Genomic DNA, 57,671 nt, shown 5'->3' with positions numbered 1-57,671 from the left:
TTAAAATCGGTTGATATCACAGTGGTAAGCTTATTAATCAACCCTACTTCGTCGATACCGGTTATTCTTAAGCCTGTTAAAAATGCAAGCTCCTGCTGGTTGGTCCAGCGGGCCTTCACAATCCGGTAGCCGTAGTTGGCCATTAGTTTGGCCGCATTAGGGCAGTTGGTGCGGTGTATTTTAATGCCATCGCTCACGGTAACAAAACCAAACACATCATCGCCGGGGATAGGGTTACAGCAATTGGCCAGTTTGTAGTCAATTTTCTGCATATCCTCACCAATCAGCAGCATGTCGCTGTCTTTCGATTTCAGGTTGCGAATAAGGTTTTGTACCTGCTCCTGCTCAATTTTATCCTGGGGCTTGTTCTCCACATTTTTTTCAAAAGCCTGGTATTCTTTCAGGTCCTTCATGTCTATAACACCTTTGGCAATGTTATAAAACAGGTCCTGGGTTGATTGCAGCTTGAAAAAGTAGCTCAGCTTGTGCAGGTTTTCGGAGTTGTAGGTAATTTTAAGCGATTTCATTTTTCGCTCCAGTATCTCTTTACCATCCTCGGCAACCTTGCGTTTTTCTTCTTTTAAGGCCGATTTTATTTTGGCCTTGGCCTTTGCGGTAACCACAAAGTTCAGCCAATCCTCTTTAGGCGTTTGCTTGCCCGAAGTAATGATCTCCACCTGATCGCCGTTTTGTAGTTTGTAGCTTAAGGGCACCAATTTATGGTTCACTTTGGCGCCTATACAACTGGCGCCTACGTCGGTATGTATCTCAAATGCAAAATCAAGTGCGGTGGCGTTAAGCGGCAGCTGGATAAGTGCACCCTTTGGGGTAAAAATGAAAATTTCATCGCTGAACAAATTCATCTTGAAATCGTCGATAAAATCCAGGGCATTGGTATCGGGATTTTTAAGCATATCCCTCACCTTTTGCACCCATTGGTCGAGCCCGCTATCGGTTGATGATTCTTTGTATTTCCAATGTGCGGCAAAACCCTTCTCGGCAATCTCATTCATGCGCTTGGTACGTATCTGTACTTCCACCCATTGCCCACGCGGGCCCATAACTGTGGTGTGTAATGATTCATAACCGTTTGCTTTAGGCGACGAGATCCAGTCGCGCAACCTATCGGGGTTAGGGCGGTATTGGTCGGTAACTATACTGTAGGCCTTCCAGCAATCAGCTTTTTCCTGGTCGGGGGCACTATCTAAAATTATCCGGATCGCAAAAAGATCATACACCTCCTCAAAGGGGATAGACTTTTTCTTCATCTTATTCCAGATGGAGTGGATGGATTTTGGCCGGCCAAAAACATCAGCGTGAATTTCCTGGGCCTGCAGGGCTTTATTAACCGGCTCAATAAAATCGCGGATGAAGCGTTCGCGCTCCGCTTTTTTCTCGTTCAGTTTCTTTTTGATGAACTGGTAAGTTTCGCGCTCCATGTATTTCATGGATAGGTCTTCCAGTTCAGATTTTATGGCATATAAACCCAGCCTGTGGGCCAGGGGGGCATACAGGTATACGGTTTCTGATGATAGCTTAAGCTGCTTATCGCGCGGCATAAACTCCATGGTGCGCATGTTATGCAGCCTATCTGCCAGTTTAATGAGTATTACCCGTACATCGTCGGCCAGGGTAAGCAGCATTTTACGGAAGTTTTCGGCCTGTAACGAGCTGTTGGTATCAAATACGCCCGATATTTTGGTTAAGCCGTCAATAATTTTGGCTACCTTTTTACCAAACTCCATTTCAATTTCGTCAAGCGTCATGTTGGTATCTTCAACCACATCATGCAACAGGGCGCACACTATTGATGTAGTGCCCAGGCCAATCTCTTCGGCGGCTATCTGGGCAACGGCAATAGGGTGGTATATGTAGGGTTCGCCGCTTTTACGGCGCATGTCTTTATGGCTTTCAAGGGCCATATCAAACGCCTTGCGTATCATCCGTTTATCACCCTTTTGCAGGGTAGATTTACAGGCGCGCAGCAAAGCACGATATCTTTTTAGTATCTCATTCTTCTCGGCTTCCAGATCAATCTCTATCTCTTTCATATATGATATAGGTGGTATAAATAAGATAAACTTGTAATTGAAAATTATTATTACAGATTATATTAAAATACCACAAAAATTTCCTTTAATTTTGTTTTAAGTAAAAATATGAAATTTATTGGTTTTCTGTTGATGTTTTGTTGCTTAGTGGGCCAGGTAAGGGCCCAAACAGATAAACCTGCACCTATGGTACTGGGCAAAAATGATACCATAAGGGTGGCTGTTACCGATGTTGACGGAGAACTGATACCCTGGGTAGTTTGCCCGCCAATAAGAATTGTTGATACCCGCATATTTGCCAGCGATGCCGATAGGGATAATTACCGCCGTTTACGATATAATGTGATGAAGGTGTTGCCTTACGCGCGTTTTGCAGGCCAGCGGTACGCAAAATTACAGCGCGACCTGGCCTTAACCGGTGATAAAAAGAAGCAGAAAGAATTAATAGGTAATTGCGAAACCGAAATTAAAACATTGTTCAATAAGGAAATTAAAAATCTGACAATTAGTCAGGGTGAAGTTCTGATCAAGTTGATTGACCGCGAAACCGGGCAAACAAGTTATACTATGGTTAAAGAACTTAAAGGTGGTTTTAAAGCATTTATGTTCCAGTCTGTAGCCAGTATATTTGGCCACAACCTTAAAGAAACTTACGACCCTGAAGAGCAGAGAGATATCGAGGCCATACTTACCCAGGCCGGATATAATTCCACTAACTACTGATAATGGATAACACAAGCGTCTACAGGTTTAACGTTCAAAAGTTAAACGGGGATGATATCAGCCTGTCGGCTTATAAAAATAAAGTACTCTTAATTGTTAATACCGCCTCCCAATGCGGCTTTACACCACAACTTAAAGACCTGGTCGAATTAAAAAACCAGTTTAAGGATGCTGATTTCGAGATACTCGCCTTCCCCTCAAATGATTTTGGCGGGCAGGAGCCATTGGAAGGCGCTGCTATAGCTGCCTTTTGCGAAAACGTTGGCACCAACTATCCTATATTTGATAAAATCAGGGTCCGGGGGCCTTTTGCACATCCTTTGTACCAGTTTTTTGCTGATAAGAAAGCAAATGGCAAGCTTAAGTCGGTACCAAGATGGAACTTTCATAAATTTTTGATTGACAGGGAAGGACACGTTACCGACTTTTATTTCCCCTTTACCAAGCCTACATCTTCAAAAATCAGGAAAAAAATTGAGCGCCTTTTAGCGGCGGCCCATTAACACCATACAATAATGAAATTAGATATTTTAGTTTTATCGGTACATCCCGACGATGCTGAACTTGGATGCTCGGGCACTATTTTAAAACATATTGCCCTGGGCTACAAAGTTGGCATTGTTGATCTTACCCGTGGCGAATTAGGTACCCGTGGCTCGGCCGAGATCCGCGAACAGGAAGCTGCCGCTGCCGCCGGAATATTGGGCATTGCAGTAAGGGATAACCTGGCTATTCCGGATGGCTTTTTTGAAAACACGCGCGAATATCAACTCCAAGTGATTGCGGCTATTCGTAAGTATCAACCTGAAATTGTAATAACCAATGCTTACTATGACAGGCATCCCGATCATGGCCGCGCTAATGAATTGGTAGAGGCATCGGCATTTTTATCGGGCTTACGTAAAATAGAAACTTTTGAAAATGGAGAGCCGCAACAAGAATGGCGGCCAAACATGGTATTGCACTTTATACAGGATAACTATATAAAGCCCGATATTTTAATCGACATCACCGAATACTGGGACAAAAAGGTGGAGAGTATTTATGCTTATGGTTCGCAGTTTTACAACCCCGAATGGGAAAATGAGCCCCAAACCTATATATCAACTCCTGAATTTATAAACGTAGTTGCCGCCCGTGCCAGCGAATTTGGTAAAAGTATTGGTGCTAAATATGCAGAAGGTTACACCAGCAGGAAAATTTTAGGGGTAGATAATTTATTTGCTTTAAAATAATATATTATTTAACTAAAAATAAAATAAGCCAATGTCTTTTTAAGATATTGGCTTATTTTATAATATTGGTTAAATATTTAAGCTTTGATATATTCAAAGCGATTATTTTCATTGCTTCTTTCTCGCCTCAGTTTATTTTCGTTTGCCAGTTTTAAAAGGATGCCGGATAACTCCGAAGTTTTAAAATCTGAATCAAACTGCTCTTTACAATAGTTGGCTATTGATGAGATAGAACGTTGGGTATCAAAAAAGTCGGTGCTTAATAATTGGTTTAATATTTTTGTTGCACCTGGCTTTTTACGACCCGAAATAGCAAAATTTTCATCGTCTGGGCGCATTTTACGCCCTTTTTTGCTAAAAAATTCAGATCCATCGGCATCCGCCTTTTCCGACTCAATCATTACATCCAGTAGTCTGTCGATAATTCTTACCTGCACAGCTTCCGACTGAAATGAGTTTACAACTTCTGCTACCTCAACAAGTTGTTTTTTTAATTTCTCTATATGTTTGCTCATGATGAACTAGATTTGATTCTAACAGGAATTGTCAAATCTAACGGGAATAATAATTAAAAATATAGTGTATTTTGGTAAAAAAGTTGTTTATGTTAATATTTAGCTCCTTTTTGCCATCAACAATTGGCAAAACATATATTAAATATTAAGCATTCATTGCAGGCAAAACATTCTTTAATTTATAATACCGCCTATTATAAGGTTTTGGCTATTTTTTCCAGCATTTCAAGCCCGGTATCTATATGGCTTTTTTCGATAATAAGGGCCGGCCTGAAGCGGATACTCTTATCGCCGCAGCCTAAATACATCATATTATTATCTAATCCTTTATTGATAAACGTATCGCGTTTGTTTTTATCGGGGAAGTCAAAGGCTGTAAGCAGGCCCTTACCACGCACGTTACTGATAATGGGAACCCTCGCCGAAATTTCACTGAGTTGATTTTGCAGGTAGTCGCCCATTTCGGCGGCATTTTGGCAAAGGTTATCCTCCTCAATCACTTCCATTATTTTTGATGACCTTACCATATCAACCAAACTGCCGCCCCAGGTAGAGTTAATACGCGATGAAACATGGAATACATTATTCTCAATCTCGTCAACCCGGTTGCTGCATAATATGCCGCAAACCTGCATTTTTTTTCCAAAAGCTAAAATATCCGGGCGGGCTTTTGGGCCAAAATGCTCATGGCACCAAAATTTGCCGGTAAGGCCAACGCCTGTTTGTACTTCATCATAAATCAGCATAGCCTCATATTCATCGGCAAGCTCGCGCAACTTTTCTAAAAACTCCTTACGTACGTGGTTATCCCCGCCTTCTGATTGTACCGGTTCGATAATAATAGCGCAAACATCATCCTTGTTGTCCTCAAAAGCTTTCCTGATCTGGGCCACCGATAATTGCTCGCGTTGAAGCAGGTCTTCGTGATTGGCGTCGCTGTATGGGAAATTCATATACGGTACCGATACCCTTGGCCAATCAAACTTGGCAAACCATTTGGTTTTATTGGGCAAGGTATTGGTAAGGCTCAGGGTATAGCCAGACCGACCGTGAAAAGCGTGCTCAAAATGAATTACTTTAAACCCACGTTCTTTGGTATAGCCCCGGGCAAAATTCTTTTGTACTTTCCAATCCATGGCAACTTTTAACGCGTTTTCGATGGCCAATGAACCGCCGGCTATAAAAAAAGCGTGTGGGAGATAATCGGGAATTCCAACCCTTGAAAATGTTTCTACAAACTGCGCATACTGGGTAGTATATATATCGGAGTTGGACGGGTTAGTTAAGGCCGCCAACATCAGGTTTTTTTTAAACTCTTCGTCGTTCACCATTTTGGGGTGATTGTAGCCTAATGGAACCGAAGCAAAGCAGGTAAAAAAATCAAGGAGTGTCCTGTCGTTTTTTGAATCGTAAATATATACGCCCTTACTTTTTTCCATGTCAAAAGTGAGGTCGAAGCCATCGGCAAGTACGTGCTTCTGTAATGAAGCCTGAACGTTTTGGGGTGAAACAAGTAGGTTGTACATATCAATTTTGGTTTATACAAATCTACTAAAAACCCCTCAAAAACAAAATTTAGGCGGTTTTTGAACCGATTGAATAAAAAGTATGTTTAAATTGTTTAAAGTTACTTTTTGTACCAAAGCCCAAAATAGTATAGCGGCGCAAAGTGCTTTTTTTTGATTTTAAATTGTTTAATCTAATTTTAATCTGCCTGAAATGGCGTAAGCCGATGCAATGTATTTAAGTTTTTAATTTAAGATATGATCCGCTTGAATATTTACAGCCAAAGCGTGAATAACTGATTGAACGGAGAAAATCCTGTCAATCCTGTAAAATCCTTAAATCGTGTCAAAACAAAGAAAGCCCCGGGTTATCCGGGGCTTTCGCAAATAATGTTTAATCTAAAAATTATTTTTGTTTGAACTGAACACGACGGTTTAGTACACGTCCTTCTTCTGTTGAGTTATCAGCAATCGGCATGGTTTCGCCATAGCCTTTAATTTTTACTTTCTTGGCATCAACACCAGAGTTAACCAGGTAAGTTTTTACCGAGTTAGCGCGATCTTTTGATAACGAGATGTTATGAGCGGCAGTACCTTCAGATGAAGCGAAGCCATCAACTTCTACCTTTTTACCGGTAGAACGCAGATCGGCAGATGTTGCATCTAACACAGGGTAAGATGAAGTGCGCAATACCGAACTGTCAAATTCAAACTGGATGTTTGAGTAAGGGGTGGCAGGCGCCTGAGTTGCTAATGCAGATGAATCTGGTTTAGGGAATACGATAACGCAACCAGAACCGTCAACTACGCTGCCTGCTGCAGTACCCGGGCATTTGTCAAACTGATCGGCAACACCATCGCCGTCCGAATCTTTCTTCAGGTCGGTAACCGCGGTTTCAACGTTGGTTACACGGCCTTTTAAAGCTTCAACTTCCTGGCGTAAGGCTGCATCGTACAATTCATCATACATTTGAGCAACCGGGTTAACCCAGGTTAGGTTCTGTTTTGATTTCGGACCAAAAGTATACTCTAAACCACCATAGGTATAAGAGTAATGGCTAAAGGTTGGATAAGTGCTTTTTCCGGCGAAATTGTAACCTTGTACAAAGCTAACAGTGTAGCCTAAATTAAGGGCTAATGCGTCATTAAGTTTGAATTTGACACCCAAACCTACCGGGGCATATAATTCTTTTACGGTATGGTCGCTGCCATAAGGATCGTTTACTGTCGCACCTGCATCTGTAACGTACATTTTAGGTTTGTACATATTTAAACCTAAACCTGCAGACCCATAAAAGTTAACACTGTTTTTACGGTGTAAAAAGCTAACACTTGCAATGTTGAATACACCGCTTAATGAAACCGCGTTGAAGTTGGTTTTGTACTCGGTAATACCAAACTTCGGCTTACCGGCTTCATCAATGCCATGTACCTTGCCGCCTAAATAATCCAACTGCAAGCTAAAAGTGTGTGATAGTTGCTGCCTTAGATACAATCCGTAACCCAAATCAACTTTAAACTTGTTTGTGGTGTTAATTGTAAACGGAACAAGCCCATCAGTTATACCGGCGCTTGCACCAATACTAAACGTGTTGTACTGGCCAATACCACCAAATACCTTGGCAGTAGAGGTGTCAGTCGCGGTAGCTGTTGTAGCAGTAGTTGTTGTTTTGGTGGAGTCGGTTTGGGCATTAGCCATACCTACTACCATCAAAGAAGCAAACGACAATGCGACTGATTTCTTTAATGTAGAATAGTTCATAGTTTTAATTTATTAATAAAACTCATTAAGAATTTTAATGATTAATGCTAAAAACTCAGTTTTTTGAAAAAAGTTTTCTGTATTAGAAATATTTTATCCAAAATATTAATTATTAAGGAGATATAATTTTCAGTAGAGGACTTTTAATGGCTTAATTTAAGGACGTATAGCGCTTAGTGTTATGTTATTGGCGCAATGGATTGCCTTTGGCAAAAAGTATTAAGTCAAAAAAATATTTAATTTTTTACTCAAGACCCAGCACTTAACATAGCATCGGAGCGATCGCTTGTCCGCACCTGTTTTAAAACTATTGTCTGTTAGCAAATGATAATATTTATACCTTTACTACAACGTTGAAGTAAAAATAAGCTTAGGATATCTTTTTAATTAATAGCCTGGGTTGTAGAATTGCATCGATTAACTTTAATAAATGATACCATTGAAAGTAATACAAAGTGTACATCCGGAGGATTTTAAGCGATATGATACCGCTACCATACGGTCCCGTTTTTTGATAGATAAGCAGGTACAAAAAGGTGCAATCAATTGTACTTATACCCATTATGACCGTATGATAGTTGGCTTTGCCAACCCCACAGACACCCAATTGCTGTTGCCAAATTATCCAAATCTGCGTGCGGAGTATTTTTTAGAGCGCCGTGAAATAGGAATTATCAACGTGGCCGGTGACGGCGTTGTAATTGCCGATGGCATTGCCTATGATGTAAAAAAACTTGATTGCCTGTATATAGGAAAGGGAACTAAAAGTGTGCATTTTGCCAGTAAAAATGGTGACGACCCGGCGGTTTTCTACTTGCTTTCGGCCCCGGCCCACGCAACGTACCCAACTACTTTGTTAACCCATGCTGATGCTGTAAAAGTTACCTTGGGTTCGGCATCAACAGCTAATCATCGCACTATTAATAAATACATTCACCTGGAAGGCACCCAAAGCTGCCAGTTGGTTATGGGGCTTACCATTTTGCACGATGGCAGCGTATGGAATACCATGCCATCGCATGTACATGACCGCCGGATGGAAGCCTATTTTTATTTTGATGTGCCCGAGGGCCAAAAGATATTCCATTATATGGGCGAGGGCAACGAAACCAGGCACATCACTATGGATAACTACGACGCCGTGGTGTCGCCGCCATGGAGCATTCACTCGGGTAGTGGCACAGCAAGCTATAGTTTTATATGGGGTATGGCAGGCGAAAACCTGGATTATACCGATATGGATCCCATTGCTATTACAGATCTCAGGTAATCATCATCAATAAAATAATATACATTGGAAAATAAATTCTCTTTAGCCGGCAAAGTAATTGTAGTAACCGGTGGCACCGGCATATTGGGCAACGCCTTTATTAATGGTATTGTTGAGGCAGGTGGCGCTGTAGGTATTTTAGGCCGTAATGCGCAGGTAGCCGAAGAACGTGCCAATGCCATTAATCAAAATGGCGGCAAAGCGGTGGCATTGGTTGCCGATGTTTTAAACGAAGACGAACTGCAAACCGCTAAAACCAAACTGATGGATACATTTGGCAGGTTGGATGGCCTGGTGAATGGGGCAGGGGGCAATATGCCGCAAGGCGTTTTACAGCCCGATGAGGATATTTTTAAAATGAATATAGCCGGCATGAAAACCGTAATGGATTTAAATACCTGGGGCACCATCACCCCAACACAGGTATTTGGCGAGGCTATTGCGCAAACCGGTAAGGGCAGCATTGTTAATATCTCGTCAATGAATTCAAAGCGGGCTATTACCAAGGTATTGGGTTATAACATTGGTAAGGCAGCGGTTGATTGTTACAACCAATGGTTTGCCGTTGAGTTGGCTAACCGTTATGGCGATGCCATCCGGATGAATGCCCTTGCGCCGGGATTTTTCCTGACTGAGCAAAACCGGAATCTGCTTACCAAACCCGAAGGCGGCTATACCGACCGTGGCCAACTGGTGATAAAGCAAACGCCTTTTAAACGTTTTGGCCACCCGGATGAGTTGATTGGTGCATTGGTATGGCTGTTAAGCGATGCATCTAAATTTGTAACGGGGTCCATGATCTGCGTAGATGGCGGTTTTTCCATTTTTGGCGGCGTGTAACAATTTAATCGCACTTCTTTTTACCGCGAAATTTTATCTCAATTATTTTAGGTTTGTTAACTGCAATAAATTACAATTGTAATTAAACTTGCCGTTAAAGCTAAAAAGGGATATGAATTTCGCGGTTGTTACCATAAAAGATATTGCTAAAGAGCTGGGGATTTCCACATCGGCGGTATCTAAAGCGCTTAAGGATAGTTATGAAATAAGCGAAAAAACCAAAGCACTTGTACGTGAGTGTGCAAAAAGGCTTAACTATCAGCCCAATCACATGGCCCGCAGCTTAAAAAAAGGCAGCAGTAAATCTTTGGGTATAGTTGTATCTACCATCGATAATCACTTTTTTTCGCAGGTGATCAACGGTATCGAATTTGTTGCCCATAGTAATGGCTATAATGTGTTTATTACCCAAACACATGAATCGTACGAGCTTGAAAAATTAAACGTAAGCCATTTGATGTACCGGGCAATTGATGGCTTGCTTATATCCCTATCAACAGAAACTGCTGATGTATCCCATCTTAAAGATCTGCATGAAAAAGGCCTGCCCATTGTTTTCTTTGACCGTGTAAGCGACGAAATTGATACCCACAAAGTAATTGCCGATAATTTCCAGGGCGCTTTTAAAGCAACACAATCGTTAATTGAGGCCGGGTATCGCAAAATAGCACATATAACCAGTTCGGTAAACGTATCTATCACGGCCGAGCGTTTAAAAGGGTACCAGGCTGCCCTTGCCCAAAATAACCTGGAGCAAAACGACGGGTTTATAAAATATTGCCTTCATGGCGGTAAAGACCTCATCGAGATTGAAAATGCACTTAACGAATTACTCCTTTCGCCCAACCGCCCGGATGCAATTTTTACAGCATCTGACAGGATAACTACCACAACCCTAATGTTATTGCATAAACTGGGCTTTAAAATACCTGGCGATATAGCCCTGTTGGGTTTTACCAATACCCAATTGGCCGATGTTTTAAACCCATCGCTTAGTACGGTATATCAGCCAGGGTTTGAAATAGGAAAAAAGGCTACCGAAATGCTCATCGGCCTTATTGAGAGCCGCCGACCCGTAACTGAATTTGAAACCGTTGTATTACCCACCCAGGTTTGTATCCGCGATTCATCACGGGCTGGCCGCTAACTTTTATTATTGGCTTTAAGCATTATGCATTCTGCTTTTAGCTTCGATATAACTATATCGATGTAGTAAATATTTCTTTATTGTATCGAATAAAATGGTCTATTCGGCAATACATTTGAAAACCAGTTATACTTTGTGCCTATATTGGCTTTTAAATTATACAATTATGCGTTACCGGTTATTTGCAAAAGGTTTAATAGGTGTATTAATGATTTGCCAGGGCTACAAAGCAACAGCACAGGTTGTGCGGTTAGATTACTATTTTAACCGCGAAGTGCATACCGTTGCAGGTGAGTCAAAGCGGTTCCATTATTTATGGGACGAAAAGGAAAACACCGGTTATTCTATTTGGGGCGAGGCCTTTAAAAAATGCGGGGCTACTTTAGATTCGCTCCCCGCTGCGCCTTCAGCGGATAATTTAAAAGGTACCTCCATTTATATTATTGTTGACCCTGATACAAAAAAAGAGAGCCCTAAACCCAACTACATAAACCAACAAGATGCAGGCGCCATTGCCCAATGGGTAAAGGCAGGCGGCGTATTAGTGATGCTTGCAAATGATAGCGCCAATGTTGAGCTGCCCCACTTTAACATCCTGGCCAATAAATTTGGAATGAATTTTAATAACGATTTGCAAAATCACGTAATTGACGATAACCATTTTGAGGATGGCGCTATTATGACCACCGGTAACCCTCTTTTTAAAACCGCGCAAAAAATATTTATGAAGGATGTTTGTTCCATAAGTACCAATGCCCCGGCAAAACCCGCTTTGGTAAAAAACGGAATAACCTTGATAGCCCAGGCTAAATTTGGCAAAGGAACGGTACTGGCTATAGCCGACCCATGGCTTTACAATGAGTACACCAACGGGCGCTTGCCTGCCGGATTTGAAAATGATAAGGCGGCAAATGATATATCGGCCTGGTTGTTAGCCCAGGTCAAGAAATGAAAAATAAAAATGTGTTTACCCAATTAGACAATTATGAAAATATATAACAGTATTAAAATTTTGTTTTTTTTAATGATGATAAGCACTATTAACCCACAGGCTGCAGATGCCCAACAAGACGCACGTATTAAAGACGTTGCCAAAGCAATTGAACGCTTGCGCCTTACGATGATAAGTGCCGATAGCGTATCCCTGGATAAAATTGCAGCCGACAGCCTGAGCTACGGCCACTCCAGTGGTAAACTGCAAAACAAAAGGGAGTTTATACACAGCTTTACCAGCGGCGCATCGGTTTTTACAGCTATTGATTTTACAGGTCAAACGATTACCATATTGGGCAATACAGCTATTGTAAGGCACACATTATCGGCAGCTACCAATGATGCAGGCAAAGGCCCGGGCACAGTTAAGCTGGGTGTTTTGTTGGTTTGGGTAAAAAATGGCAAAGAATGGCAGTTATTGGCCCGGCAGGCGGTTAAGGTGCTTTAAAAAAAAATGTAAAACTATGTCATTGCGAGGAACGAAGCAATCGCGAACTATGCAAATCCGCTATGCATGCGATGAGATTGCCACGCTATCGCTTATAATGACATGGTTATAAATAACTGATTGTCAAGACTGTATTTTTAATACAATCTATGTCATTGCGAGTACCCATCAGGGGTATCCCTGAAAAAAAACGTTATGACGTTTAAAAACAGCTATTGATTATCAATAACTTACATGGACGTCATTATAAGGCACGAAGCAATTCTCGACATGTTAAGTTTCACATAGTCCGGGATTGCTTCGTGCCTCGCAATGACGGGTATTTTATACTGATAGCCAATAACTTATAAATGCGTCATTATAAGGAACGAAGCAATCGCGAACTATACAGGGTGGACTTGCAGAGTTCGCGATTGCCGCGCTACGCTCGCAAACACATCACATCAGATCAACTGCACTGCATGACATGGTTGTTGTGGGGCTCTAAAGCCAACATGTAATCCCTGTTTTTTTCAGGATCATCCTGATATGTACTCGCAATGACGGTAGTTATTTTCTTAGCCATCCGCCCTTAAAACTTATCTTTCATTCCCAATAATCCCCAAATTCCGCCGCTATGGATGGCCAGTATTTTACTGCCGGGTTTAAAATGCCCTTTGCCAATAAGGTCATATAAAGCGTACATCATTTTACCTGTATATACAGGTTCAATAACAATGCCGGTGGCAGTAATAAAATGCTTTACAAAACCAATAAGTTCGTCGGTTGCTTTTCCATATCCACCAAAATGGTAGTCGGTATGCAGGTCATAACTGACCGGCGAGGTTAGAAAACGGTTAATCTCGTCCCTGATAAAACCTCCGTTTTTAAACACGGGTATAGCATTGAATTTTGTTGTAAGCCGATGGTTGGTTAAGCCGTTAATAATGCCCGCCGCAGTGGTTCCGGTGCCACAGGCGCAAAAAATATGGTCGTAGCTATCCGTTAGTTCATTTACCAGTTCGGCGCAGCCCTGGGCGCCTTCTGCGGATGAGCCGCCTTCGTCAATAAAAAAAGCCTGCTCATTATTGCCAAAATATTTTTGGAACAACGCCAGCTTATCGCGGTAGCTATCCCTATCGGTAAATAACAGTTGCATGCCATGCAGTTTGCATAAAAACAGGGTGTTATTGTCAACCTCCTCGCCGCGTACAATACCTGTAGATTTGAAACCGAATTTAGCTGCCGCCGCCGCTGTCGCCAGTAGGTGATTGGAGTATGCGCCACCAAATGTTACCAGGTGATTTTTGTGCTGGTTTTGAGCCGATTTGAGCAGGTACTTAAGCTTGCGCCATTTATTGCCCGATATCATGGGGTGAATGAGGTCGTCCCGTTTCAAAAAAACTTTAACCTCGTGTTCATCAAACAACAGATTTGTAATTTGATGTACCGGACTAAAAATTTCGAGATCAATATTCATAAAAATAACCTGCCCTTAATGCTATTGCAATATTACGCTTAACCTACCACAAAAAACGATTACTTTTGCGCCCAAATGGCATACGAACCCGAGCTGATAGAGCAGGAAGAACAGGATTTATTTGAACACTTACGCGTTGTGGTTGATAAGGGTCAGTCGCTGCTGCGCATTGACAAGTTTTTGATGCACCGGGTTGAGAATGCATCGCGTAACCGCATCCAGAATGCTATCGAACTGGGTAATGTGCTGGTAAATGATAAGCCTATAAAAAGCAGCTACCGGGTAAAGCCGCTGGATGTAATTTCGGTTGTTTTACCCCATCCGCCACGCGACACGGAGGTTTATCCGGAAAATATCCCCATTAACATTGTTTACGAGGATGATGACGTACTGGTGGTTGATAAAGCTGCCGGCATGGTGGTGCATCCCGGTTATAATAATTATACAGGTACATTGGTAAACGCGTTGGTTTACCATTTTCAGCAATTGCCAACATTGCCTGGCAATGATGGCCGGCCGGGCCTGGTTCACCGCATTGATAAAGATACCTCGGGCCTGTTGCTCATCAGCAAAAATGAGCGCTCCATGAGCTGGCTGGCCAAGCAGTTTTTTGACCACACCATTACCCGCAAATACATAGCCCTGGTTTGGGGCGATTTGGTTGAAGATGGTACCGTAACGGGCTATATTGGCCGCAGCATTGCCGATAGGCGGGTAATGTCTATTTATGACGACCCGGAGAAAGGCAAATGGTCGGTAACGCATTACAAGGTAATGGAACGTATGGGGTATGTTACCCTGATAGAATGCCAGTTGGAAACCGGCCGCACTCACCAGATTCGCGCGCATATGCGGCATATTGGCCACCCCTTGTTTAGCGATGCCACCTATGGCGGAGATAAGATTTTGAAAGGAACGGTATTCAGTAAATACAAGCAATTTGTAGAGAATTGTTTTGAACTGATGCCCCGCCAGGCCCTGCACGCCCAAACCCTGGGCTTTTTACACCCAACCCAGAAAAAGCAAATCTTGTTTGAATCGCCACTGCCACCCGATTTTGAAAGCGTGTTGCTAAAATGGCGCAGGTATACGGCGAATGTGAGTGGTGAGGAGTGAGTGGTGAGTAGGAGACCGTTAGATAGATTAATTAAACATGCATCTTAAATCAGTGTGCGATATCCCGGTTTGCCAAATTAAACGTTGATATAATGGCGATAAACTAAAACCAAAATGAAAGATACCTTTTGCGAAATAACCAGGTCTCATATCTCAAATCTCACATCTCATATCTAAAATGGTGTTAATCAATTTTAACGGACAAATACTTCCTCAAAGCAGCCTGCTGCTTAGCGTGGCAAACCGGGCTTTTAAATATGGCGACGGATTGTTTGAGAGTATGCGCCTGATGAAAGGACAGCTTAAATTTGCCGATTTGCACGCCGACCGCCTGCAACGCGGCATGAAAGCCCTTAAAATTGATGGCTATTCGCAGATGGATACCTGGTTTTTAAAGGATATTGTGGAAGAACTTGCCAGGCGTAACAAGGTTAGGCATGGCCGCCTTCGCCTAACTGTTTACCGCGACGCCGAGGGTTTGTATACCCCAACACAAAATAAAATGGGCTATTGCCTGGAGCTTACAGCATCCGACGAGCCGCGGTACTTTTTGAACGAGAAGGGGCTGATCATGGATGTATTTACCGAATTGCCCAAGCCATCCAATTACCTATCCAACATCAAAACCTGTAATTCGCTTATTTATGTAATGGCTGGCATCTATAAAACGCAAAATAAACTTGATGATGTGTTTTTGCTCAATCAAAGCGGTTTTTTATGCGAGGCCAGCAGTTCAAATATATTTATCCACTATCAAAATCACCTGTACACCCCGGCACTAAGCGAAGGCTGTGTAGAAGGTGTAATGCGCCAGGTGGTGATAAAGCTTGCCCAGGATAACAACATAGATATTACCGAAGCCCAGATAAACCCCGACATTCTTTACGAGGCCGATGAGGTGTTTTTAACCAATGCAACCCGCGGTATCCAAACCGTAATGGGCTTTGGCGTAAGGCGCTATTTTAACAGGGTAAGTAAGGTTTTGATGGACGAGCTGAATAAGTTGTAAAAAAAGTATCAAGTAGTAAGTATCAAGTATCAAGATTGATTTGCTGGTGATATTGACCCTACTACTGCATGCAGTAGTAATAATAATGAATGTCGTTATTAGTGATGATCTCACACCACTACTGCACGGCTACCGGCGCTTTAATAGCAGCTAAAATACCGTCCCAAAGTGCAATACGTGCTTGTAGCGCTTCCTGAACTGTAGTGCTTGCTTCTTCCCATTTGGAATCGTCGTCGCCGCAAAGTTCGGCGGTCATTTCGTAGGCCAGGTGGGAGTGGTGGTCGCCGTCAACTTCAATGTGGCGCTCCAGGTAGTAAAGCAAAATATCAACCTTGCCGGGCAGTTGGCGGCTGAGCTCTTTAACAATACTCACAAACATATCGGGTATTAAATCCTCTCGGCCAAAGGTAAATACCGCGGCCTGTACGTGGTTTTTGTTGGTGCCGATAACATCAAAAGTATGCAGCATAAAATTGCGCGCCGCAAGGGGGATGTCAGCAATAATTAAAGCCTCGTCAATATGTTTGCCGAAGTTTAATTCATGAAATAAATTGTTAATAGCAATAGCTTCACTGCCGGCCTGCTGCATAGCGCGCAGGTATAGTTCAAAGTGACTGGTGCGGTTGCCTTGTTCGTCAACATCGCTTTCCTCGCCGGTTACAATTTCATTAATCAGGTAGCGTGTATTGGCATTACCGGTTGGCATCCATGGTGTGGCAGTACAGGTAAGTTTTTGTTGCAATGATTTTAACAGCGACATAAAATCCCAAACGGCGAATACATGATGATCCATAAAAACGGTTAATTCATCCAACGAGTTAATGTTTTTATATAATTCGTGTTGAATTAGTTGATCGCGTAAAGGCTCTATCTGTGTTTTTAGTAGTGCTATGCGCTCGCTGTAATCTGCCATGGGGTATTCAGTATATTATGGCGGCAAAAGTAGCAATAACAGGTGTTAAAAAACGTTAAGTTGTAATTTTTGACTTTGGCTTGATTAGAATATCGTTAGCCATAATAGTAACAATACTAAATATTCCTTATCCTATTACATATAATCAATTATGAAAGCAACCGCCTTAATATCAACCCTGCTGATTCTCCTGTTTTTTTCGGCATGTAACTCTTCACCTTCAAAAGATACTTCGACATCAAAAAATGAAGTGCCGGAGGCATTGGGAGATGAAACATCTGGTTTTGGTCTGAAAAAAATGTCCAGGGGATCGTTAATGGATGATATTTATGCCGAGCTGGCAAAAAAAGACCCGGAACTTCAAAACCTGGAAGAGCAATTAATTCATTTTAATGGCGGCATAGCCGACAGTTTAAAAGCGTTTGATGATTACGATGCAAAATCAGATAGTTATTACTTTTCGGCAAACGAATCATTAACAGCCATAAAAGATACCATTTTGCGGGCACAGCTTAGCGCGCTGATTGCCGAAAGCAAATTAAAATACGTTGATAAAATAAGCAGGTTTACAAGCTTAAAAGCGCATATCGACAGCAATCAGATAAAAATTGGCGACTACCATGCTGTGCTAAAAATAGTTGCAACCCTGCCCGTTATTGAAAAGTACCAGGACAAAAACATGCCCGATATTATTAGTACAGCCAACCTGGCCAATGAAGCGCAACATTTAAGGGTTAAAACAACGCAGTTGGCAAAGAAGTATCAAAAAAAGAGTAATTAAACTCTATTTGGATGTTGCCTGGTATCATACAATCTCAGAATTATAATTTTATCGGCTTTTATTCTGTAATATATTTTCAGTCTTTTGTGCGCAACAAAAAAACGCATTGGTTTTCTTTTGTTTGAAAGCCTTCCGAGTTCGGGAAAGTTTTGAAGAACCTTAACAAAGTCTAATGTGAGGTTTTTAAACCGAATAACTGCTGCTTCCCCAAAGTCTTGAAGTATATAGGCGAGAATAGTGTCAAAATCAAATTCAGCTTCTTTAGTAAAAACTACTTCAAGGGCCATTGTTTGTATTTTGCTTCTATAACAGATAGCGGGATTAAATTATCTTCATCTTCACTTGATTCATAAGCATCCAAAAGCTCTTGTTGCTGTTTTGGAGATAATGACTGCCAGTCTGAATTATCGACATTTACGTGTTGGCTAATTATATCATAAAATTGCGATAGCAATTCCGGATCATTTATTTGATCTATTAGACTATGGAAATCTGATTTTAATTCGGCAAGTTTCATATTGATAAATTTAAAAAGAAAAAAAGACAATTACCATCACAATTTCATCCCCCTTAAAAAATCCTCAATACCCATGCGTTTTTTGCCTTCCAGCTGCACATCTTTTACACTAATAAAACCTCCTTTGGCGGCAAATTTTAAAAATGTTTTACCATCGGTAAGGAAACCGCCTGGTTGTATTGCCGGCTCATCAATCAAAAGTTCTGATGCATAGATTTTTAAAATCTTACCATTTAAATCGGTATATGCAGTAGGGATGGGGCTTAACCCACGGATTTTGTTGTATACAGCTTCGGCTGGTAGCAGCCAATCTATCTTACAATCTTCCTTAAATATTTTAGGGGAGTGTTTAAGTTCTTCGCCGGTTAATAGCTGTACTTGCGGATGTTCATGATAACGGCCGCTTTCAACCGCCTTTACTGTTTTTACCAGCAGGCCTGCGCCTTTGTTCATCAGCCGGTCATGCAAGTCGCCGGCAGTCTCGGTGCCGGTAAGTGTTATTTTTTCGGTAAAAAGTACATCACCGGTGTCAATTTCATGTTTCAGGAAAAACGTGGTTACACCGCTTTCTTTTTCGCCGTTAATCAATGTCCAGTTAATAGGTGCGGCGCCGCGGTATTGTGGTAACAACGAGGCATGCAGGTTAATGGTGCCTTTGGCAGGCATGGTCCAAACAGCTTCAGGCAGCATCCTGAAAGCAACAACTACCTGTAAATCTGCCTTAAGGGCTTTAAGTTCGGCCAAAAACTCAGGGCTTTTCAGTTTTTCGGGCTGCAGCACTTTTAGTCCATTGGCTATCGCAAACTGTTTCACTGCCGATTCGCTTAGTTTTTGCCCACGTCCTGCAGGTTTATCCGGGGCGGTAACAACGCCAACAATATCGCTGCCGGCTTTTATTAATGCATCAAGCGATGCTACTGCAAAATCGGGAGTGCCCATAAATACAATTCTCATGGTATATGCTATTTTATTGCTTGGTATATTAATTGTACAATAAGTACTTGGTACGTATTTTATTAAATTGTTTTAAGCCCGGTTCCCAGCTTGCGCGGATCTTATTTTCAGTTTTGCCATCTGCAATCTGTTTTTGCAATTCTTTGCCGCCTGCTAACTTGTTAAAGTAGGCATTAAAAAAGTGGTCTTTATCTGGAAAAGCTTTGTAAAGTTCTATAAGCCACGATAAGTTAATATGCCCTATTGCTCTTATTTGGTTTGCGGTGTAATTTTTAAGATCGATGCCGAAGCATTGTTTATCTTTTTGCGGAGGGTTTTCGCTCATGCCGGGGATACCAATAGGAGTGAAGGAATAGGTATAAATACCCTTTAACAGGGGGTGCCCTAACAGCAGGAACGGAAAGTAAGTACCCCTGCCCAGGCTAAATGTTGTGCCTTCAAACAAGCATGTGCTGGGGTAAAGTAAAATTGCCTGTTCGGTGTTTAAATTTGGCGATGGGTTTACCGGCAGCTTATAAGGCATGCTGTGGCTGTAATTGGCCACTTTTATAATTTTTAGCTTGCATTGTGCACCGTTTTTTAGCCAGTGTTCGCCGTTTATCATTTGTGCATACTCGCCAATAGTCATGCCGTGGCATATAGGGATGGGGTGCATGCCTACAAAGGAATGGTAAGCGGTATCCAATATGGGGCCATCAACCAGGTAGCCATTGGGGTTTGGCCTGTCCAATATCATCAATTCGATGTTGTTTTCGGCACAGGCCTCCATTACATAATGCAGGGTTGATATATAGGTGTAAAACCTTGCGCCAACATCCTGTATATCAAATATCATCAGGTTTATGCCTTTCAGATCTTCGGCTGTTGGTTTATAATGCTTATTCCCGTAAAGTGAGATTACAGGCAAACCGGTTTTGGTATCTATGGCATCATTTACTACCGCCCCGTTGCTGGCATTCCCGCGGAAACCGTGCTCGGGCCCAAATACCTTTTTGATGCTGATGCCACGTTTTAGTAAACTATCAACACTGGGCACAAGGGTTTTACCAATAACAGAAGTTTGATTAACAACCATCCCGATATTTTTTTCCTTAAGATAGTCAATATACAGCGGAATTTGATCGGCGCCGGTGATTATTTCTGTATTAATTTTTTTACCGTTTTTAGCTTCGTTCGGCGTAGTTCGGGTATTTGAAGACGGGTTAGCGCAGGCAGTGTTAACACTTAGGATTGCTATTAAAGCGTTTTGTAAAAAAACTGGTGTAATCTTCATAAAATATTGTTTTGAAACAATTTAAAAAGTAGCAGGTTTAATAGCAAAACCGCATATTTGCGAAGGTACTAAAAATCATCCTGCATTGAGTTTCGCCTCCTTTATATCAGCCCGTATAACATTCAAGTCAAAGCGTACATTTTCAAAGCTGATTGTACGTATTGCCATTATTGGTATTATGCTTGGTTTGGGGGTGATGATATTATCATTGGCCATTGTAAAAGGATTTAAACACGAGATACGCGAAAAAGTTCGTGGTTTTGCCGGCGATATACGCGTTATTAAGTTCGACCTGAACAGTTCATACGAGAGTTCGCCCATTATTGAAGACCCTGATTTTGTAAAGCGGCTGCTCAAGAGTCCGCTGATCACTCATGTAATGCCAACAGCAACCAAGCCCGGAATTATTAAAGCTAATAACGAGATTGAAGGCGTGGTGCTAAAGGGGGTTGACAAAACCTACGACTGGAGCTACTTTAAAAAAATGATGGTTGCCGGGGACGTGATCGACTTTAAAGATTCTGTTGAAGCGCAAAAAGAGATCATGTTATCGCAGCAAACAGCCAACAGGTTAAAATTGAAGGTAGGCGACAAACTACTGATGTTTTTTGCGCAGGATTTGCGCAAGCGCCCGTTTAAAATAAAAGGCATTTTTAATATCGGAGTAGAAGAAGTTGACAAAACATTTGTAATAGGTTCTTTATCATTAATAAACCGCCTGAACGACTGGAAATCCGGCGAAATTGGCCAGTACGAACTACGCGTGGCCGATTTTGAGCAGGTAGATTTTGCTGCGGATAAACTGGATCAGATTTTACCAGTTAGGTTAAAATCGCGAACGGTAATGGAGGATTATCCAAACATATTTGAGTGGTTGAAACTATTGGATGTAAACTCGGTAGTGATGCTGGTGCTGATGGTTATTGTGGCGGTTATCAACATGATATCGGCGCTGCTAATTATGATTTTGGAACGCACCGCTATGATAGGTATGTTTAAAGCAATGGGTGCATCAAACTGGAACATCCGGAAAATATTTTTGTATAATGCCACCTACCTGATAGGCCTCGGCCTGTTGTTGGGCAATGCGCTTGGTCTTGGCCTTGGCTTTTTTCAGCAGCAAACCCACTTTTTTAAACTCGACCAGGCGTCTTATTACATGACTTTTGTACCGGTGCAGTTTAACCCATGGGATATATTGCTGCTTAACCTGGGTACGCTACTAATTTGCCTGCTGGTACTTATTGTACCATCGATGCTCGTGAGCCGGATTTCGCCGGTGAAGGCTATCAGATTTAAGTAGGTTTTTTCCTGCTTTGTCCATGATTTAAACACCACACTTTACATATACTATTGGCATACTTTTCAACCACTCTTTATGCACTTTTCTGATACTTTTTAATACTTTTCTGATACTTTTGGTTCCTTTGTTTTTTAGTTAAATATCTTATATATAACTATTTATATCGATATTTGTATGTTTTTGCTTGTCTTTTTTAACAAGTGAGGGCGGCTATCTGTGTTTGATAGCCGCCCTGGCTGGTATATTCAAATATACAAAAAACCGAACAATATTTTCGCGGAATAATTAGCTTTCTATCGTTTTCCCGTTGCAAAATTAAACTTCAAATTTAAGCCGCCCGCGCCAAATTTTATCTGCTGCGCACCCATTCCCTGGAGCGGGTATTTCAAAAAAGGTTCAATAATCAAGCGGTTTTTACCTAAAGCTGTGCCTACACCCACTGATATATTCAGCGTTCTGGCAAAATAAAAGCCGTTGAAACTTTGGCGGTTTGTTTCTTCGGATGTTTGCTGGGTGGTGCCGCTTAACAACGAGCTATGGGGGATACCATAACTGGTAGTATAAGCCTCATTAATAAACGTGCCCGAGCTTAAACCGGCCGAGAAATAAGCATCTGTTTTTTCGGGGTTAAACTCATATTTTAAATTGATAGGTACATCAAGTCCCACCAAACTGGCATTATAATTTTTAAACACCGGGAACGACGAAGCCGGCACCAGCTTGTTATCCTGCGCCGCAAGGGCATAGGATACAGCGTTGGCGGCGCTTGCGGTTGGCGGCACGCTGGTGTTGTATTTTAGCGTGTTTTGCGCTAAGGCAACCCCTGTAGACAGTTTAAGGTTTTTGCTAAGCCTGATATCGGATGTAAAACCGGCCCCGGCATTTACCTGGTTGGCGCTCCCTTTGGCATAGTTAAAAAAGGTGGCCGCGTAGATGCCAAATTTCACCTTTTTATCATCGGCGGTTTTGTCTTTTGCCTTTGGCGTTTGCAAATTATCAGTCGCAAGCATTGTTGCCATGGCATTGGCCGATGACGGTTTGGCCTGCGCAGGCTGCTGGTTTACTGCATTGGGTTGTGCAACGCTTGTAGCAGCCTTGGTAGCTGGTGCAACAGCCGGATTTACAGCGTATTGCTGCTTGCCCGCGTCAGTAACGGTGGGTTTAACACTATCTGCCTTATTACCTGGTGCGGCAGCGACAATTGGTTGTTTACCGGCAACAGGGGGCTGTTGGGTAGCAAATTGGTTAACTGTGCTATTTACACTGTTATTTTGGTTAACCTGTGGCTGTTTAGCCGCAGGGGCATTTACAGGTATTTTGGTTGATGGCCTGAAAACTGCTATACTATTTTGGCTAACAGCAGCATTTACAGCCGGGTTGTTTATTGCCGGCTTTTTATGTGGGTTGCCCTGATTTTGGGCAATATTGTTTTGGGCTGATACTGCGGTATCAACCGAATTACTGCTGCCTGTACCTGTATTAGCAGCTACCTGGCCAACGGTATCAACCTGTGCGGCCTTTTGATGCCGGGTGTGGTGCTTTACCGGTGGTATGGCCGCGGTATTGGTGTTGGTTGTTTGTTTATTGTTCAGCGTCCAAACGCCAATAGCTAAAAATAGCAACAGGCCGGCTGCCGCGCCTGCCCACCATAACCAGATCACGGGGCGCTTTTTCTCCTCTTCAGGGAATTTTTCCCTAAGCAGCAGCCAGCCTTCATCAGCAGTGGTGTCTTCGTAATTATCAAACACCTCCCTGATGCGGTTCTTTAAGTCGTTATCCAACTGATCATCCATGGTTTTGTGCTTCTTGCCTTAATATTTTTCTTAATCGTTCTTTAGCCCGGCTCAAATAAACGCGCGACGAGCTTGCCGGGATAGCTAACATATTGCCAATTTCATCGTGATTATAACCATCTATTTCGTACATGTTAAATATGGTAAGCTGTATGGCAGGCAGCTCATTCATCATCTTTAAAATGTCCTGTGCATTTAAATTATCAACCGTGCCCATATTACTGCTTATGGGCGCGGCATTCTCCAACTCAACATTTAACTGGAATTTCAGGTCTTTGCGGCGGCGGTCTATAGCGGTGTTTACTACAATTGTACGCAGCCAGGCCTTAAAGGGTTTATCTGTATTGTAATTATGCACGGCGTTAAAAACTTTTATAAAAGCATCATTTACAGCCTCCAGCGCGTCATCGCGGTTAAGGCTGTAACGCAGGCTTATACCCATGGCGTAGCCATAAAACTGCTTATACAGCATTTCCTGGTATTTAAGGCTGCCTTTTTTGCATTGGCTGATGATCTCTTCTTCAGTAATGCGTTTGGGTGGATGCATTAAGTGTGTTTAATTCCGCTTAAATATTGTGTTGTTTTTTAATGCCTTTACGCAATAAACAACCCTATTGATACAAATAAAAAATATTTTCTATTAAGTCCATAAACCCCGACTCATAGTTCTGGCAAATTATTAGGCAGGGGTACCCGGCTTACCAAAAAAGCCGCCCCCAAAATATCGGCGACGGCGTTTCAGTTAAAAACAATAATAATTAATTTGCAGTTTTTACAAGGTCATAACGGCCTATAGTATCAGGGCTGGTAGACGAGCTTGCGCGTAACATTTTAAAGTTGGTGCCATCGTAAATATATTGGTAAACACCAACCAAATGATTTTTGGTGCGCGGTACATTTGCTTTAAAAGTACTATCGTTAAATTGGATATAGTAACCGTCAAAAGCGAAAGTGCCGTGGCTGCCGGCGTGTTTTACAGCAGTATCAGCTGTTACCGCGAAATGATAGTTACTGGTCATTTTCAACACTATCGAATCTTTTAAAGTATCATATTTACCAGTCGAGTTTTTGGTTAATAGCCTGAACTGGCCGTTAAAAGTTCCCGTGGGTGTGGATATTACACCTGATGTGTCTGAATTTTTGGCGCAGGCCGCAAGTAAGGTTAATAGCAAAGGGAGTAAGTAAAATAAATTACGCTTCATAATTTTGGGTATTTGTAGTCATTACGAATATAACTATATAAACGCTACAGCCGGTTGTTTAATTTTTAAAGTTTTTTTGCTTCGTTCCAAAAAATGTCCATTTCGGCAAGGCTCATATCCTGCAATTGTTTGCCATGTTCTTTTGCCTTTAACTCCAGGTATTGAAAACGTTTTATAAATTTCTGGTTTGTTTTTTCAAGCGCGTTCTCGGGGTTAATGTTAATAAAACGGGCATAATTAATAAGCGAGAATAACAGGTCGCCAAATTCACCTTCGGCTTTTTCATGGTCGATGGTGGTTTCGTCTTCGGCGTTAAACTCATTTTTAAATTCCTGCATTTCCTCTTCTACTTTGGCCCAAACCTGGTTTTTCTCTTCCCAATCAAAACCTACGCCACGGGCCTTTTCCTGGATACGGGAGGCTTTTACCAATGCAGGCAACGATGATGGCACACCACCCAAAACAGATTTATTACCCTCCTTTAGCTTAATTTGCTCCCAGTTACGTTTCACGTCTTCTTCGTTCTGTACTTCAACATCGCCATAAATATGCGGATGGCGGTTTATGAGTTTATCGCAAACGCCGTTTAATACATCAGTGATATCAAAATCATTGGTTTCTGATGCTATTTTTGAGTAAAAAACCAGGTGCAGCATGATATCGCCCAACTCTTTTTTAATCTCCTGCATGTCATCGCCCAAAATGGCGTCGCTTAGCTCGTAGGTTTCTTCAATGGTGAGATGCCTGAGGCTTTCAAGCGTTTGCTTTTTATCCCAGGGGCAATTGGCCCGCAGGTCGTCCATGATAATCAGCAGGCGTTGAAAGGCTATAGTTGCGGTAGGGGCAGTTTCAGGGGCTTTTAAAGGCATAGTGATGTGCGATGTTTTTTGCAAAGGTATGATAACATCTTTAATGCAAACTTATCCCGGTATTAATTTAAAGGTAATATTAATTAACTTTATTGGCCAACTCATAACTGTAAAACCATGATCAAGAAAATCTACCTGCCTTTATTTTTTTTAATGCTGATAATTGAATGTTGCCAGGCCCAGCAATTGATGCAAACCACGCCGCAAAACAGCACGCTTGAACTGCCACAGCCGTTTTTATTTACCATTAACACCTTAAACCCATCTGGGCGGAACTGGAGCGTAAATTACTCGGGTGGTTATGGCGAGCACACCGTTACCCCATTAGGTTTTGATGGTGTAGACCAAAACATATCTGCAAAGGGCTACCTGGGCTCAAAATTTACCTTTTTGGCAACCTTAGGTACTGGTTTTAGTAACAATGGCAGCGTACATACTTTGGAGCAGGCCGAATTGCTGCGCGATTTTATAGGAGGCAACCAGCCTTTGGGTTTCCGCATTGGTGCAGGCCTGGGTTTCAGGCATGAGTTTAATAATGATAATGTGGCATTTAGCAGGATAACCGCCGCTTACGATGTTATGCGATGGAAGATAGGGGCCAACGTACGGTTAGAAAAAGCTTTTGCCACTAACCGTGATGGCCTTGATATTGTTACAAGTGTTGGGGTACACCGGCATATTACCGGCCGTTTTTTTGGCGGCTTTGAGGCCGTGGGGCAGGATTTAGAAGGTTTTTGGGAAACCGAGGAGGCCGAAGGCGGTGCCAGGTTAATGGTAGGTCCATCTATAAACTATGCGCCAACAAATTCGCGTTTTGCGTTTACACTTTGCGGTGGGCCTATCCTATACGCAACAAGGAGCGCCAACACCCAGGGCCAGTTTGCTGCCTACCGCGAGTTGCCAACCAATAATGGTTTTACCTTGAAATTTAACGTGGGTTTCCGGTTTATGTAAGCTGGTAGTGTCGTGTCATCGATAAGTGGCGGATAGTCTTTAGCCCAAAGTCTTAAGTCTGAAGTCAAAAAAAATCAACTTTGGACTTACGACTTAGTACTGTTGACTTAACAGTAGTGCTTTAAAGTTTTATTGCCCGCAGCATTTCGCGCTTGCCGGCGGCGCCCGGTATTTTTTGTATGTTAAAGCCAAGCGCTTTTAGCATCCGTTTAAGGTTGCCGGTTATGGCGTAGGTAACAAATACGCCGCCAGGCTTTACAAAGCCGGCAACATGGCTAATGGCCTGTTGTTCCCACATTTCGGGTTGGCGGGAGGCAGCAAAAGCGTCAAAATAAATGATATCGTATTGCCGGCCGGATGGAAAATCCAATAGTTTGCAGAGGGCAATTTGCAGCTGGCAGTTACCGTTAATGTTTACATAACCGGCCAAAGCCTCCGGGTAATTTTTTAGGTACGACTCCCACAATTCGGCAGGGGTATAATCATCATAACCGGTCTGGCTCATCATTTGTGCTGTAAGCGGATATGCTTCAATACCTGTATAAGTAAGATTGATTTGCTTTGTGGTGCAAGCATCGGCGCTCAGCAAAAAATTGAGCCCTGTGCCAAAGCCAACTTCCAGTATGCTTACTTCCTTTGTGTCATTTTGATCCAGAAAATAATTCAACCCTGCGTTTACAAATACATGCAGGCTTTCCTGCAGCGCCCCGTTGCGCGAGTGGTAAAGTTCGCCTACTTCGGCATTGTAAATGGTTTTTGAGCCATCGGCAGTGGTGACAATTGAAAGTTGATGATTCATTCGGCCCCCTCTAAATCTCCCCCGGTAGGGGAGACTTTTCCTGCATCATCTGAAGCCCTTCCGCTTACCAGCGGAGTGGGTTGGGTGGGGCTAAACTCCGTTACAACTTCCCCAAGGTCATAAACAGGGACTTCACTTATGGCCCCGGCTACAATACTTGTTGCGGCAGCCGAGCGGTAACCCGCTGCGCAGTGCACAACAATTGGTTTATCTACAGGTATTTCATCAATACGTTCCCGCAGTTCAGGAAGCGGGATGTCGATGGCATGTTTAAATATTTTACCCTCACTTACTTCGTTGGTATTCCTGGCATCTATGATGGTGTAATTTTCGGGCCGGGCCTTAAAATCTTCAAGATCCAGGTTAGAAAGGTTTTCGCTGATATTTTGGGGCGATAGCTGTATGGCCATAATGTTGGTTTCATAACCTATTTTGGCCGCTTTTTTTACCAATAAATCGGCAGTAGCATCATCTTCTGCAACCAGGTAAAATTTTTCGTCGGGCTGCAGTATCGAGCCTAACCAGGTTTCAAACTTATCGCCATTCTGCAGGTTGATGGCCCCTTTAATGTGGCCGGCACCGAAAAGCGTTTTAGGCCTGCTGTCTATAATCGCGATTTTTTCCTGCAATTGAATGTCGGCATCGAATTTTACTATGTTATCAATACTTTGCTGAAATTTAGGAGCGCCGGCTTTGTTAAGTTCCACATCGTAGCCAAAGTATTTTGGTACAAATGGCTGGTCGGTAATAAGTGCTTTGATGAAGGTAAGCTCATCCATCAGTTGCAGCGCGTAGTTCTCCTGTAGTTCGCGGCCGATGGTGCTTTGCAGGTCGGGGCTCATGTTTTTACCACAAAGCGAGCCTGGGCCATGCGCTGGGTAAACTATTACGTTTTTGGGCAAGGTCATAAGCTTATGGCGGGTGCTCAGGTACATTTGTTTGGCCAGCTCTTCTTTTTTGGCAGTAATGTTACCTACATTCTCGCGCAGGTCGGGGCGGCCAACATCGCCTACAAAAAGGGTATCTCCGGTAAAAACGGCCGTTTCTTTGCCCTCCTCGTCCTCAAGTAAAATACAAATAGAATCGGGCGAGTGGCCGGGGGTATTGATGGCTTTCAGCTTCACATCATTCAGCTGGATAACATCGCCATCATCAAAAGTTTCATGGGGATAGGTAGCGCCGGTAAGTTTGCTGCAATAAATAACGGCATCGGTAACCTGGTGAATTTCCAGGTGCGAGCTTACAAAATCGGCATGCGGGTGGGTTTCAATAACGCCCACAATATCGGCATTGTGCTGGGCTGCAAGGGTATAATAGGGCAGCGGATCGCGCGCCGGATCAATAACGATCATTTTACCTGTACGGATAACGGCGTACGATGCATGCGCCAAACCTTTATCATAAAATTGCTGAATAATCATATCGGCCGCAAAGATAACTGTTTGGCAGAGATGTTGTAAGGCCCGAATGTTTGGAGGCTGTAAAGTTTAGTGCGTGTGCGTTGCACCGCAAACAGCTCAAAAGTCTATCAATTTGAATTTAAAATTCTCGCCTTTTGAACATTATATTCGTTTTCTGTTATTGCTCCGCTATCTAACAACTGCTTATACTTTTTCAATTCATCGGCAGGCGATTGATTGGAGAAGTTATAAAATGGCTTTTCATCTATCCTCCTGGTGCAATAAACTATAATTAGCCCTAATAAATTAAAAAACAAGCCTAATAATAACCCTCCGACCGGGCCGATCATTCTTTTTGAACCCGCACTGTATCCCAAAGCAGCGGGGACAAGAAAAAAACTAAAAGCTATAATAATTACGATGATTTCCGGTGCGCCCAGTCCCATATTATATCAGGTTTAAGGTTTTAAAAATTCAGTTATTTATGTGGGTTCAATGTATGAATTAGTTTTATTATTTATTACCCTAATCTTCTTGCACATGGCCATTACAACCGGACATGAATAAAAAAATACTATCCTCCAGGCCCTGTCTTGATACTTGATACTCAATGCTTGCTACTAACAGCTACCAAATCTCCACCCTGTCTTCCGGTTTTTTGTACATTTTATCGCCTGGCCTGATGTTAAATGCTTTATACCAGGCACTGATATTAGTTAACGTGACATTAGTGCGGTGCTGCTCAATAGGGTATGGGCTTGTCAGAATGCGCTGGGCTACAGCCTCGGGGCGTTGAGCGTTGCGCCATGCCTGGGCCCACGACAGAAAGAAGCGCTGATCGGGCGTAAAACCGTCTATCTTGTTGGCCGACCGGCTTTGCTTTGTTTTCAGGAAGGCTTCATAAGCTATGTTTAAGCCGCCTAAATCGGCAATGTTTTCGCCAAGGGTTAGCCGGCCATTTACATGCAGGCTATCCAGTACAGTGAGGCTACTATATTGCGCTACTAATTGGTTGGTACGTACGTTAAATTTGTCGGCATCGCTTTTTGTCCACCAGTCGCGCAGTATTCCATCCGCATCGTATTGGCGGCCCTTATCGTCAAAGCCGTGGGTCATATCGTGTCCTATTAAGCTGCCTATGGCGCCATAATTTATCGCATCGTCTGCATTTAAATCAAAAAAGGGAATTTGCAGTATCGCCGCCGGAAAAACGATTTCGTTGTTGGTTGTAGAGTTGTAAGCGTTCGCGGTTTGCGGCGTCATTCCCCAAAGAGTTTTATCAACCGGCTTGCCCAGACGGCTTAAGTTCATGTTGTAGCGCCATTTAGATATATCACGTACATTTTCTAAATAACGGTTACGCTTAATGATTACGCCATCGTATGTTTCCCATTTATCAGGATATCCTATTTTTACGGTAAGGGCATTAAGCTTTTTAAGTGCGTGCTTCTTTGTTTCAGGGCTCATCCAGTCCAGGCGTTTAATACGGTCGCCAAGGGCTGTTTTTAGGTTGTTTACAAGTTCGGTTACGCGCTTTTTAGCTAATGGCGTAAAATATTTCTCTACAAATAATTGCCCTAATAACTCACCCAGGGCACTATCAATCAACTTACTTATGCGCTCGCTTCGCGGCAGTTGTTCTTTTTCGCCTGTTAGCGCACTGTTATAGGTAAAAGTCGCTTTTACAAAAGGCGAACTTAAATATACCGCCGCCCCTCTGATCATATTCCACTTTAATAAAAGTTTCCAGTTTTCAACCGGTGCAGCCGCTAATAAAGAGTCGGCAACTTTAAAAAACGACGGCTGCCCTACCAGGATGCTATCCTGTTCGGGGACGTTTAACCTGGCCAACAGTTTGTTCCAGTTTAAATGCGGGGTAACTTTATTAAAGTCGGCCACCAGGAATTTATTATATATAACACGCGGGTCGCGCATGGCCACACGGCTAAGCTGCGCTTTTGCCAATATACTTTCAAGGTTATAAACTGCTGCCGCGTTACTACTTGCTTCAGCTGGGCTGCTGCCTGTCAAGATGAATAACTTCACCATCAGGGCCTTTAATGCATCCTGTAATTTTTTTGCCCGCTCGTCATTTGTTAAATAATAGTCCTTATTTGGTAAAGAAGTGCCTCCCTGGCCAAGATTCACAATATATTTTGTTGGGTTTTTATCATCGGGGTCAATCCCCAATCTGAAAAGTTGGGCGCTGCCATTAATACGTTCAAAAGCTAACTCGTTAATAAGGTCATCAAAATTTTTGATTTTGTCAATGCGCTCAAGGTCGGGTTTAATGGGCGAATAACCCAGTTTTTCGATAGTGATGCTATCCATACCACTGGCATAAAGGTCGCCAAGGCGTTGCTTTAAACTGCCGCTGGGCGCTGTTGCCGACTGCCGGCTAACCTCGTTTAATAAATCTACAAGCCTTTGAGTATTTTGCTTGCGCAACACTGCAAAGCTGCCCCAACTGTTTTCATTGGCTGGTATAGGGTTGTTTTTTATCCAGGCACCGTTAGCATATTCAAAAAAATCATCGCCGGGTTTAATGGAAGTATCCATATTAGCCGGATCAATGAACTTTTTGGGTATGATAGTTTTACGTTTGTATTTTGGATGTTTTGTTTTACTGGTTGTTTGTGCATTTACCGATGATGACAAAACACCCAGGAGTATACAAAATACCAACTTTAATTTCATAGTTTTTACATGAATCAAGAGTGCTAAATTACAACAAAAACGGGCAAACCAATAAGACGGGTTCAGGAACGACGCATTAGAAATTATGGATCGTCAATGACTTTGTAAGATGGTTATCACGATAACATGGCTTTTAATTTTTAGTGTCAAGACACGTCCCGGCCATTCGCCAGCCTCTGTCTTGAATACTTGATACTCAATACTTGCTACTAACAGCTACCAAATCTCCACCCTGTCTTCCGGCTTTTTGTACATTTTATCGCCTGGCCTGATGTTAAATGCTTTATACCAGGCACTGATATTGGTTAAGGTGACATTAGCACGGTGCCGATCAATAGGGTATGGGCTTGTCAGAATGCGCTGGGCTACAGCCTCGGGGCGTTGAGCGTTGCGCCATACCTGGGCCCATGACAGAAAGAAGCGCTGATCGGGCGTAAAACCATCTATCTTGTTGGCCGACCGGCCTTGCTTTGTTTTCAGGAAGGCTTCATAAGCTATGTTTAAGCCACCCAAATCGGCAATGTTTTCGCCAAGGGTTAGCCGGCCATTTACATGCATTGTATCCAGTACCGTGAGGCTACTATATTGCACTACTAATTGGTTGGTACGTGCTTTAAATTTGTCGGCATCACTTTTTGTCCACCAATCGCGCAGTATTCCATCCGCATCATATTGGCGTCCCTTATCGTCAAAGCCGTGGGTTATTTCGTGTCCTATTATGCTGCCAATGGCGCCATAATTTATCGCATGGTCGGCCTCTAAATCAAAAAAAGGAATTTGCAGCATCGCCGCCGGAAAAACTATTTCATTGTTGGGTGTGGAGTAGTAGGCGTTCGCGGTTTGTGGTGTTATCCCCCAACGGCTTTTATCAACAGGTTTGCCAAGGTGGCTTATCTCGAAGCTGTAACGCCATTTTGATATATTACGTACATTTTCTAAATAATGGTTACGCTTAATGATTACGCCATCGTATGTTTCCCATTTATCAGGATATCCTATTTTTACCGCAAGGGCGCTCAACTTTCTTAACGCGCGTTCTTTTGTGCCGGGGCCCATCCAATCCAGGCGTCTGATACGGTAGCCAAGGGCTGTTTTTAGGTTGTTTACAATTTCGGCTACGCGTTTTTTAGCCAATGGCGAAAAATATTTCTCTACAAATAATTGCCCTAATAACTCACCCAGGGCATTGTCAACTAACTTACTTATACGCTCGCTTCGCGGCAGTTGTTCTTTTTCGCCGGTTAAAGCGCTGTTGTAGTCAAAAATTGCTTTTACAAAAGGCGAACTTAGATATACTGCCGACCCCCTGATGGCATTCCACTTTAATAAAAGTTTCCAGTTTTCAACCGGTGCAGCCGCTAATAAAGAATCGGCAACTTTAAAAAACGACGGCTGGCCTACCAAAATACTATCTTGTTTGGGGACGTTTAACCTGGCTAACAGCTTGTTCCAGTTTAAATGCGGGGTAACTTTATTAAAGTCGGCCACCAGGAATTTATTATAAATAACATGCGGGTCGCGCATGGCCACACGGCTCAGCTGCGCTTTTGCCAATATACTTTCAAGGTTGTAAACTGCCGTCGCGTTACTACTTGCTTCAGCCGGGCTGCTACCGGTCAGGGTGAATAATTTCACCATCAGGGTTTTTAAAGCATTTTGTAATTTTTTTGCCCGCTCGTCATTTGTTAAATAATAGTCCTTATTGGGTAAGGAAGTGCCTCCCTGGCCAAGATTCACAATATATTTTGTTGGATTTTTATCATCGGGGTCAATCCCCAATCTAAAAAGTTGGGAGCTGCCATTAATACGTTCAAAAGCTAACTCGTTAATAACGTCATCAAAATTTTTGATTTTGTCAATGCGCTCAAGGTCGGGTTTAATGGGCGAATAACCCAGTTTTTCGATAGTGACACTATCCATACCACTGGCATAAAGGTCGCCAAGGCGTTGCTTTAAACTGCCGCTGGGCGCAGTTGCCGATTGCCGGCTAACCTCGTTTAATAAACCTACAAGCCTCTGAGTATTTTGCTTGCGTAGCATTGCAAAGCTGCCCCAATTGCTTTCATTGGCTGGTATAGGATTTTTTTTGATCCAGCCTCCGTTAGCATACTCAAAAAAATCATCGCCGGGTTTAATGGAAGTATCCATATTAGCCGGATCAATGAACTTTTTGGGTATGACAGTTTTACGTTTGTGTTTTGGTGGTTTTGTTTTATCGGCTACTTGTGCATTTGCCGATAACGATAAAGCGCTTATCAGCATAAACCACCAAAGTTTTAATATCATAATTTATTACTTATATAGAAGCTAAAAGCAGAATGCACAAAGCTTAAGCTAACCTATTGATTATCTATTTGATAAAAGAATACATATGAAATCAACTAATATGAAATCAATTAATATATCCTATATAAAAAATAAAGGTAATAAATTACAGCCAAAATGGGAACCCGGTTATCGCTTAAACCGGATCAAAATAAACCAGCATACTCCTCGGGCATTTTATCAATACTTTTAATCTGGATATCCATAAAATAAACTTCTGCGGCTTCACTTTGCAGCTGGAGCTTGCCTTTGGTTAGTGGTTTGCTTTCCTTACCGTCCTGGTAGCCCAAATTTGATAGGGCGTTTACCACATGGCCGTTTACAATGTAAACGCTTTTATCGCCATAACAAACCAGTTCCATGGTGTTCCACTCGCCTTTGGGGTTTTCAAAGTTTTCGCTGCGCTGGCAAAAACCCTGGTTAGGCGCGCCTACACCCATAAAAACTTTATCCGCGTTTTTATTAAATACATAATTGGGCACTCCTGCCGGTTTGCCTGCCCTCACGGTTGCATGGGCGGTGCCCACATTCCAGTAGTCGCCAATACCGCCCTCCATCACCTGGAACTCCTGTGATAACATCCAGGCATGAAAATAATCTACGCCGCACTCGCCCTGCGAATGGTATAACAATCCCGAATCCATAGGCTCGTTTAAGCGCGGCTCCCATTTTTTGGTGCCGAATTTGGTTTTTAATTTGAGGCGATAATTTTGAAATTCCTGTTTGGTATAAATACAGCCGTATATTTCGCCGGTAATATGCAGCACAGGCTCGCCGTTTTGCATCTCTACCGAAAATAAATTGCCTTCATTTTTATCATAGCCGATGGGTGGCAATGTTTTACCGTCGGCGCCTTTGGGTGCTTCGCCTTTGTACGGATAGGTTAGCCTGTAGCTTTGGTAAATGGTCCATTTGCTCATCTTTTTATCCATAAGCTTAACCCAGCCGGTATCGGGGTTAAAAGAAGTAAGGCCGGCCAAAACCAGGCAGCCAAGCGCGAGCACTAAAGTTTTTTTCATAGTGGTGAGAACTATAAGTTTAAGAAAGTCAAATCAATTCGCAATCGATTGTAATTGCATGCTAATGTATGCAATAGGCATTGCAGAAATACCGTGAATGGTAAAAAACGATCAGGAAATGTTGAAATGCTATTGGTAAAGAATGATTACGATGCGTAAATAGAGTGGCAAGAGGAGTGCATGGCGTATACCGCATGGCGGCGAAGACTCACCCTGTCGAGGCTACGCCCGACATCCCTCTCTTCTGCTACGCAGGAAAGAGGGGCCTGAATATGGTTAAGTAGTAAGCAACAAATCCCAAAAGAATAAATTTTAACTACTCACCACTCCCTACTACCCACTCCCTACTATTTCTTCACCCAATCCTTTTGCTCGTCGGCGGTAAAGTAAGTCCAGGCCATAATGCGGCTCACCTTTTGGCCTTGCGACATGTTGATGGTTTGCACCTCCTTAGCACCGGCTTTTTGCAGGGCATTATATAAAATACGCAGGTTTTCTTTTTTTGATACCAGGGTAGTAAACCAAAGGCATTGTTTGGCAACGCGCGTACTTTGGGTAGCCATTTGTTTTAAAAATGCAGCCTCGCCGCCGGGGTACCATAACTCGGTATTCTGGCCGCCAAAGTTAAGTACCGGTTCTTCCTTGCCTGTTTTAAGGCCGAGGTTATTCCATTTACGTTTTGAGCCTTCGGCTGCTTCTTTTATAGAGGCGTGGAAAGGCGGGTTACAAACGGTAAGGTCAAACAATTCGCCGGGCTTAACGGCAAATGTAAAAATATCGGCCTTGTGTTTTTGCAACCTTAGCTCGATGGAATTTTTAAGCTCATCGTTTTTGCTGATGATCTCTTCTGCCGATTTTAATGCTTCTTCATCAATATCAACCCCAACAAAACTCCAGCCGTATTCCTGGTGGCCAATGATAGGGTATACGCAATTTGCCCCTACGCCAATATCCAGCACGCGCACCTTTTTACCTTTACGGATAACACCATCGTTGGCTGTAGCCAGCAAATCGGCCACGTAATGGATGTAATCGACCCGTCCGGGGATGGGCGGGCACAAATAACTATCGGGGATATCCCAAAAGCCGATGCCGTAATGAAGCTTTAATAACGCTTTATTGAGCATCTTCACCGCATCCGGATTGGCAAAGTTGATAGTTTGGGTATCGTACTTATTTACCGTTACAAAGGGGCGCAGTTTTGGTGCGGCCTTCATCAGCGCCCTAAAATCATAACCCTCGCGGTGGCGGTTACGCGGGTGCATAAATTCTTTTACTTCGGGTTGGTTGGGGGCTGATTCGGACAAGTTATTTTATTTTAATTTATAAATTTAAAAGGCGTTGGCTTTAAGCTTTCCGCCTTCAGCTTAAAGCTTACTTACTATCCTACAATGCTGCCCAAATTGGCGGGCGAGTAGTTAATTGATTTCGATGTTTTATTATCGGCCGTACGGTAAACCAAAAACAGGCCATCAATTTCTTTATAGTGCGACTCGGTGCCGGCCGTATTGCGGTAATGCTCAATGGTTTGGTTGGCTTCTTCAATAGTTTTGCAGGCTTTGCTCATGTTTGACCGGTGCACTTCGTCAAATAGTTCCTTAAACTTCCCGCCAAGGCCAAACTCCAGAACAGCGCCCGACAGTACATATTGCAAATCGCAAAGCGCATCGGCTATTTCAATAATATTATTGTCGTTTACGGCCTCCTGCAATTCTTTCAGCTCTTCGGCCAAAAGTTCGATACGCAGCTGGCAGCGCTCCTTTGAAGGAATTTGCGGATTGGCGATGATGGGATGTTTAAAGGTGCTGTGAAATTCGGCAACCTGGTTAAGCGAGTTTAAATCTTTGATCATTTGATTGAGGAAGTATCTAAGCCTGCTAAGTTATGAATAACCTGAGCGCTTTCAAAAAAAGGAGATTTTATACGTCAAATTTTTAACTACCTGGAGATTGCAAAACCCGGCGAGATATGGCATAGTGTACTCAAAAACAAAAAAAGGTTATGATGGTTGAACAAAGCAGGCTGGCACATTAATAATATAATAAAAATAAAGCTTAGGCTTTTGAGCGATATATCTTTTAGTATTGATTAAATGTCTGCAAATCAGCTAGATATTTGGATTTTTGATTAATAATTACTTAACATTGGCAATGGTTGTTAACATAAACATAATATTAAAATAGCTTTTAGTTAACTTACCTTTGTGCCGAAATTAAAATTCTTGAGTCAACCTGAATTTTTTCCCATCCCCAACATATGAAAGACAAAAAAGTAAAATCCGTAGCAAAAGAAGCCCGCAAGGCCCTGAAAAAACAATTGAATGATAAGTTTACAACTCAATTAAAAACAATTGTGAGCGAATTTGAGCCCGATTTAAAAACCCTGACCAAGGCAATTGAAAAAGCTTCAAAAAATTTAGCCAAGTCAATTACTGCAAAAATAAGCGACAAAAAAGACGCGCCAGCCGCTCCTGCAAAAAAAATCAAAGGAATTGTTGTTGAAGTTAAAACACCCGCTTTACCAATAGTTAAGGAGGCAACAACCCAGGCACCAGTAGCTAAAGTTGCCAAAACAACTGCCAAAACAGCCGCTGCTAAGCCGGTAGCCAACAAAAAGGAAATCGAGCCTGTAAAATAGACCTGTAAATACGACGGTTATTTTTGCCGTAGCCAGGTGTCTTTTATTCATAGATGGTAAATTTATTAACTTGATTAACAAATAGTTAAATTTTATTTAACTATTGTAAGTTAAAATAAAAAATGTAAATTGTCGGTTGCGAAAACTGATAATTTACATTGATTAAACCAGACTCATTAGCATCAAAAGCGCACGGCGTTTGTGGTGCCCAATGCGGCAAAGTGCAGCATGCGGCAATTGCCAAGGTGGGGCTTTACCAACAGGTAAAGGAATTTTTTTCTGGGATATTTGACACCGGCAACTGGCCCGCCCGGTGGCACTGCGGCACATGGAGCGAATTTCATGGCTGGCTGTACATTTTTTCGGATCTGTTAATAGCGGTATCCTATTTTGCCATACCCCTGTTATTGATCATCCTGCTCACCAAACGTAAGGATGTTCCCTTCCCAAAAATACTTTGGTTATTTGTGGTATTTATTGTTTTATGTGGCATTACACATTTAATAGATGCCGGTATTTTTTGGTGGCCTGCATATCGTTTGAGTGCGCTGTTAAGGTTAATTACCGGTGTTGTATCGGTAACAACGGTATACGCGCTATACCGGGTTGTGCCTGTAGTGCTTTCACTACGCTCGGTTGACGAACTTCAAAGAGAAATAAATGACCGTAAAATTGCCGAAGAAAAGCTGGCAGCCAGCGAATTTTTGCTGCTGGAGGCTGGTCGGATGGGCAAATTTGGTGGCTGGGAAATGGATTGGGCTACCAGTAAAGTTACCTGGTCAAAAGCTATTTATGATATTCATGAACTGCCTTATGATTTTGACCCCACTTTTTATAATTTCAGTCAGTTTTACCCCGAACCGTATTTTACCATAATGACCACCGCCGTAAATGAGTGCCGGGATATGGGTAAAGTCTACGACCTGGAGGTGCAGCTGATAACAGCTAAAAATCACCAGATTTGGGTACGGGCCCGTGGCGAGCTGCTATACGACGAGCATGATAAGCCCGCCAAACTAAGGGGCGTATTTATGGATATTGATAAATACAAGCTTAATGAGCTTTCGTTGAACAAAACGGTAGAAATGGTTACTAAAAATAACCAGCAGCTCAAAAACTTCACGCACATCCTATCCCATAACATTCGTAACCATGCCAGTAATATCTCGCTGGTATCGTCATTAATTGATGAAAGCACTTTGGATGAAGAGAATGCCGAACTGTTTCAAAAAATTAAAAAGATTTCGGAAGGTCTGAATACTACCCTCGAAGACTTAGCTTATGCCATCAAAATTAAGGACGAGGTTATAGAAGCCGAGCGGATAAGCTTCAAGGAAATAACAGGCAAGATTTTGGGAGTTATCGAATCGGATATAGCTATAAACCACGCGGTGATTACACAGCAATTTGAGGTTGAAGAGGTTACTTTTCCCAAAATTTACCTCGAAAGCATCCTGATGAACCTGGTAAATAACGCAATAAAATACCGCAGGCCGGCTATCGAACCCCAGGTATTGTTAAAAACGTATAAGGACGAAAATGGCAATACCGTTTTAGAATGTACCGATAACGGCATCGGCATTGATTTGAAATTACACGAAAAAAAGATTTTTGGCCTGTACAAAACTTTTCATGACCGCAAAGACTCGCATGGGGTTGGTTTGTTTTTAACCAAAACCCAGGTTGACTCACAAGGAGGACAAATAACCGTAAAAAGCAAGCCCAACAGTGGCAGCACATTTAAAATAACTTTTAATGAAAAAAATTAATACCCTTTGTGTGATAGATGATGATGATATCTACACTTTTACCATCAAACGTATTATCGCCAAAGCAGAAGTTGCCGAAAAGACCATTTTTTTTCATAACGGCCGGGTCGCAATCGATTTCTTTCACGATGGCCTGGAAGCCATAGCCAGTTTACCCGACTTGATCCTGCTTGATTTGAACATGCCCGTGCTTGACGGCTGGCAGTTTTTGGATGAATTTATAAAACTGGTACCCCGCATTGGCAAAAAAATACTTATTTACATTGTAAGCTCATCAATTGACGAAGACGATTTTAAACGCGCCAAAAAGATGGAATTGGTGTCTGACTTTATTGTAAAGCCCCTCAATGCAATCGATCTCAGGAGTATTGTAGATCAGTGGGCCTGATAAAAAAGCTGAAAGTAAAAGGCTTAAAGCTGAAAGCATTCAAGGATGTTAAAGGACCGATATAGTAAGTACCTGGTTTTTCTTCGCACATAATCCTTAGCTTCGCTGTTGATTTGTGTTGACACCTATGGTTACTTTTAATGCCTTTTACAACGCCCTTCGGGGGCGCCTTCATTACATATATCTTTTATATGCGGTGCCGCTGGTAGTTATTATAGCCATAATGACCCCCGCTTTTCAAAGCCCCGATGAGCCGAACCATTTTGCCCGCGCCGAACAGGTTTCAAGGCTTGAGTTGATACCCACATTTGTGTATGATAAGGTTCACCACGCCGATCCCATATCCAAAGATCCAACCCTGGTTTATCCCGATAAAGGAGGCTTTACCGTTGATAAAGGCATTTACCAGCTTGATGATATTTACAAGCCACTTGCCCGCCATGATAGTATAAAAGTGGCAGCGTTAAAAACAGACAGCGCCAAAAAATTGGGGTGGCATACAGGTACCATCTATTTTAATTTTGGCAATACGGCCATTTATCCCCCGGTTGTTTATTTAATGCAGGCGCTGGGCATTTCGGCAGGTAAGCTGCTTCATTTAAGTATCCTTAATACATTATACCTTTCCAGGATATTGAATGGTTTGTCATGCGTGGCGTTATGCTTTTTTGCCTTGCTGCTGGGCAGGCAAAGTAATGTTTTACTATTCATTGTGTTACTTTTCCCAATGACGGTATCGTTATTTGCTTCGGTAAGCCAGGATGCCGTTTTAATCAGCTGCTGTTTTTTACTTGTTGGGTTTATAGATAATTTTTCTTTCGGCGATAAAAAACATCAGCCCAAATGGAGCCTGTATGCCATGGTTATCCTGGTATCCGTCATCGGCATTGCCAAACCGCCTTATATCATTTTTGTTTTTTTGTTCCTGTTTTTAAAGCTTAGTCCAAAGCAAAAGGCCATAAGTATTGTCACGCCCTTTGTGGTCCTGGCGTTTTGGCTCATTATTAATCACAGCAGCTTCATGATTAAATTTGCGCCGGCCGAAATGAGGTTCAATTCAAAATTACAGGTATTGTATATTTTGCGCCACCCCTTCAGGTTCATGGGCATGTTCTTAAACTTTGATAAACCCGCATTAAAAAATGTAGCTGATATGTTTGTAGGCGTATTGGCCTGGCTTGATCTGGTGTTGCCCAATATTTATTACCGCAATGCTTATATCTGCCTCTTTTTAGGCATTGTGATCAGCCTGGGCTTCAGGGGCAATCTCCGGCTCAGGATAGCTTTGCTGGCTTGCAGCATTATCACCATTATAGCCGTTATATCGGCCCAATATGTAACCTGGACGGCCCTTCAATCGCCAACCTTAGGCGGTATGCAGGGCAGGTACCTCATTCCCATTTTTCCATTTATCGCGCTGGCGTTAAGTGGTTATACCATAAATAACAGGTTCGCCGGTTTAAAAGCTATCCTATTACCGGTTGTTTTGTTATTCCCGGTTTATTCGGCTGTTATTATGATACAAGTTATTACGGCCAGGTATTATTAGCGGTTTATTTTTGCTTTTCGCCCAACGAAAACCAATTGCCCGAATCGTCTTTAAACAATGCCTCAAAGCCGTAAAACTCTTTGGTTGGCTCTTTTTTAAACTCAACACCTTTGGCTTTCAGTTCTTCGTACGTAGCTACCAGGTCGTTGCATTCAAATACGCCAAAACCAAAGGTGCCCTGGCTCACCAGGTTACGCATTTGTTGAGCGGCATCCTTTTTAAACATCATTCCCTCGGCAATAGCCATGAGCGAAATCTCCAGTTCCGGCTGCTCCGGCGGGCATACGGTAAGCCAACGCATCCCCGGCCCCATTGATGCATCGGTGTGTACTTTAAAGCCGAGTTTGTTAACGTAAAAATCATAAGCACTGTCCTGGTCCAGGACAAATATGCTTACATGGTTCATTTTTGTAATCATGGCGCTAATTATTTATCTGCCTCAAATATGGGTATTGCCCCCGGCCTTTACCTATCCAAAATTGCTGTTTTAAACCCAGCCATTTTCCTGTGCAAAACAATTGGGGATAAACTTTAGCGGTACTTCCAGCATCTCGGCCGCCCGTTTAAGTTCCCCCTGCCGGTATGCCGATGGAGACAAAGAAACTATCTTTTTAAACAACGCCGAAAATGAAGTAACGCTGTCAAAGCCCACAGCATAACAAGCCGCCGTTACAGGCGTGCCCCTTTGCAAAAGCAGGCGGGCCTGCTCAATCCTTACCGCTATCAGGTATTGGTGAGGGGTTTTTCCATAGGTGGTTTTAAACAAGCGGATAAAGTGAAACTTTGAGAAAAAGGCTTCATCGGCAATGTGGTCAAGGTTAATGGCCTGGCAGTAATGGTCGTCAATAAAAAGCCTGGCATGTACAATACGCCTGTACAAGTAAATCTTCGGAAAAGATGCCATGCCACTCATTGGTTTTTATTACTATGCAGGTAAATATCGGGGTATTTGCCGGAATAAGAATCGTCAGAATCAGAATTTGTCTGAACCGGAATTTTTCACATGTTGTTTATTTTTATAGGGTGCTCAAGATAGCTACGCTGTTTTCAGAATTGCCTAACTTACCAGCTATTTTCCCCATTAACCCCGACCCTCGAACCCCAACCCCCAACCCCCGACCCTCGAACCCCACCCCCCGAACCCCGAACCCCGACCCCCGATCCCCGATCCCCAATCCCGCGAACAATTTCTAAAACAATTTCAGGTTTTATATCATTTTAATATCTGCTATTCGTTTAGTAATCTTGTACGCATCTTTTCGTAGCTTAAATGGCTTTAAAACACAGTTCTGCCTTACCCCCGGAAATGTTAAGGGTTTTTGAGACCTTACCTCAACCCTATCTTATACTTTCGCCCGAACTTTATATGCTTACGGCCAGCAATGTTTATTTGCAGCTTACAAATAAAACCAGGATCGAAATTGAAGAACAGTATCTTTTTGATGTATTCCCCAAAACGCCCGGCTGGTCGTCAGAAGAGGGAGGGATTGCTTTTTCACTTAATAAAGTTTTAGGAACCCTGCAGCCGCACCAGTTGCCGGTTACGAGGTTTGATATACCCGACCGTGATAACCCGCAACAATTGGCAGAGCGCTATTGGGAAACTTCGCATACGCCCGTGTTTGATGCCGAAGGCGGGATTTGTTATATTATTCATCATACCGAAGATGTTACCAAACGCGTACTGGCCGAACGCGCTTTAAAAAACAGCCTGGATAAAGAAATCCAGGCAGCCGCTACAGCCGAAAGATTACGCAAACAAATAGAAAAACTTTTTGCCGAGATCCCCGCCCAGATAGCGATAGTAACGGGGGCCGATATGGAATATGAGTTTATTAACCCACGATATAAAAGCGACCTTTTTCCGAACCGCGAAGTTTTAGGCAAGCCTTTGCTATATGCCCTGCCCGAAGTAGCCGGTCAGCCTATATGGGATATTTTGCAGCATGTATACAAAACAGGGGACACCGTTGCCGGCAACGAGATTAATATTCCATTGGCCGATGAAGTGGGAGGCCCTGTTAAAGACCACTATTTTAGCTACGTATACCAGGCCATCCGCAATGATGATGGCAAAGTAGTATCTGTTTTAAGTTTTAAATATGATATAACCGAGCTTGTTTTGGCGAGAAAACGTTTGGAACAAAACGAGAAAGAGCTGTTGGCGTTAAATTATGATTTGGCCAGGGCCAATGCCGAAGTTCAGGCCACCAACGAGGAGATCCAATCGGCAAATGAAGAACTGCACGCCACTAACGAGCAACTTTTCAGAACACAGGAAAGCGTGCTGATGCTTAACGATGAACTGGAAGAAAGGGTTGAGCGGCGTAACATAGAACTATTTAACGCCCAGGCCGAGGCCGCACGGGAACGCGACCGGTTAAAGCGGTTTTTTATGCAGGTACCAACCGGCATTTGTGTGCTCGACGGCTCCGAAATGATATTTGAGCTGGTAAACCCGGCATATCAGCAGCTTTTTCCTGGCAGGGATTTATTAGGGAAACCTATTATGGAGGCGCTGCCCGAGTTGGACGGTACCCCTATTATTGATATATTAAAAAGGGTTTACTACACCGGCAATACCTTTGAAGGGAAAGAACTTTTAGTGCCGCTGGCGCGGCGCGCAGGCGGCACCATTGAAGACAGGTATTTTAATTTTATATACCAGGCCCGGTATGATGGCGATGGTATTGTTGACGGAATTTTGGTTTTCGCTTTTGAGCTAACCGAAACCGTACTTACCCGCCAAAAAGAGAAAGAAAACGAGCAACGTTTTCGCTTTTTGCTTAACGCCATGCCACAACAGGTTTGGACAGCCCGCCCTGATGGCTCGCTTGATTATGTGAACGAAGTGGTTTGCGACGATTTTGGCCAAAGTATGGACCAGATATTGGGCCGCAGCCTGCAGGAATTTATCCATCCTGACGACAGGCAGCTCAGTTCGCAAAAATGGAAGGCCGCCTTGCAAAACGGCAACGAATTTATGGTAGAGTTTCGCCTTAAGTTTCATGACGGGCAGTATGTTTGGCATTTGGCCCGCGCGCTTCCGCTGATCGAAAACGGGCATATCAGGCTATGGCTGGGTACAAATACCAATATTGAAATTCAAAAAAATAATGAGCAAAAGAAAGATGAATTCCTATCTATAGCCAGCCATGAGCTAAAAACACCACTTACCAGTATAAAGGCTTTTAACCAGCTGATGCAACGTACATCAGATATACAGAAGCTTAACGGCTTTATTCAAAAATCAGCATCGCATGTGTTACGATTAGAGAGGCTGATAAATGATTTGCTTGATGTAACCCGCATCAATGCCGGTAAAATGGAGTATAATATGGAGCCCTTCAGCTTCCTGGAGATGCTTAAAGATAGCATTGAAAGTGTGCAGCAGGCTACCACATCGCACCAGATCATTCTTGAAAAAGCCGACGATGTAATTTACACCGGCGACCGTTTCCGGCTGGAGCAGGTAGTAAATAATTTACTTAGCAATGCCATCAAATATTCGCCCGAAGGCAAAAAAGTATTGGTGAATTGCAGCATACATTCTGATGGCAGTATCATTGTTTCGGTTGAGGATTTTGGCATCGGTATCGAAGAAAAGAACCTGATGCGCCTGTTTGACCGCTATTATCGGGTTGATAACACCGCCATGCGTTTTGAAGGGCTTGGCCTTGGCTTGTTTATCTCGGCCGAGATATTAAAAAGGCATCATGGCAGCTTCTGGATAGAAAGCGTTCCGGATAAAGGCTCAACCTTCTTTTTCAGGCTGATACCTGGCACAACTGCCAATCCACACCCGGTTGCAGATAGTGATACCCATTACCAGGATGATACCATTGTTATTAAATATAATCCCGAACACAACCGCCTTGATGTTGATTGGATGGGTTTCCAAAACCTGGAGTCGGTACAGCGTGGTTGTTTAAAAATGCTTGACATGCTTAAGAACAATAAAGTAAGCAAAGTGCTTAACAGCAACATCCATGTTTTAGGCAATTGGTCGGAAGCCGCAGACTGGGGTAATACCGAATGGTTCCCGGCGATGGAAAAAGCAGGCTTACGTTACTTTGCCTGGATATATTCGCCAAGTATTTTCAGCCAGCTATCGGCCCGTAAAAGCGTTGATACTTTAGCCGGCCAGGTAGTGATACAGTTTTTTACAGATGTAGAACAGGCAGAGGAATGGATAGACAGTAAATAATCCTCAACACCATCAATTTTAAAATTCAACGTTAATTTCTTCCAGCTCTTCCTTCGGCCGGGGATTTAGGGTGAGGGCCATATAAGCCATCAATTCATCCTGTAATTGTTTTGCCTGGCTTAACAGCGATTTATTAATGATATATGGGGCGATATCAATATCCTGGCCTATCAGGTTCTCTTTAAACACATCCTTAAACCTGGAGTATGTCAGCGAAAAATTCCACTTGTTTTTCAGGTGCCAAAAAACGCGGGTATCTTCTTTGCTCAGCATGGCGTAATTAACTACAACAAAAGTTTCGGGGTCTAACTTTTTAATGCATGCTAAAATATCCTGGGTATAGTTAATCCAAATTTTTAAATATGCTTCGGCATTTATGCGGTAAAACGCATTTTTTCTGCGTGACTGCCTAAAAATAAGCCATACCAGCCTTGATAAATATTTACGGCCCAGATACTTTCTGTCAATAATTTTAAATTCCCGCCTTAGCAATGAACTGGTTACCGATTGGTAATCGCGCACAATAACCAGGTAACGGGCATCCGGGATTAGTTCTTTATAAACATTAAGGAACATGCAGGTGCGTGGGTCTTTCCAGCCCCATTGGTCATATAACTGCTGTTTAACCTTGATAATGCATTTGACTTTCTCTTTCTCATAAACAGAAAAAGCATCAACACGCCCGTCTGTTAAGCCGGTCCTGGGCAGGTTATGATTGGCCAGGATCTCTTCGTGCATCTTTAAAAATTCCACGTCCTCAAAATGCCCATCGGGATTTCCGGGGCCTGGTTCAACCAGCTTTTCACCCAGCTGCATACCGCACCTGGTAAGCCAATGCGTTATAAGCGAGGTGCCGGAGCGGTGCATGCCGGCTATAATAAGGGTTCGTTTTTGCATAACGTGCGGTGGCGTTAACAGCTGTTACCTACAGATTTAACTATTATGGGCTACTTTTTTTTCGGCCTTATCAAGCGGATTAAGGTTGTTCAGGATAAAATACAGCAAGGTTGAGGTGCTTTGCGCTACCGTGCTTTCACTGGTGTTTATATACAGGTCGGGAGCGTACGGAACATCAAACTGCGCGTTTATGCCTGTGAGGTTGTTCAGCTTATCCGGGTGCCCATCGGGTAAAAATGCTTTTTTGTAAAGCCCCTTGGTGTCGCGGCTGATGAGTTTTTTTACCGGGCAATCAATATGTACAATGTTTACATGCTGGTATTTTTGAGCAAGCTCATGGCGCATCTCGTTATAGGGGTTTATAGCGCTAACTATGGTAACAATTCCGTGGGCCGAAAAACGGCTGGCCACAAAACCCAGCCTTCGGATATTTTCGCAACGATCGACCTTGCTGAAGCCCAAATCGCGGCAAATTTCATTGCGATATTCATCGCCGTCAATTATTTCAGTCCTAATGCCAAGCCCGGTTAATTCATTTGCAACATTTTTAGCTAATGTTGTTTTACCAGCTCCTGATAATCCGCAGAATAGAAGTATCATATCTCAAATAATTTATGTTGTATGATGAGGCTCAAAAGCACTGCAGGTTACTTTTGACAAGGTGAACATAATAAATTAAATTACCGGTTAATTTTGTTACAATGTAAATACTTCTTTACAAACAAGCCGGCTTGGGAGGCCAACCGGGCAAAAAACGCTAAATTGCGCTGTATCAGCCGTTTTAGTATGAAAAATCAATGGTACGGATAAAGGCACCAGAATGATACATCTAACAAAAATGTTACTTTATCAAACCGGCGCAAGGCCTTGATTGGGGTAGAAGAAAGGTTAATGCAATATTTTAAACATCAGTTCTTTCATCAATTCGCCGTGGGGGGCGTTTGATTCAACACCTTTGCTTTTCAGGTCGTATTCGCGCAGAAAGCTGATGATTTGCATTGTTTTGGGATAGTTGTAGCTGCGGCCGGCCAGCTCATAATCTTTTACAAAATATGGATTTACCCCAATTTCGCGGGCAACGTTTTGGGGCGATTTATCTTTTACATAATGATAAGCCAGTACCTTGCTGAAAAAATTATTCAGGTTACCTAATACAAGCACAATAGGATTTGCCTTAGGGTTGGCTTCAAAATAATTGATAATCTGGTTAACCTTTAACACATCCTTTTTGCCAAGGGCGGTTTGCAGCTCAAATACATTATACTCTTTACTGATACCGATGTTGTCCTGCACCAGCTTCAGGGTAATCTCTTGCCCGGCAGCTATGTTTAGCATCAGTTTTTCCAGTTCGTTTGCTATTTTAGATAGGTCGTTGCCCAGGTATTCGGATAGCATGGCCGATGCCTGTTGATTTATTTTATAACCTTTATCGCTTATAAAACCCTCTATCCAGGCTGGTATTTTACTATCATATAAAGGCGCCGACTCAAAAACAAGCCCGTTTTTTTCTATTGCCTTGTATGTTTTTTTCCGCTTATCAAACTTGCCATATTTGTAACAAAACACCAGTATGGTACTTGGCAGGGGTTTTTCAAGGTAGCTCAATAAAGGGTCGATACCTTTTTTGCTGTCATCATCTTTGCCCCATTTCATATCCTGGGCTTCCTTTACCATTACTACCTGGTAATCGGCCATCATGGGGTAGCGTTTGGCCGCGTTAAGAACGGCCATCATCTCGGTATCCTTGCCATATACCACGGTTTGGTTAAAACCCTTCTCTGCCTCTGGCAGCAGGTGATGTTCAATGTAGTTGCTCACCACATCAATAAAGTAAGGCTCTTCGCCATGCAACAGGTACAGGGGCTTGTATTTACGGTTCTTTATATCCTTTATTATATCGGCAGCTCCCATAAGTCAAAAGTCAAAATTCAAAAATCAAAAGTCAAAAATGACTTTCTGGTTGAGTATTCAAAATTAAAAAAATCAAAACGGTAATGTTGCATGATGATGTAAATGTGGAAAGTAATATTTGAAAAGCGGCGGGTTTGCGATGCCGGCAGGACTTCTTTTTTAATTAAACACTAAAACAGGCTGATGTTTCGGATATTCCTTTTTAATTTTGACTTTTTAATTTTGACTTTGAATTTACCACCCCTCAATCTCCCGCCCTATCCTTTTAAAATAAGTGATGATAACGGGCTGTTGAGCTTGTTTGATGAGATTCGCAAAAAAAACATCATCCTTACGCCCGAAGAGTGGGTAAGGCAGCATTTTGTACAATACCTCATCAGGCAAAAAGGTTATCCGCGTTCGCTCATCCGGCTCGAAGGCGGGCTTAAGCTTAACGGGCTGCAAAAACGTACAGATATAGTTGTTTTTAACAGCAGCGGGCAAAGAATATTGATAGTGGAATGCAAAGCGCCATCTGTTAGTATCGACCAAAAGACTTTCGACCAGGTAGCCCGCTACAACATGGTGCACAAAGTATGCTTATTGGCAGTAAGCAACGGCCTGCAGCATTATTATTGCACTATTAATCACGAAGAGAGGAAATACCAGTTTATTGAAGATTTGCCCGTTTACTGCAAACCTGTTTAGGCAGCATGCACCAGCAGGTTCATCTTCTCCAGCAGCTCGTCGGGCTTAAATGGTTTTGAAACATAATCGTTCATGCCGGCCTCATAAATTTGTTCTTTAATATCCAGCAATGCCGAAGCCGTAAGCGCGATAATCGGAATATGCGATTTTTTAGGGTCGGCCATTTTTCTGATCTCCATGGTGGCATCAAGGCCGTTCATTACCGGCATCTGCAGGTCCATCAGTATAATATCAAAGTTGCCATATTGCATCAGTTCAACTGCGCGCAGGCCGTTTTCGGCAATAGTGGGCGTTATGTTCCATTTAGATAATAGCTTTTTCATCAGCATTACATTTACCATGTTATCTTCGGCAATAAGCACGCGGATACCCGATATTACATCGTTTTTTTCTTGCGCCTGTACCAACGGAGCTATAGCTTTTTCAATAACCATTTCGGTTGATACCGGGAACTCCATATTAAATGAAAACTCGGAGCCCGAACCTGGTTTGCTGGATATATCCATATGCAGGCCCTGCAAATCCAGCAAGCGTTTTACAATAGCCAAACCCAGGCCGGTGCCCCCGTACTGGCGGGTTGTGGTTAATGATTCCTGGGTAAAAGGCTCAAAAATGCTGGTGAGGTTATGTTCTTCGATGCCAATACCTGTATCTTTTATCGTAAATTTAACTGTAACTGTATTGTGCCTGTCTTCAAAACAGGTAACCCTAACCCATACGTTGCCTTTTGTTGTGAATTTTATGGCATTGCTTACCAGGTTATAAATAATTTGCGTAATACGGGTGGGGTCGCCAAAAATTATCTTGTTGCACAGGGAGCTATCCACATCCAGCTTAAACAATAATCCTTTTTCCTGGGCCTTAATCATTTGGGCGCCGCAAATATTGTTCATTAATTCAACAAGGTTAAACCTTATATTTTCAAAAACCACCTTGCCCGATTCAATCTTGTTAAAATCGAGCACATCGTTTACAACGGCCAAAAGGTTATTGGCCGAAAACTTCAGGATCTCCAGGTTTTCCTTCTGATCGGCCCGTGGATTGCCCATCATGAGCAGGTTGCTCATCCCAATTACCGCATTTAACGGCGTGCGCATCTCGTGCGACATGGTCGATAAAAATTCAGACTTGGCCTGGGTTGATTTTTCGGCTTTTTCAATTGCTTTTTCAAGCTGGGCGTTTAGCGCAACCTGGTCTTCGCCGCTTTCTTTCAGCTGTTTTATGTTCTTTAAAAAAGCTGTATAAAAATGGCTATGAATAAATATAAGCAGGATAAAATTGGCAAAAAGAGTAATAATTATGGTTGATTGATCTATTTTATCGGGCTTAATGCCAATAACATACCCCTTTGTAAATTCAATAATCATGAAAACCAATACGGGCACCGCATTCAATAAAGAGTAAACCAAGCCGCCCGTTTGCCCCAGCATGTAATAGCTAAATACAATAACCAATATAATTACCTGTACCGTAACTATATTTACGCTTTGCAAAGTAATATAAACTATGCTTATGTTAACTATAGTGCCTACGCTGAGCAGTAAATGGCATACTAAACGCCAGTTGGGCCGATATGTTAAAAACTTAAACAAACCCGCAATACAAACCATTAATGCGCCGGCCGTATAAGCCAGCATGGTTTGCCCCTGGAAATAAACGCTCATGAAAACGGCGCTTAAAGCGATAAAAACTAACGGAAAACCAAAATAAAGCAGGCGGATACGTGCCTGATCAATGAAAGACTGTTCCTTTGATAAAATCCTGAAAATTGAAAAATTGAAAAAGCTTATTCCTTTACTCATGATTAAAGCACATTGCCCATGCTAAAACGTATTATAACCAATCAATTGATATTGATAACCTATTTCCGTTTTGCATTCCACAGCCGCTCATTCATGCAATTAGCAAGCCAAATCAATCATGTTTTGTTCAATGATCTTTAATTTGGCTTCGGCATCGGCCTTTTTGCGCAGTTCAATCTCAATAATCTCCGGCTTGGCATTGGCCATAAAACGCTCGTTGCTCAGCTTCGCGTTAACAGCTTTAAGGAAACCCAAAAGATATTCTTTTTCTTTTACAAGCCTTGCGCACTCAACAACAGGATCAAGCTTCTGGCTTAACGGAATAAAAAACTCATCGGTTGAAGCAATAAAATTAACCGCTCCTGAAACTTTATCGGCAACAGATGCAAACTCGCATATATTACCCAGTTTGGCTATAATGGCCGCGTACTGCAGGTAATTTATGCCCGAGTTCGATTTATAAGAAAGCTCAAGCGCCTCTTTAGGCGAAATTTCATTTTTATTACGAACGTGCCTGATTTGAGTAAGAACAATTTTTACGATCTCTACTTCGCCAAGTAGTTGTGTATTTATTTCCCCAATACTTGGTAATTGGGCAACAATACAGCAGTCTTTTTCTGTGCGTTCGCCAAATATCTCGTCGTGCCACAGCTCCTCGGTAAGGAATGGCATAAAGGGGTGCAATACTTTCAATATATTTTCAAAGAATGCCACCGTAGCTTTGTACGTTGTACCATCAATAGGATCCTGGTAGGGGTCGGCGTTGGCCGGGTGGTGATAAGAAGGTTTTATCATCTCCAGGTACCATGCGCAGAAATCGTCCCAAACAAGTTTATAGGTGGCCATTAGCGCTTCAGACAAGCGGTATTGTTTAAAATTATCTTCAATTTCGCCAAGTGCCTGATTAAAACGACTCTCAAACCACTCAATGGCAATGGTATTTGGGTTTTCGCGACTGTCGTCAACTTCCCAGCCCTTGATCAGCTTAAAGGCATTCCAAATTTTATTGGCAAAATTACGGCCCTGCTCGCAATAGCTTACGTCAAACATTAAATCGTTGCCGGCAGGCGAGCAAAGCAGCATACCAACGCGTACACCATCGGCACCGTATTGTTCTATCAAATCAAGCGGATCGGGGGAGTTACCCAATGATTTGGACATTTTGCGGCCCAGTTTATCGCGTACAATCCCCGTAAGGTAAACATTTTTAAACGGCGCCTGTCCTTTAAACTCATGCCCGGCCATAATCATCCTGGCTACCCAAAAAAACAGGATCTCGGGGGCGGTCACCAGGTCGTTGGTTGGGTAATAATAATTAATATCGGCGTTGTTAGGGTTTTTAAAACCATCGAATACCGATATAGGCCACAACCACGATGAAAACCAGGTATCTACCACATCGGGGTCCTGGCGTAAGTCGTCAGTAGTGAGTTTCGGGTTTTGAGTTTTGAGTTTTGCTTCGGCTAATGCTTCGTCAATGTTTTTGGCGATAACAAATTCGCCGTTTGGAAGGTACCATGCCGGGATTTGCTGTCCCCACCATAATTGGCGGCTGATGTTCCAGTCCCTCACATTCTCCATCCAGTGGCGATAGGTGTTTACAAATTTTTCCGGAATGAGTTTTATCTCGCCATTCAATACATAATCCAACGCCGGCTTGGCCATCTCGCCCATTTTGCAAAACCACTGCATAGATAATTTTGGCTCAATAACGGCATCGGTGCGTTCGCTGAAGCCTATCTGAGATTTATAGTCTTCTACCTTATCTAACGCATGTTCAACATCAAGTAATGATGCAATCTTTTTACGGGCAATAAAGCGGTCTTCACCCACCAATATCCGGGCACTCTCGTTTAATGTACCATCGTCATTTAAAATATCAATAACCGGCAGGTTGTGCTTTTGCCCAAGCTCATAATCATTCAAATCATGGGCAGGTGTAACCTTCAAACAGCCGGTACCAAAATCCATAGTAACATACTCATCCAGTATTACCGGAATCACCCTGTTTATCAAAGGAATTATAACCTGCTTGCCATGCAAATGAAAATAACGCTCATCGTTCGGATTAACGCAGATTGCAGCATCGGCCATAATGGTTTCCGGACGTGTTGTAGCAACAGTTAAATAACCGGGAGACTGATTTTCTCCAACTATATGGTACCTGATATAGTATAATTTCTGATTTACCTCCTTACGGATAACTTCCTCATCAGATACCGCTGTTTTCCCCTGCGGGTCCCAGTTTACCATGCGCACGCCGCGGTATATCAGGCCTTTTTTGTACAGGTGGATAAAGGTATCTATTACCGCTTCAGACATTTCGGGGTCCATGGTAAATTTGGTGCGGTCCCAATCGCACGAAGCGCCTAATTTTTTAAGCTGATCGAGGATAATACCACCGTATTTTTCTTTCCACTCCCAGGCATAAGTTAAAAACTCGGGGCGGGTAAGGTCTTTTTTGCTGATGCCGCGCTCCTTAAGCATGGCCACAACTTTGGCTTCGGTAGCAATACTGGCATGATCTGTACCGGGTACCCAGCAGGCATTTTTGCCTTTCATGCGGGCGCGGCGTACCAATACATCCTGAATGGTATTGTTTAGCATATGCCCCATATGCAAAACCCCGGTAACATTTGGCGGCGGTATCACTATGGTATAAGGCTCGCGCTCATCGGGCACCGATTTAAAAAAATCGTGCTTTAACCAGTAACTGTACCATTTATCTTCGGTTTCTTTAGGCAAATATGTTTTAGCAATACTCATAACGCGCAAAAGTACGATTGTTCGTGGTTCATAGCAAATAGGTTTTGCGGTTCGGGGATCCGGTTGCGAGGGTCGGGTTGTGGGGAGCGAGGCCCGGGGTTGATGGTTTGGGGTTGCGCGGCTTGAGGGCCGGGCTAACGAAACAAGTTTTGACAAGCGATGCGTGTAACCAGGCAACAGATTAAAGCTATAGTTTATCTACATTTTTACCGGCCACAGGCAACCCGAACCATGCAACAGATTAAAGCTATAATTTGCCCATATTTTAACCGGCAAAAGGCAACTCGAACCCGGCAACAGAAATGCTCCACAATATTTTTACAATTAAAAAGTTATAGTACTACCCTAACACGAATACACTAATAGTCATGAAAACAATGCATATACACCGTTTTTGGCTCGATGTTTTAAAAAGATCAAGGCTGGGTTTTGTAATAAACTGGTTCAACCGTTAGGTGGTTCGCCTTTATCTGTTTACATACTTTTACTGTAATTTATTATCTTTAATTTTCGGGTAATAAATTATGAAATTAAAGTTTTGGTATTTTATGCTGATGAGCGCCTTATCGTTACGGGCAAACGCGCAGGCAACCCGCAAAATACAACCACCAAAACATAAACGCAAAACAACAATCCCCATCAAATTTATCGATCAGGCCAATATGGATACCTCCATTAAGCCCGGCGACGACTTTTTTGAGTACGCCAATGGAAACTGGATAAAAAAAAACACGATACCTGCCAAGGAAAACCGTTGGGGGAGCATTACTATGGTGCGCCAGGAAAATGCCAAAAAACTTATAGAATTATTGGAAGAAGTAAGCAGGAAATCGGTAACTGCACCTAAAGGCAGCCTTATACAGCGCGTTGGCGACCTTTACGCCAGCAGCATGGATACCGTCGCGATTGAAAAGTTGGGCTATTCGCCTATTAAGCCCGACCTGGAACGCATTGACAAAGTCAACAACTTTGACGACCTTATCAATGAGCTTGCTTTTGAACGTGTTAACGGCATATTCGCTCAACTGTTCGGGTTGGAGGTTAATCAAGACGATAAAAATGCATCAAAGTATATTGTTCGTCTTGGCCAGGGAGGTACTGCATTACCCGACAGGGATTATTATTTAAAAAACGATCAGCGATCAAAGGATGTCCGGGATGCTTTAAAAACTTTTGCGATAACTGTGTTTACGTTAAGCGGCTGTGATGCCGGTGAAGCCGTTAAAAATGCGACAATAGTTTATAACCTGGAAGCGGCTTTGGCAAAAGCGCAGCTTAGCCGTGTGGCTATGCGCGACCCGCATGTTATTTACAATAAATTCCTGGTTGCAGATTTTAATAAAGTTACCCCGCATTTAAACTGGACCAAATTATTGCCAATGCTTAATGCATCTGGCCAGGATAGCATCCTGGTTAGCCAGCCTACATTTTTCAAAGCGGCCGACTCACTATTAGCGGCTACCCCAGTTGAAAATTGGAAAATATTTTTTAAATGGAATATTTTAAGAGGGGCTTCATTAAGCTTAAGCCCGCCTTTTGTACGGGCATACTTTGCTTATAACAGTGTGTTAACCGGCGAAAAAAGACATGTGCCGCGGAACGAGCAATCGAGCCGCACAGTTGACGGCACGCTTGGCGAATTGTTAGGACAACTGTATGTAGAGAAATATTTTACGCCATTAGCTAAAAAGCGCGTAACCGAACTTGTAAACAACCTAAAAACAGCCCTTGGCGACCGTATTAAACGCCTGGACTGGATGAGCCCTGAAACAAAGAAGCACGCGCTTAAAAAATTGAATGCATTTACCGTAAAAATAGGGTACCCTGATAAATGGGAAACTTATGCCGGTGTAGTAATAAACCGTAATGACTACTTGGGCAGTATGCGGAGCATATCCAAATGGCGGTACAATTTTATGGTCAACCACTTGGGTAAACCCGTTGATAAAACGCGTTGGGGATTAACGCCATCGGCCGTGAACGCTTACTATACCGAGACCAATAACGAAATTGTTTTTCCGGCAGGGATCCTGCAATTCCCCTTTTTTGATTTAAAGGCCGACGATGCTGTAAACTATGGTGGCATAGGCGGCATAATAGGCCACGAAATGATTCATGGCTTTGACGACAAGGGCCGCCAATATGACGCCGATGGCAACCTGCGCGATTGGTGGACAAAAACCGATGCCGACAAATTTAAAGTACGTGCCAACCGGCTGGTAATGCAATACAACAGCCTTACCGTATTGGATAGCCTGCATGTAAACGGCAAGCTAACCCTTGGCGAAAATATTGCCGATTTGGGAGGCTTAAGCATTGCCTACGAGGCTTTTCTGAAAACAAAACAAGGCCGGTCGGCTAACAAGATAGGTGGCTTTACGCCCAACCAGCGCTTTTTCCTGTCATGGGCGCAGGTATGGCGCGGTTCGCAACGCCCGGAGGTGGCGGCCCAGCGTGTCCTTACAGATCCGCACTCGCCCGAGCAGCACCGCGTTAATGCTACCTTAACCAACATTGATGCATGGTACAAAGCATTTAACGTTAAGCCGGGCGATAAAATGTATAAAAAACCGGAAGACAGGACCGAGATATGGTAATTATTTTAGTAACGAGTATTTAGTATCAAGTATCAAGAGAAGGCAAACAGGCCTGGTTAAGATCGTTTAAATATCGAACACTGAATGCCCGCTATCGAATAATAAAAATTTCGATGTTGGAAATCCAAAATTCATCGTTCGATATTACTTCCGTTTTCCTTACTTAATAACGTTGGACATAATAATAGGGGCAAGCCCTCAATGCCTCTTTATTATACCCTTAAAAAGGTCTTTTTCTGGTATAAATAATACAGAAACAGCCATTTCACCATCACAAAGGTAATGGCCATGGCCACGGCGTTAAACGGATCGCCTATGAGCTGGCCTATCCAGCCAAAAAAGCCGTTGTTGGTATAATTCCATTTGATGAAGTGGCCCGATACGTAAATCAGGATGGAGTTCATGCCTATCACCCTAAAATAAAACGACCATTTTTGGTAGCCCAGCACATCAATAATATAGTAAAAGAAAGCCATCAGTAATAAGCTTAAGCCACCCACCTGCATTACAAACGAGCTGGTCCACAGGTTTTTGTTGATAGGGAAATCAAGGTTCCAAACCTGGGCTATGATCAGGAAAGCCACGCCGGCAATGGCAAGGATGGCTACTTTTTTCATTTGCGCCAGGCCCGTTTTTTTCAGGATGGTGCCGGTAATAATACCCAGCAGGCCGGTACTGATAGCCGGGATAGTTGAGAATAAGCCCTCCGGGTCATGAATGCCCAAATACAGTTTGCCGGGCAGGATAATCCTATCCATATAAGATGCAAAATTGCCCTGCATGGTTAAATCGCCATGCGGATAGCCAGGTGCCGATGTGAATTTTAACAGTAACCAGTAACCTATAATGAATACCCAAAACCAAATCATTTGCATGCGCTCGCTGCTGTACAGGTAAATAATGTTGGCAAACATGTAAGCTATACCTATGCGGCCCAGCACGCTTGCAAACCGGATCTCAGCCACCGGCATAATTTTTAAGCCATTGTTTACCACCAGGCCCAGCAAAACTAATATGAGCGCCCTTTTTATCACGCGTAATACCAACTGCTGCTTGCTTTTGCCTTTCTCCAGCTCGCGGCCAACCGAAAACGGGGTTGATACACCTGCCATGAACAGGAACAGCGGAAAGATCAGATCGTATAAATGAAAACCGTTCCAATCGGGATGGGTGAACTGATTGGCGATGGAACCCCAGAAAGGCGAGCCCGTAGCCTTGGCCATGGTATGAAATATTTCTTCGCCACCCATTATCCAAAACATATCAAACCCACGCAGGGCATCCAACGAAAAAAGCCGTGTAGGAGCAGAGTTGATGCTATCAGGTGCAGTGTCGCCAGTAACGGTTTTTGCTTTGGCAGTCATTGTTTTACGGTTTATTGTGATGAACTAAAGATATAAAAAGAATAAACTATTTAAAATATTTTTTTTAGATGGTTGACTTTTTAAAATTTAGTGGTGAGTGGTGAGTGGTGAGTGGTGAGTGGTGAGTGGTGAGTGGTGAGTGGTGAGTGGTGAGTGGTGAGTGGTGAGTGGTGAGTGGTGAGTGGTGAGTGGTGAGTGTGAGTGGTGAGTGGTGAGTGGTGAGTG

The 57,671-nt window shown here is 42.8% G+C and carries 50 protein-coding genes (1 of these 50 running past the window's edge); 20 read left to right on the top strand and 30 right to left on the bottom strand.

Translation table 11 applies throughout. The features are described 5' to 3' along the window. On the bottom strand, nucleotides 1-2,051 hold the 5' portion of the coding sequence (locus AC1DXF_RS23995) for a RelA/SpoT family protein (RefSeq protein WP_477451237.1). The gene continues 172 nt to the left of window position 1, outside the view; the window shows 2,051 of its 2,223 coding nt (coding positions 1-2,051); the start codon lies at nucleotides 2,049-2,051; its stop codon lies beyond the left edge, outside the window. 108 nt (nucleotides 2,052-2,159) lie between these two features. Here AC1DXF_RS23995 and AC1DXF_RS23990 point away from each other — a divergent pair, with 108 nt between their 5' ends. From AC1DXF_RS23990 to bshB1, 3 genes are read left to right on the top strand one after another with little or no spacing between them, the layout of a single operon-like run. Then, the gene (locus AC1DXF_RS23990) at nucleotides 2,160-2,774 is read left to right on the top strand and encodes a DUF4294 domain-containing protein (protein WP_477451236.1); all 615 of its coding nucleotides are present in this window, start codon (nucleotides 2,160-2,162) and stop codon (nucleotides 2,772-2,774) included. A gap of 2 nt (nucleotides 2,775-2,776) precedes the next feature. Continuing rightward, a complete protein-coding gene (locus AC1DXF_RS23985) occupies nucleotides 2,777-3,277 on the top strand; it encodes a glutathione peroxidase (RefSeq protein WP_477451235.1) in 501 nt (166 codons plus the stop codon). Nucleotides 3,278-3,289: 12 nt separating this feature from the next. Then, on the top strand, nucleotides 3,290-4,009 hold the full coding sequence (bshB1, locus tag AC1DXF_RS23980) for a bacillithiol biosynthesis deacetylase BshB1 (RefSeq protein ID WP_477451234.1): 720 nt from the start codon (nucleotides 3,290-3,292) through the stop codon (nucleotides 4,007-4,009). 77 nt (nucleotides 4,010-4,086) lie between these two features. Here the strand turns inward: bshB1 and AC1DXF_RS23975 are convergent, their stop codons facing one another. From AC1DXF_RS23975 to AC1DXF_RS23965, 3 genes are all read right to left on the bottom strand, one after another. Continuing rightward, nucleotides 4,087-4,524, bottom strand: a complete 438-nt coding sequence (locus AC1DXF_RS23975) for a hypothetical protein (RefSeq protein ID WP_477451233.1) — start codon at nucleotides 4,522-4,524, stop codon at nucleotides 4,087-4,089. A gap of 194 nt (nucleotides 4,525-4,718) precedes the next feature. After that, on the bottom strand, nucleotides 4,719-6,050 hold the full coding sequence (lat, locus tag AC1DXF_RS23970) for an L-lysine 6-transaminase (RefSeq protein WP_477451232.1): 1,332 nt from the start codon (nucleotides 6,048-6,050) through the stop codon (nucleotides 4,719-4,721). 385 nt (nucleotides 6,051-6,435) lie between these two features. Next, nucleotides 6,436-7,791 carry an OmpA family protein gene (locus tag AC1DXF_RS23965; RefSeq protein ID WP_477451231.1) on the bottom strand — a complete coding sequence of 452 codons (1,356 nt, stop codon included), beginning with the start codon at nucleotides 7,789-7,791 and terminating at the stop codon, nucleotides 6,436-6,438. A 430-nt stretch (nucleotides 7,792-8,221) separates the two neighbouring features. Between AC1DXF_RS23965 and kduI the strand changes: the two genes are divergently transcribed. The 5 genes from kduI (at nucleotide 8,222) to AC1DXF_RS23940 (ending at nucleotide 12,489) form a co-directional block, all read left to right on the top strand. Further along, complete coding sequence (kduI, locus tag AC1DXF_RS23960) at nucleotides 8,222-9,061, top strand: 5-dehydro-4-deoxy-D-glucuronate isomerase (protein WP_477451230.1); 840 nt, start codon at nucleotides 8,222-8,224, stop codon at nucleotides 9,059-9,061. A gap of 24 nt (nucleotides 9,062-9,085) precedes the next feature. Further along, nucleotides 9,086-9,901, top strand: coding sequence for an SDR family oxidoreductase (locus AC1DXF_RS23955; protein ID WP_477451229.1), 816 nt, complete (start codon nucleotides 9,086-9,088; stop codon nucleotides 9,899-9,901). Between the two features lie 112 nt (nucleotides 9,902-10,013). Next, nucleotides 10,014-11,048, top strand: a complete 1,035-nt coding sequence (locus AC1DXF_RS23950; RefSeq protein WP_477451228.1) for a LacI family DNA-binding transcriptional regulator — start codon at nucleotides 10,014-10,016, stop codon at nucleotides 11,046-11,048. Nucleotides 11,049-11,214: 166 nt separating this feature from the next. Further along, the gene (locus tag AC1DXF_RS23945; protein WP_477451227.1) at nucleotides 11,215-12,000 is read left to right on the top strand and encodes a DUF4350 domain-containing protein; all 786 of its coding nucleotides are present in this window, start codon (nucleotides 11,215-11,217) and stop codon (nucleotides 11,998-12,000) included. 33 nt (nucleotides 12,001-12,033) lie between these two features. Then, nucleotides 12,034-12,489, top strand: coding sequence for a nuclear transport factor 2 family protein (locus AC1DXF_RS23940; protein WP_477451226.1), 456 nt, complete (start codon nucleotides 12,034-12,036; stop codon nucleotides 12,487-12,489). A gap of 571 nt (nucleotides 12,490-13,060) precedes the next feature. On the opposite strand, the gene AC1DXF_RS23935 is transcribed toward AC1DXF_RS23940, so the two are convergent. Continuing rightward, nucleotides 13,061-13,948: a 1-aminocyclopropane-1-carboxylate deaminase/D-cysteine desulfhydrase gene (locus AC1DXF_RS23935; RefSeq protein ID WP_477451225.1), complete on the bottom strand. Its 888-nt coding sequence runs from the start codon at nucleotides 13,946-13,948 to the stop codon at nucleotides 13,061-13,063. A gap of 75 nt (nucleotides 13,949-14,023) precedes the next feature. Between AC1DXF_RS23935 and AC1DXF_RS23930 the strand changes: the two genes are divergently transcribed. Together AC1DXF_RS23930 and AC1DXF_RS23925 are read left to right on the top strand one after the other, a co-directional pair. Beyond that, complete coding sequence (locus AC1DXF_RS23930; RefSeq protein WP_477451224.1) at nucleotides 14,024-15,064, top strand: RluA family pseudouridine synthase; 1,041 nt, start codon at nucleotides 14,024-14,026, stop codon at nucleotides 15,062-15,064. A gap of 178 nt (nucleotides 15,065-15,242) precedes the next feature. Further along, nucleotides 15,243-16,073 (top strand): aminotransferase class IV, encoded by an 831-nt coding sequence (locus tag AC1DXF_RS23925; RefSeq protein ID WP_477451223.1) that lies wholly within the window; start codon nucleotides 15,243-15,245, stop codon nucleotides 16,071-16,073. Nucleotides 16,074-16,191: 118 nt separating this feature from the next. Here AC1DXF_RS23925 and AC1DXF_RS23920 read toward each other — a convergent pair whose 3' ends face one another. Next, nucleotides 16,192-16,866: a DUF3050 domain-containing protein gene (locus AC1DXF_RS23920; protein WP_477451260.1), complete on the bottom strand. Its 675-nt coding sequence runs from the start codon at nucleotides 16,864-16,866 to the stop codon at nucleotides 16,192-16,194. 271 nt (nucleotides 16,867-17,137) lie between these two features. Between AC1DXF_RS23920 and AC1DXF_RS23915 the strand changes: the two genes are divergently transcribed. Continuing rightward, nucleotides 17,138-17,767: a hypothetical protein gene (locus AC1DXF_RS23915; RefSeq protein ID WP_477451222.1), complete on the top strand. Its 630-nt coding sequence runs from the start codon at nucleotides 17,138-17,140 to the stop codon at nucleotides 17,765-17,767. Here AC1DXF_RS23915 and AC1DXF_RS23910 read toward each other — a convergent pair. From AC1DXF_RS23910 to AC1DXF_RS23895, 4 genes are read right to left on the bottom strand one after another with little or no spacing between them, the layout of a single operon-like run. Continuing rightward, nucleotides 17,764-18,054: a type II toxin-antitoxin system RelE/ParE family toxin gene (locus AC1DXF_RS23910; RefSeq protein ID WP_477451221.1), complete on the bottom strand. Its 291-nt coding sequence runs from the start codon at nucleotides 18,052-18,054 to the stop codon at nucleotides 17,764-17,766. The genes AC1DXF_RS23915 and AC1DXF_RS23910 overlap by 4 nt on opposite strands. Then, complete coding sequence (locus AC1DXF_RS23905; RefSeq protein WP_477451220.1) at nucleotides 18,039-18,284, bottom strand: hypothetical protein; 246 nt, start codon at nucleotides 18,282-18,284, stop codon at nucleotides 18,039-18,041. The genes AC1DXF_RS23910 and AC1DXF_RS23905 overlap by 16 nt, the downstream gene beginning before the upstream one ends. 36 nt (nucleotides 18,285-18,320) lie before the next feature. Further along, nucleotides 18,321-19,238: a methionyl-tRNA formyltransferase gene (gene fmt / locus AC1DXF_RS23900; RefSeq protein ID WP_477451219.1), complete on the bottom strand. Its 918-nt coding sequence runs from the start codon at nucleotides 19,236-19,238 to the stop codon at nucleotides 18,321-18,323. A gap of 28 nt (nucleotides 19,239-19,266) precedes the next feature. Next, nucleotides 19,267-20,511, bottom strand: a complete 1,245-nt coding sequence (locus AC1DXF_RS23895) for an exo-beta-N-acetylmuramidase NamZ family protein (RefSeq protein ID WP_477451218.1) — start codon at nucleotides 20,509-20,511, stop codon at nucleotides 19,267-19,269. An 85-nt stretch (nucleotides 20,512-20,596) separates the two neighbouring features. Between AC1DXF_RS23895 and AC1DXF_RS23890 the strand changes: the two genes are divergently transcribed. Then, nucleotides 20,597-21,814 (top strand): ABC transporter permease, encoded by a 1,218-nt coding sequence (locus tag AC1DXF_RS23890; RefSeq protein WP_477451217.1) that lies wholly within the window; start codon nucleotides 20,597-20,599, stop codon nucleotides 21,812-21,814. 293 nt (nucleotides 21,815-22,107) lie between these two features. On the opposite strand, the gene AC1DXF_RS23885 is transcribed toward AC1DXF_RS23890, so the two are convergent. The 4 genes from AC1DXF_RS23885 to mazG form a co-directional block, all read right to left on the bottom strand. Next, nucleotides 22,108-23,607 (bottom strand): hypothetical protein, encoded by a 1,500-nt coding sequence (locus tag AC1DXF_RS23885; RefSeq protein ID WP_477451216.1) that lies wholly within the window; start codon nucleotides 23,605-23,607, stop codon nucleotides 22,108-22,110. Next, nucleotides 23,600-24,154: an RNA polymerase sigma factor gene (locus tag AC1DXF_RS23880; protein ID WP_477451215.1), complete on the bottom strand. Its 555-nt coding sequence runs from the start codon at nucleotides 24,152-24,154 to the stop codon at nucleotides 23,600-23,602. The genes AC1DXF_RS23885 and AC1DXF_RS23880 overlap by 8 nt, the downstream gene beginning before the upstream one ends. A 211-nt stretch (nucleotides 24,155-24,365) precedes the next feature. After that, nucleotides 24,366-24,809 carry a hypothetical protein gene (locus tag AC1DXF_RS23875; protein WP_477451214.1) on the bottom strand — a complete coding sequence of 148 codons (444 nt, stop codon included), beginning with the start codon at nucleotides 24,807-24,809 and terminating at the stop codon, nucleotides 24,366-24,368. Nucleotides 24,810-24,874: 65 nt separating this feature from the next. Continuing rightward, nucleotides 24,875-25,678 (bottom strand): nucleoside triphosphate pyrophosphohydrolase, encoded by an 804-nt coding sequence (gene mazG / locus AC1DXF_RS23870; protein WP_090652817.1) that lies wholly within the window; start codon nucleotides 25,676-25,678, stop codon nucleotides 24,875-24,877. Nucleotides 25,679-25,795: 117 nt separating this feature from the next. On the opposite strand from mazG, the gene AC1DXF_RS23865 reads away from it, so the two are divergent. Next, on the top strand, nucleotides 25,796-26,632 hold the full coding sequence (locus AC1DXF_RS23865; RefSeq protein ID WP_477451213.1) for a hypothetical protein: 837 nt from the start codon (nucleotides 25,796-25,798) through the stop codon (nucleotides 26,630-26,632). A 121-nt stretch (nucleotides 26,633-26,753) separates the two neighbouring features. On the opposite strand, the gene mnmC2 is transcribed toward AC1DXF_RS23865, so the two are convergent. From mnmC2 to AC1DXF_RS23825, 8 genes are all read right to left on the bottom strand, one after another. After that, nucleotides 26,754-27,431, bottom strand: a complete 678-nt coding sequence (gene mnmC2 / locus AC1DXF_RS23860; RefSeq protein ID WP_477451212.1) for a tRNA (5-methylaminomethyl-2-thiouridine)(34)-methyltransferase MnmC2 — start codon at nucleotides 27,429-27,431, stop codon at nucleotides 26,754-26,756. Continuing rightward, nucleotides 27,428-28,852 (bottom strand): MBL fold metallo-hydrolase, encoded by a 1,425-nt coding sequence (locus AC1DXF_RS23855; RefSeq protein WP_477451211.1) that lies wholly within the window; start codon nucleotides 28,850-28,852, stop codon nucleotides 27,428-27,430. The genes mnmC2 and AC1DXF_RS23855 overlap by 4 nt, the downstream gene beginning before the upstream one ends. Nucleotides 28,853-28,959: 107 nt before the next feature. Further along, nucleotides 28,960-29,277 carry an SHOCT domain-containing protein gene (locus AC1DXF_RS23850; RefSeq protein ID WP_477451210.1) on the bottom strand — a complete coding sequence of 106 codons (318 nt, stop codon included), beginning with the start codon at nucleotides 29,275-29,277 and terminating at the stop codon, nucleotides 28,960-28,962. Between the two features lie 181 nt (nucleotides 29,278-29,458). Beyond that, nucleotides 29,459-31,528, bottom strand: coding sequence for a M13 family metallopeptidase (locus AC1DXF_RS23845; protein ID WP_477451209.1), 2,070 nt, complete (start codon nucleotides 31,526-31,528; stop codon nucleotides 29,459-29,461). Nucleotides 31,529-31,744: 216 nt separating this feature from the next. Next, nucleotides 31,745-33,814 (bottom strand): M13 family metallopeptidase, encoded by a 2,070-nt coding sequence (locus AC1DXF_RS23840; RefSeq protein ID WP_477451208.1) that lies wholly within the window; start codon nucleotides 33,812-33,814, stop codon nucleotides 31,745-31,747. Nucleotides 33,815-33,999: 185 nt separating this feature from the next. Beyond that, on the bottom strand, nucleotides 34,000-34,872 hold the full coding sequence (locus AC1DXF_RS23835) for a 3-keto-disaccharide hydrolase (protein ID WP_477451207.1): 873 nt from the start codon (nucleotides 34,870-34,872) through the stop codon (nucleotides 34,000-34,002). A gap of 347 nt (nucleotides 34,873-35,219) precedes the next feature. Then, the gene (gene rlmF, locus AC1DXF_RS23830) at nucleotides 35,220-36,179 is read right to left on the bottom strand and encodes a 23S rRNA (adenine(1618)-N(6))-methyltransferase RlmF (protein ID WP_477451206.1); all 960 of its coding nucleotides are present in this window, start codon (nucleotides 36,177-36,179) and stop codon (nucleotides 35,220-35,222) included. Between the two features lie 74 nt (nucleotides 36,180-36,253). Further along, nucleotides 36,254-36,724 carry a pyrophosphohydrolase domain-containing protein gene (locus AC1DXF_RS23825; RefSeq protein WP_477451205.1) on the bottom strand — a complete coding sequence of 157 codons (471 nt, stop codon included), beginning with the start codon at nucleotides 36,722-36,724 and terminating at the stop codon, nucleotides 36,254-36,256. Between the two features lie 404 nt (nucleotides 36,725-37,128). Between AC1DXF_RS23825 and AC1DXF_RS23820 the strand changes: the two genes are divergently transcribed. The 4 genes from AC1DXF_RS23820 (at nucleotide 37,129) to AC1DXF_RS23805 (ending at nucleotide 41,215) form a co-directional block, all read left to right on the top strand. Continuing rightward, nucleotides 37,129-37,509 carry a hypothetical protein gene (locus AC1DXF_RS23820; protein ID WP_477451204.1) on the top strand — a complete coding sequence of 127 codons (381 nt, stop codon included), beginning with the start codon at nucleotides 37,129-37,131 and terminating at the stop codon, nucleotides 37,507-37,509. A 158-nt stretch (nucleotides 37,510-37,667) separates the two neighbouring features. Continuing rightward, a complete protein-coding gene (locus AC1DXF_RS23815; protein WP_477451203.1) occupies nucleotides 37,668-39,278 on the top strand; it encodes a sensor histidine kinase in 1,611 nt (536 codons plus the stop codon). Next, nucleotides 39,265-39,666, top strand: a complete 402-nt coding sequence (locus AC1DXF_RS23810) for a response regulator (RefSeq protein WP_477451202.1) — start codon at nucleotides 39,265-39,267, stop codon at nucleotides 39,664-39,666. The genes AC1DXF_RS23815 and AC1DXF_RS23810 overlap by 14 nt, the downstream gene beginning before the upstream one ends. Before the next feature lie 127 nt (nucleotides 39,667-39,793). Next, nucleotides 39,794-41,215, top strand: a complete 1,422-nt coding sequence (locus AC1DXF_RS23805; protein ID WP_477451201.1) for a DUF2142 domain-containing protein — start codon at nucleotides 39,794-39,796, stop codon at nucleotides 41,213-41,215. A gap of 4 nt (nucleotides 41,216-41,219) precedes the next feature. On the opposite strand, the gene AC1DXF_RS23800 is transcribed toward AC1DXF_RS23805, so the two are convergent. Continuing rightward, nucleotides 41,220-41,633, bottom strand: a complete 414-nt coding sequence (locus AC1DXF_RS23800; protein ID WP_147056794.1) for a VOC family protein — start codon at nucleotides 41,631-41,633, stop codon at nucleotides 41,220-41,222. A 69-nt stretch (nucleotides 41,634-41,702) separates the two neighbouring features. Then, nucleotides 41,703-42,119, bottom strand: coding sequence for a helix-turn-helix domain-containing protein (locus AC1DXF_RS23795; RefSeq protein ID WP_477451200.1), 417 nt, complete (start codon nucleotides 42,117-42,119; stop codon nucleotides 41,703-41,705). A 402-nt stretch (nucleotides 42,120-42,521) separates the two neighbouring features. Between AC1DXF_RS23795 and AC1DXF_RS23790 the strand changes: the two genes are divergently transcribed. Continuing rightward, the gene (locus tag AC1DXF_RS23790) at nucleotides 42,522-45,422 is read left to right on the top strand and encodes a PAS domain-containing protein (RefSeq protein ID WP_477451199.1); all 2,901 of its coding nucleotides are present in this window, start codon (nucleotides 42,522-42,524) and stop codon (nucleotides 45,420-45,422) included. Nucleotides 45,423-45,440: 18 nt separating this feature from the next. Here AC1DXF_RS23790 and AC1DXF_RS23785 read toward each other — a convergent pair whose 3' ends face one another. The 3 genes from AC1DXF_RS23785 to holA all read right to left on the bottom strand — a co-directional run bounded on the left by AC1DXF_RS23785 (nucleotide 45,441) and on the right by holA (nucleotide 48,230). Further along, nucleotides 45,441-46,319, bottom strand: coding sequence for a sulfotransferase (locus AC1DXF_RS23785; protein ID WP_477451198.1), 879 nt, complete (start codon nucleotides 46,317-46,319; stop codon nucleotides 45,441-45,443). 36 nt (nucleotides 46,320-46,355) lie between these two features. After that, nucleotides 46,356-46,919 carry an adenylyl-sulfate kinase gene (cysC, locus tag AC1DXF_RS23780; RefSeq protein WP_477451197.1) on the bottom strand — a complete coding sequence of 188 codons (564 nt, stop codon included), beginning with the start codon at nucleotides 46,917-46,919 and terminating at the stop codon, nucleotides 46,356-46,358. Nucleotides 46,920-47,207: 288 nt separating this feature from the next. Further along, nucleotides 47,208-48,230: a DNA polymerase III subunit delta gene (gene holA, locus AC1DXF_RS23775; RefSeq protein ID WP_477451196.1), complete on the bottom strand. Its 1,023-nt coding sequence runs from the start codon at nucleotides 48,228-48,230 to the stop codon at nucleotides 47,208-47,210. Nucleotides 48,231-48,458: 228 nt separating this feature from the next. Between holA and AC1DXF_RS23770 the strand changes: the two genes are divergently transcribed. Next, the gene (locus tag AC1DXF_RS23770) at nucleotides 48,459-48,917 is read left to right on the top strand and encodes a type I restriction enzyme HsdR N-terminal domain-containing protein (RefSeq protein ID WP_477451195.1); all 459 of its coding nucleotides are present in this window, start codon (nucleotides 48,459-48,461) and stop codon (nucleotides 48,915-48,917) included. Here AC1DXF_RS23770 and AC1DXF_RS23765 read toward each other — a convergent pair. Next, a complete protein-coding gene (locus AC1DXF_RS23765) occupies nucleotides 48,914-50,719 on the bottom strand; it encodes an ATP-binding protein (protein ID WP_477451194.1) in 1,806 nt (601 codons plus the stop codon). The genes AC1DXF_RS23770 and AC1DXF_RS23765 overlap by 4 nt on opposite strands. A 99-nt stretch (nucleotides 50,720-50,818) precedes the next feature. After that, nucleotides 50,819-53,485: a valine--tRNA ligase gene (locus AC1DXF_RS23760; protein WP_477451193.1), complete on the bottom strand. Its 2,667-nt coding sequence runs from the start codon at nucleotides 53,483-53,485 to the stop codon at nucleotides 50,819-50,821. Between the two features lie 524 nt (nucleotides 53,486-54,009). Here AC1DXF_RS23760 and AC1DXF_RS23755 point away from each other — a divergent pair. Then, nucleotides 54,010-56,082, top strand: coding sequence for a M13 family metallopeptidase (locus AC1DXF_RS23755; protein WP_477451192.1), 2,073 nt, complete (start codon nucleotides 54,010-54,012; stop codon nucleotides 56,080-56,082). A gap of 212 nt (nucleotides 56,083-56,294) precedes the next feature. Here AC1DXF_RS23755 and AC1DXF_RS23750 read toward each other — a convergent pair whose 3' ends face one another. After that, nucleotides 56,295-57,446 (bottom strand): acyltransferase family protein, encoded by a 1,152-nt coding sequence (locus AC1DXF_RS23750; RefSeq protein WP_477451191.1) that lies wholly within the window; start codon nucleotides 57,444-57,446, stop codon nucleotides 56,295-56,297. Nucleotides 57,447-57,671: the final 225 nt, after the last annotated feature.

It is taken from the genome of Mucilaginibacter sp. P2_A5 (assembly GCF_056404995.1).
This window is presented reverse-complemented; position numbering and strand designations above follow the sequence as displayed.

Excerpts from the sequence above, each read along its gene's own strand:
- AC1DXF_RS23885 (WP_477451216.1), bottom strand. The coding sequence starts at position 23,607 with ATGGATGATCAGTTGGATAACGACTTAAAGAACCGCATCAGGGAGGTG.
- holA (WP_477451196.1), bottom strand. The coding sequence starts at position 48,230 with ATGGGAGCTGCCGATATAATAAAGGATATAAAGAACCGTAAATACAAG.
- AC1DXF_RS23940 (WP_477451226.1), top strand. The coding sequence starts at position 12,034 with ATGAAAATATATAACAGTATTAAAATTTTGTTTTTTTTAATGATGATA.
- AC1DXF_RS23825 (WP_477451205.1), bottom strand. The coding sequence starts at position 36,724 with ATGATCAAAGATTTAAACTCGCTTAACCAGGTTGCCGAATTTCACAGC.
- AC1DXF_RS23985 (WP_477451235.1), top strand. The coding sequence starts at position 2,777 with ATGGATAACACAAGCGTCTACAGGTTTAACGTTCAAAAGTTAAACGGG.
- AC1DXF_RS23910 (WP_477451221.1), bottom strand. The coding sequence starts at position 18,054 with ATGGCCCTTGAAGTAGTTTTTACTAAAGAAGCTGAATTTGATTTTGAC.
- AC1DXF_RS23755 (WP_477451192.1), top strand. The coding sequence starts at position 54,010 with ATGAAATTAAAGTTTTGGTATTTTATGCTGATGAGCGCCTTATCGTTA.
- AC1DXF_RS23965 (WP_477451231.1), bottom strand. The coding sequence starts at position 7,791 with ATGAACTATTCTACATTAAAGAAATCAGTCGCATTGTCGTTTGCTTCT.
- AC1DXF_RS23810 (WP_477451202.1), top strand. The coding sequence starts at position 39,265 with ATGAAAAAAATTAATACCCTTTGTGTGATAGATGATGATGATATCTAC.
- AC1DXF_RS23925 (WP_477451223.1), top strand. The coding sequence starts at position 15,243 with ATGGTGTTAATCAATTTTAACGGACAAATACTTCCTCAAAGCAGCCTG.
- AC1DXF_RS23855 (WP_477451211.1), bottom strand. The coding sequence starts at position 28,852 with ATGATTATTCAGCAATTTTATGATAAAGGTTTGGCGCATGCATCGTAC.
- AC1DXF_RS23950 (WP_477451228.1), top strand. The coding sequence starts at position 10,014 with ATGAATTTCGCGGTTGTTACCATAAAAGATATTGCTAAAGAGCTGGGG.
- AC1DXF_RS23895 (WP_477451218.1), bottom strand. The coding sequence starts at position 20,511 with ATGAAGATTACACCAGTTTTTTTACAAAACGCTTTAATAGCAATCCTA.
- AC1DXF_RS23880 (WP_477451215.1), bottom strand. The coding sequence starts at position 24,154 with ATGCATCCACCCAAACGCATTACTGAAGAAGAGATCATCAGCCAATGC.
- AC1DXF_RS23990 (WP_477451236.1), top strand. The coding sequence starts at position 2,160 with ATGAAATTTATTGGTTTTCTGTTGATGTTTTGTTGCTTAGTGGGCCAG.
- AC1DXF_RS23760 (WP_477451193.1), bottom strand. The coding sequence starts at position 53,485 with ATGAGTATTGCTAAAACATATTTGCCTAAAGAAACCGAAGATAAATGG.
- AC1DXF_RS23785 (WP_477451198.1), bottom strand. The coding sequence starts at position 46,319 with ATGCAAAAACGAACCCTTATTATAGCCGGCATGCACCGCTCCGGCACC.
- AC1DXF_RS23790 (WP_477451199.1), top strand. The coding sequence starts at position 42,522 with ATGTTAAGGGTTTTTGAGACCTTACCTCAACCCTATCTTATACTTTCG.
- lat (WP_477451232.1), bottom strand. The coding sequence starts at position 6,050 with ATGTACAACCTACTTGTTTCACCCCAAAACGTTCAGGCTTCATTACAG.
- AC1DXF_RS23915 (WP_477451222.1), top strand. The coding sequence starts at position 17,138 with ATGAAAGCAACCGCCTTAATATCAACCCTGCTGATTCTCCTGTTTTTT.
- AC1DXF_RS23795 (WP_477451200.1), bottom strand. The coding sequence starts at position 42,119 with ATGGCATCTTTTCCGAAGATTTACTTGTACAGGCGTATTGTACATGCC.
- AC1DXF_RS23800 (WP_147056794.1), bottom strand. The coding sequence starts at position 41,633 with ATGATTACAAAAATGAACCATGTAAGCATATTTGTCCTGGACCAGGAC.
- AC1DXF_RS23935 (WP_477451225.1), bottom strand. The coding sequence starts at position 13,948 with ATGAATATTGATCTCGAAATTTTTAGTCCGGTACATCAAATTACAAAT.
- AC1DXF_RS23845 (WP_477451209.1), bottom strand. The coding sequence starts at position 31,528 with ATGAAATTAAAGTTGGTATTTTGTATACTCCTGGGTGTTTTGTCATCA.
- cysC (WP_477451197.1), bottom strand. The coding sequence starts at position 46,919 with ATGATACTTCTATTCTGCGGATTATCAGGAGCTGGTAAAACAACATTA.
- bshB1 (WP_477451234.1), top strand. The coding sequence starts at position 3,290 with ATGAAATTAGATATTTTAGTTTTATCGGTACATCCCGACGATGCTGAA.
- AC1DXF_RS23850 (WP_477451210.1), bottom strand. The coding sequence starts at position 29,277 with ATGGGACTGGGCGCACCGGAAATCATCGTAATTATTATAGCTTTTAGT.
- AC1DXF_RS23945 (WP_477451227.1), top strand. The coding sequence starts at position 11,215 with ATGCGTTACCGGTTATTTGCAAAAGGTTTAATAGGTGTATTAATGATT.
- AC1DXF_RS23820 (WP_477451204.1), top strand. The coding sequence starts at position 37,129 with ATGAAAGACAAAAAAGTAAAATCCGTAGCAAAAGAAGCCCGCAAGGCC.
- AC1DXF_RS23865 (WP_477451213.1), top strand. The coding sequence starts at position 25,796 with ATGATCAAGAAAATCTACCTGCCTTTATTTTTTTTAATGCTGATAATT.
- AC1DXF_RS23905 (WP_477451220.1), bottom strand. The coding sequence starts at position 18,284 with ATGAAACTTGCCGAATTAAAATCAGATTTCCATAGTCTAATAGATCAA.
- mnmC2 (WP_477451212.1), bottom strand. The coding sequence starts at position 27,431 with ATGAATCATCAACTTTCAATTGTCACCACTGCCGATGGCTCAAAAACC.
- AC1DXF_RS23975 (WP_477451233.1), bottom strand. The coding sequence starts at position 4,524 with ATGAGCAAACATATAGAGAAATTAAAAAAACAACTTGTTGAGGTAGCA.
- AC1DXF_RS23920 (WP_477451260.1), bottom strand. The coding sequence starts at position 16,866 with ATGGATCATCATGTATTCGCCGTTTGGGATTTTATGTCGCTGTTAAAA.
- mazG (WP_090652817.1), bottom strand. The coding sequence starts at position 25,678 with ATGCCTTTAAAAGCCCCTGAAACTGCCCCTACCGCAACTATAGCCTTT.
- kduI (WP_477451230.1), top strand. The coding sequence starts at position 8,222 with ATGATACCATTGAAAGTAATACAAAGTGTACATCCGGAGGATTTTAAG.
- fmt (WP_477451219.1), bottom strand. The coding sequence starts at position 19,238 with ATGAGAATTGTATTTATGGGCACTCCCGATTTTGCAGTAGCATCGCTT.
- AC1DXF_RS23750 (WP_477451191.1), bottom strand. The coding sequence starts at position 57,446 with ATGACTGCCAAAGCAAAAACCGTTACTGGCGACACTGCACCTGATAGC.
- AC1DXF_RS23930 (WP_477451224.1), top strand. The coding sequence starts at position 14,024 with ATGGCATACGAACCCGAGCTGATAGAGCAGGAAGAACAGGATTTATTT.
- AC1DXF_RS23805 (WP_477451201.1), top strand. The coding sequence starts at position 39,794 with ATGGTTACTTTTAATGCCTTTTACAACGCCCTTCGGGGGCGCCTTCAT.
- AC1DXF_RS23765 (WP_477451194.1), bottom strand. The coding sequence starts at position 50,719 with ATGAGTAAAGGAATAAGCTTTTTCAATTTTTCAATTTTCAGGATTTTA.
- AC1DXF_RS23835 (WP_477451207.1), bottom strand. The coding sequence starts at position 34,872 with ATGAAAAAAACTTTAGTGCTCGCGCTTGGCTGCCTGGTTTTGGCCGGC.
- AC1DXF_RS23875 (WP_477451214.1), bottom strand. The coding sequence starts at position 24,809 with ATGAAGCGTAATTTATTTTACTTACTCCCTTTGCTATTAACCTTACTT.
- AC1DXF_RS23840 (WP_477451208.1), bottom strand. The coding sequence starts at position 33,814 with ATGATATTAAAACTTTGGTGGTTTATGCTGATAAGCGCTTTATCGTTA.